Origin of the sequence: Nostoc foliaceum FACHB-393 (assembly GCF_014698505.1) — a bacterium.
GTDB lineage: Bacteria > Cyanobacteriota > Cyanobacteriia > Cyanobacteriales > Nostocaceae > Nostoc > Nostoc foliaceum_A.
The window spans coordinates 1-57671 of record NZ_JACJTD010000018.1 but is presented as its reverse complement, the minus strand read 5'-3'; the positions used below and the strand labels follow the sequence as shown (position 1 = coordinate 57671).

At 42.0% G+C, this 57671-nt stretch carries 52 protein-coding genes, 2 tRNA genes, 2 pseudogenes, 1 CRISPR repeat array and 1 other annotated feature (1 of these 58 running past the window's edge); of the genes and pseudogenes, 39 read left to right on the top strand and 17 right to left on the bottom strand.

The window, feature by feature from the left end:
* The 4 genes from H6G92_RS16555 to argH all read left to right on the top strand — a co-directional run.
* Positions 1–420: the final stretch of an ABC transporter substrate-binding protein gene (locus tag H6G92_RS16555; protein WP_190894739.1), read on the top strand. The gene continues 1365 nt to the left of window position 1, outside the view; only the last 420 of its 1785 coding nucleotides appear in the window; its start codon lies off the left edge, out of view; its stop codon occupies positions 418–420.
* Positions 421–471: 51 nt separating this feature from the next.
* A complete protein-coding gene (gene larB, locus H6G92_RS16550; RefSeq protein ID WP_190894738.1) occupies positions 472–1260 on the top strand; it encodes a nickel pincer cofactor biosynthesis protein LarB in 789 nt (262 codons plus the stop codon).
* 106 nt (positions 1261–1366) lie between these two features.
* Positions 1367–1573, top strand: coding sequence for a hypothetical protein (locus tag H6G92_RS16545; RefSeq protein WP_190894737.1), 207 nt, complete (start codon positions 1367–1369; stop codon positions 1571–1573).
* Positions 1574–1677: 104 nt separating this feature from the next.
* On the top strand, positions 1678–3066 hold the full coding sequence (gene argH, locus H6G92_RS16540) for an argininosuccinate lyase (protein ID WP_190894736.1): 1389 nt from the start codon (positions 1678–1680) through the stop codon (positions 3064–3066).
* A gap of 70 nt (positions 3067–3136) precedes the next feature.
* Here the strand turns inward: argH and H6G92_RS16535 are convergent, their stop codons facing one another.
* Positions 3137–3301 carry a hypothetical protein gene (locus H6G92_RS16535; protein ID WP_167407613.1) on the bottom strand — a complete coding sequence of 55 codons (165 nt, stop codon included), beginning with the start codon at positions 3299–3301 and terminating at the stop codon, positions 3137–3139.
* 642 nt (positions 3302–3943) lie between these two features.
* Here H6G92_RS16535 and H6G92_RS16530 point away from each other — a divergent pair.
* The 4 genes from H6G92_RS16530 (at position 3944) to H6G92_RS16515 (ending at position 7555) form a co-directional block, all read left to right on the top strand.
* The gene (locus H6G92_RS16530) at positions 3944–4438 is read left to right on the top strand and encodes an NUDIX hydrolase (protein WP_190894735.1); all 495 of its coding nucleotides are present in this window, start codon (positions 3944–3946) and stop codon (positions 4436–4438) included.
* Between the two features lie 202 nt (positions 4439–4640).
* Entirely contained in the window at positions 4641–5453 is an 813-nt protein-coding gene (locus H6G92_RS16525) for an alpha/beta fold hydrolase (protein ID WP_190894734.1), read from the top strand.
* 74 nt (positions 5454–5527) lie between these two features.
* Entirely contained in the window at positions 5528–5671 is a 144-nt protein-coding gene (locus H6G92_RS41140) for a PEP-CTERM sorting domain-containing protein (RefSeq protein ID WP_190894806.1), read from the top strand.
* Positions 5672–6100: 429 nt separating this feature from the next.
* Entirely contained in the window at positions 6101–7555 is a 1455-nt protein-coding gene (locus H6G92_RS16515) for an amidohydrolase (protein ID WP_313889974.1), read from the top strand.
* A 27-nt stretch (positions 7556–7582) separates the two neighbouring features.
* On the opposite strand, the gene H6G92_RS16510 is transcribed toward H6G92_RS16515, so the two are convergent.
* Positions 7583–8434 carry a pantothenate kinase gene (locus H6G92_RS16510; RefSeq protein WP_190894733.1) on the bottom strand — a complete coding sequence of 284 codons (852 nt, stop codon included), beginning with the start codon at positions 8432–8434 and terminating at the stop codon, positions 7583–7585.
* Between the two features lie 110 nt (positions 8435–8544).
* On the opposite strand from H6G92_RS16510, the gene H6G92_RS16505 reads away from it, so the two are divergent.
* Together H6G92_RS16505 and H6G92_RS16500 are read left to right on the top strand one after the other, a co-directional pair.
* Entirely contained in the window at positions 8545–10269 is a 1725-nt protein-coding gene (locus H6G92_RS16505; RefSeq protein ID WP_190894732.1) for a diflavin flavoprotein, read from the top strand.
* A 147-nt stretch (positions 10270–10416) separates the two neighbouring features.
* Complete coding sequence (locus H6G92_RS16500) at positions 10417–12129, top strand: diflavin flavoprotein (protein ID WP_190894731.1); 1713 nt, start codon at positions 10417–10419, stop codon at positions 12127–12129.
* A gap of 268 nt (positions 12130–12397) precedes the next feature.
* On the opposite strand, the gene H6G92_RS16495 is transcribed toward H6G92_RS16500, so the two are convergent.
* From H6G92_RS16495 to H6G92_RS16480, 4 genes are all read right to left on the bottom strand, one after another.
* Positions 12398–12637 (bottom strand): type II toxin-antitoxin system HicA family toxin, encoded by a 240-nt coding sequence (locus H6G92_RS16495; protein ID WP_190894730.1) that lies wholly within the window; start codon positions 12635–12637, stop codon positions 12398–12400.
* Positions 12637–12987, bottom strand: coding sequence for a type II toxin-antitoxin system HicB family antitoxin (locus tag H6G92_RS39505; protein ID WP_242059164.1), 351 nt, complete (start codon positions 12985–12987; stop codon positions 12637–12639). The genes H6G92_RS16495 and H6G92_RS39505 overlap by 1 nt, the downstream gene beginning before the upstream one ends.
* 136 nt (positions 12988–13123) lie before the next feature.
* Positions 13124–13450, bottom strand: a complete 327-nt coding sequence (locus H6G92_RS16485) for an RNA recognition motif domain-containing protein (protein WP_190894729.1) — start codon at positions 13448–13450, stop codon at positions 13124–13126.
* Positions 13451–13745: 295 nt separating this feature from the next.
* The gene (locus tag H6G92_RS16480) at positions 13746–14288 is read right to left on the bottom strand and encodes a phycobiliprotein lyase (RefSeq protein WP_190894728.1); all 543 of its coding nucleotides are present in this window, start codon (positions 14286–14288) and stop codon (positions 13746–13748) included.
* A 620-nt stretch (positions 14289–14908) separates the two neighbouring features.
* Between H6G92_RS16480 and H6G92_RS16475 the strand changes: the two genes are divergently transcribed.
* From H6G92_RS16475 to H6G92_RS16465, 3 genes are all read left to right on the top strand, one after another.
* Positions 14909–16426 (top strand): efflux RND transporter periplasmic adaptor subunit, encoded by a 1518-nt coding sequence (locus H6G92_RS16475; protein WP_190894727.1) that lies wholly within the window; start codon positions 14909–14911, stop codon positions 16424–16426.
* Between the two features lie 68 nt (positions 16427–16494).
* On the top strand, positions 16495–19791 hold the full coding sequence (locus H6G92_RS16470; protein WP_190894726.1) for an efflux RND transporter permease subunit: 3297 nt from the start codon (positions 16495–16497) through the stop codon (positions 19789–19791).
* Between the two features lie 516 nt (positions 19792–20307).
* Positions 20308–20970: a hypothetical protein gene (locus H6G92_RS16465; RefSeq protein ID WP_190894725.1), complete on the top strand. Its 663-nt coding sequence runs from the start codon at positions 20308–20310 to the stop codon at positions 20968–20970.
* Here the strand turns inward: H6G92_RS16465 and H6G92_RS16460 are convergent.
* Both H6G92_RS16460 and H6G92_RS16455 read right to left on the bottom strand, forming a co-directional pair.
* Positions 20967–22034, bottom strand: a complete 1068-nt coding sequence (locus H6G92_RS16460; RefSeq protein ID WP_190894724.1) for a glycosyltransferase family 4 protein — start codon at positions 22032–22034, stop codon at positions 20967–20969. The two genes, H6G92_RS16465 and H6G92_RS16460, sit on opposite strands and share 4 nt — an antisense overlap.
* A 527-nt stretch (positions 22035–22561) precedes the next feature.
* Complete coding sequence (locus tag H6G92_RS16455; RefSeq protein ID WP_190894723.1) at positions 22562–23506, bottom strand: glycosyltransferase family 2 protein; 945 nt, start codon at positions 23504–23506, stop codon at positions 22562–22564.
* A gap of 154 nt (positions 23507–23660) precedes the next feature.
* Between H6G92_RS16455 and rplS the strand changes: the two genes are divergently transcribed.
* The 12 genes from rplS to H6G92_RS16395 all read left to right on the top strand — a co-directional run bounded on the left by rplS (position 23661) and on the right by H6G92_RS16395 (position 31792).
* Positions 23661–24023, top strand: a complete 363-nt coding sequence (gene rplS / locus H6G92_RS16450) for a 50S ribosomal protein L19 (RefSeq protein ID WP_190734030.1) — start codon at positions 23661–23663, stop codon at positions 24021–24023.
* 145 nt (positions 24024–24168) lie between these two features.
* A tRNA-Trp gene (locus tag H6G92_RS16445) sits at positions 24169–24241 on the top strand.
* A gap of 180 nt (positions 24242–24421) precedes the next feature.
* Positions 24422–24643, top strand: coding sequence for a preprotein translocase subunit SecE (gene secE / locus H6G92_RS16440; protein ID WP_190894722.1), 222 nt, complete (start codon positions 24422–24424; stop codon positions 24641–24643).
* Complete coding sequence (nusG, locus tag H6G92_RS16435; protein ID WP_190894721.1) at positions 24643–25284, top strand: transcription termination/antitermination protein NusG; 642 nt, start codon at positions 24643–24645, stop codon at positions 25282–25284. Before secE ends, nusG begins: the two co-directional genes overlap by 1 nt.
* A gap of 6 nt (positions 25285–25290) precedes the next feature.
* Entirely contained in the window at positions 25291–25716 is a 426-nt protein-coding gene (gene rplK / locus H6G92_RS16430) for a 50S ribosomal protein L11 (protein WP_100898684.1), read from the top strand.
* Between the two features lie 116 nt (positions 25717–25832).
* Positions 25833–26546, top strand: coding sequence for a 50S ribosomal protein L1 (rplA, locus tag H6G92_RS16425; RefSeq protein ID WP_190894720.1), 714 nt, complete (start codon positions 25833–25835; stop codon positions 26544–26546).
* Positions 26547–26616: 70 nt separating this feature from the next.
* Positions 26617–26785: a sequence feature (ribosomal protein L10 leader region), on the top strand.
* A gap of 63 nt (positions 26786–26848) precedes the next feature.
* Positions 26849–27463, top strand: coding sequence for a 50S ribosomal protein L10 (rplJ, locus tag H6G92_RS16420; RefSeq protein WP_190894719.1), 615 nt, complete (start codon positions 26849–26851; stop codon positions 27461–27463).
* Between the two features lie 80 nt (positions 27464–27543).
* Positions 27544–27936: a 50S ribosomal protein L7/L12 gene (gene rplL, locus H6G92_RS16415; protein WP_190894718.1), complete on the top strand. Its 393-nt coding sequence runs from the start codon at positions 27544–27546 to the stop codon at positions 27934–27936.
* Between the two features lie 233 nt (positions 27937–28169).
* On the top strand, positions 28170–28562 hold the full coding sequence (locus H6G92_RS16410) for a hypothetical protein (protein ID WP_190894717.1): 393 nt from the start codon (positions 28170–28172) through the stop codon (positions 28560–28562).
* A 125-nt stretch (positions 28563–28687) separates the two neighbouring features.
* Positions 28688–28927: a hypothetical protein gene (locus H6G92_RS16405; protein WP_190894716.1), complete on the top strand. Its 240-nt coding sequence runs from the start codon at positions 28688–28690 to the stop codon at positions 28925–28927.
* Positions 28928–29169: 242 nt separating this feature from the next.
* Positions 29170–29730, top strand: coding sequence for a chemotaxis protein CheB (locus H6G92_RS16400; protein ID WP_190894715.1), 561 nt, complete (start codon positions 29170–29172; stop codon positions 29728–29730).
* A 16-nt stretch (positions 29731–29746) separates the two neighbouring features.
* Positions 29747–31792 carry a hybrid sensor histidine kinase/response regulator gene (locus H6G92_RS16395; RefSeq protein WP_190894714.1) on the top strand — a complete coding sequence of 682 codons (2046 nt, stop codon included), beginning with the start codon at positions 29747–29749 and terminating at the stop codon, positions 31790–31792.
* Positions 31793–31854: 62 nt separating this feature from the next.
* Here H6G92_RS16395 and H6G92_RS16390 read toward each other — a convergent pair whose 3' ends face one another.
* Complete coding sequence (locus H6G92_RS16390) at positions 31855–32226, bottom strand: DUF2237 family protein (RefSeq protein ID WP_190894713.1); 372 nt, start codon at positions 32224–32226, stop codon at positions 31855–31857.
* Positions 32227–32684: 458 nt separating this feature from the next.
* Positions 32685–32837: pseudogene (locus H6G92_RS16385) on the bottom strand (DUF4114 domain-containing protein); the annotation flags it as partial.
* 159 nt (positions 32838–32996) lie between these two features.
* Here H6G92_RS16385 and H6G92_RS16380 point away from each other — a divergent pair.
* The 5 genes from H6G92_RS16380 (at position 32997) to H6G92_RS16360 (ending at position 39461) form a co-directional block, all read left to right on the top strand.
* Positions 32997–34409, top strand: a complete 1413-nt coding sequence (locus tag H6G92_RS16380; protein ID WP_313889973.1) for an AAA-like domain-containing protein — start codon at positions 32997–32999, stop codon at positions 34407–34409.
* 98 nt (positions 34410–34507) lie between these two features.
* A complete protein-coding gene (locus tag H6G92_RS16375; RefSeq protein WP_190894711.1) occupies positions 34508–36070 on the top strand; it encodes an AAA-like domain-containing protein in 1563 nt (520 codons plus the stop codon).
* Between the two features lie 164 nt (positions 36071–36234).
* Positions 36235–38394, top strand: coding sequence for a DNA helicase RecQ (gene recQ / locus H6G92_RS16370; protein ID WP_190894710.1), 2160 nt, complete (start codon positions 36235–36237; stop codon positions 38392–38394).
* Between the two features lie 101 nt (positions 38395–38495).
* The gene (locus H6G92_RS16365) at positions 38496–39068 is read left to right on the top strand and encodes a Uma2 family endonuclease (RefSeq protein WP_190894709.1); all 573 of its coding nucleotides are present in this window, start codon (positions 38496–38498) and stop codon (positions 39066–39068) included.
* A 135-nt stretch (positions 39069–39203) separates the two neighbouring features.
* On the top strand, positions 39204–39461 hold the full coding sequence (locus H6G92_RS16360; protein WP_190894708.1) for a hypothetical protein: 258 nt from the start codon (positions 39204–39206) through the stop codon (positions 39459–39461).
* A gap of 935 nt (positions 39462–40396) precedes the next feature.
* On the opposite strand, the gene H6G92_RS16355 is transcribed toward H6G92_RS16360, so the two are convergent.
* Positions 40397–40642 carry a hypothetical protein gene (locus H6G92_RS16355; RefSeq protein WP_190894707.1) on the bottom strand — a complete coding sequence of 82 codons (246 nt, stop codon included), beginning with the start codon at positions 40640–40642 and terminating at the stop codon, positions 40397–40399.
* A 279-nt stretch (positions 40643–40921) separates the two neighbouring features.
* On the opposite strand from H6G92_RS16355, the gene H6G92_RS16350 reads away from it, so the two are divergent.
* Together H6G92_RS16350 and H6G92_RS16345 are read left to right on the top strand one after the other, a co-directional pair.
* Entirely contained in the window at positions 40922–42898 is a 1977-nt protein-coding gene (locus H6G92_RS16350) for an AMP-dependent synthetase/ligase (protein ID WP_190894706.1), read from the top strand.
* 42 nt (positions 42899–42940) lie between these two features.
* Positions 42941–43390, top strand: coding sequence for a YlqD family protein (locus H6G92_RS16345; protein WP_069072569.1), 450 nt, complete (start codon positions 42941–42943; stop codon positions 43388–43390).
* Positions 43391–43453: 63 nt separating this feature from the next.
* Here the strand turns inward: H6G92_RS16345 and H6G92_RS16340 are convergent, their stop codons facing one another.
* Positions 43454–43930 (bottom strand): hypothetical protein, encoded by a 477-nt coding sequence (locus tag H6G92_RS16340; protein ID WP_190894705.1) that lies wholly within the window; start codon positions 43928–43930, stop codon positions 43454–43456.
* Between the two features lie 426 nt (positions 43931–44356).
* Between H6G92_RS16340 and H6G92_RS16335 the strand changes: the two genes are divergently transcribed.
* Positions 44357–45658: a dihydrolipoamide acetyltransferase family protein gene (locus H6G92_RS16335; protein ID WP_190894704.1), complete on the top strand. Its 1302-nt coding sequence runs from the start codon at positions 44357–44359 to the stop codon at positions 45656–45658.
* A gap of 162 nt (positions 45659–45820) precedes the next feature.
* A complete protein-coding gene (locus H6G92_RS16330; protein ID WP_190894703.1) occupies positions 45821–46711 on the top strand; it encodes an Rpn family recombination-promoting nuclease/putative transposase in 891 nt (296 codons plus the stop codon).
* Between the two features lie 8 nt (positions 46712–46719).
* Here the strand turns inward: H6G92_RS16330 and H6G92_RS16325 are convergent, their stop codons facing one another.
* From H6G92_RS16325 to H6G92_RS16310, 4 genes are all read right to left on the bottom strand, one after another.
* Positions 46720–47532 carry a class I SAM-dependent methyltransferase gene (locus H6G92_RS16325; protein WP_190894702.1) on the bottom strand — a complete coding sequence of 271 codons (813 nt, stop codon included), beginning with the start codon at positions 47530–47532 and terminating at the stop codon, positions 46720–46722.
* 105 nt (positions 47533–47637) lie between these two features.
* Entirely contained in the window at positions 47638–48432 is a 795-nt protein-coding gene (locus H6G92_RS40865) for an AraC family transcriptional regulator (RefSeq protein ID WP_190894701.1), read from the bottom strand.
* Between the two features lie 126 nt (positions 48433–48558).
* A complete protein-coding gene (locus tag H6G92_RS16315) occupies positions 48559–50505 on the bottom strand; it encodes a calcium-binding protein (RefSeq protein WP_190894700.1) in 1947 nt (648 codons plus the stop codon).
* A gap of 913 nt (positions 50506–51418) precedes the next feature.
* Positions 51419–52600 carry an RtcB family protein gene (locus H6G92_RS16310; protein ID WP_190894699.1) on the bottom strand — a complete coding sequence of 394 codons (1182 nt, stop codon included), beginning with the start codon at positions 52598–52600 and terminating at the stop codon, positions 51419–51421.
* Between the two features lie 318 nt (positions 52601–52918).
* On the opposite strand from H6G92_RS16310, the gene H6G92_RS16305 reads away from it, so the two are divergent.
* The 3 genes from H6G92_RS16305 (at position 52919) to H6G92_RS16295 (ending at position 54669) form a co-directional block, all read left to right on the top strand.
* Positions 52919–53806, top strand: a complete 888-nt coding sequence (locus H6G92_RS16305; RefSeq protein WP_190894698.1) for a class I SAM-dependent methyltransferase — start codon at positions 52919–52921, stop codon at positions 53804–53806.
* A complete protein-coding gene (locus H6G92_RS16300; RefSeq protein ID WP_190894697.1) occupies positions 53803–54531 on the top strand; it encodes an HAD family hydrolase in 729 nt (242 codons plus the stop codon). Before H6G92_RS16305 ends, H6G92_RS16300 begins: the two co-directional genes overlap by 4 nt.
* Before the next feature lie 65 nt (positions 54532–54596).
* Positions 54597–54669 (top strand) — tRNA-Ala (locus H6G92_RS16295).
* Positions 54670–54905: 236 nt separating this feature from the next.
* Positions 54906–55303: direct repeats of the CRISPR family, unit length 38 nt; unit sequence CTTTCAACCCACCCCTAGCCGGGATGGTTGTTGAAACT.
* A 490-nt stretch (positions 55304–55793) separates the two neighbouring features.
* Here the strand turns inward: H6G92_RS16295 and cas12k are convergent.
* Positions 55794–56648 (bottom strand): annotated as a pseudogene (gene cas12k / locus H6G92_RS16290) (type V CRISPR-associated protein Cas12k); the annotation flags it as partial.
* 185 nt (positions 56649–56833) lie between these two features.
* Here cas12k and H6G92_RS16285 point away from each other — a divergent pair.
* Positions 56834–56995, top strand: a complete 162-nt coding sequence (locus H6G92_RS16285) for a hypothetical protein (RefSeq protein ID WP_190894696.1) — start codon at positions 56834–56836, stop codon at positions 56993–56995.
* 440 nt (positions 56996–57435) lie between these two features.
* Positions 57436–57573 (top strand): hypothetical protein, encoded by a 138-nt coding sequence (locus H6G92_RS16280; RefSeq protein ID WP_190894695.1) that lies wholly within the window; start codon positions 57436–57438, stop codon positions 57571–57573.
* Positions 57574–57671: the final 98 nt, after the last annotated feature.

The following is a 57671-nucleotide window of genomic DNA, read 5'->3' as shown; positions in this document are numbered from 1 at the left end:
CTGGCATGGAATACTTACACAGATAAGCTTTCAAATTCATTAGATTGGGAAGTTTCTATGCTGGGTCTGACTGGTGGTTTAGAACCAAATGATGGAGCTAATGTCTGGTCTCCCGAAGGTGGATTACATATGTTTAATCAAAAACCCCAAGCAGGACAAAAGCCAATTGAAGGTTGGGAAGTGGCTCCTTGGGAAGCAGAAATTGCTAAGTTATATATTCAAGGGGCAAGGGAATTAGACCCAGCAAAGCGGAAAGAAATTTATGCTGAAACCCAAAGGATTACCCAAGAAAATTTGCCATTTATTTATCTAGTTAATCCTTTATCAATGTCAGCAGTACGTAATCGCTTTGAAGGTATCCAATACTCTGCATTGGGTGGCGCATTCTGGAACATTCATGAAATCAAAATAACGGATTAGTCATTAGTTATTAGTCAGTAGTTAGTGATAAGAATAAAGGATAAAGGACTAATGACAGATGAAAAAACATTGCGATCGCTCCTCGAAGCGGTTGCTAATGGTAAAGTTACGCCAGATACGGCATTAGACTCACTCAAAAACTTAACTTATGAATCTGTGGGTGAATTTGCCAAAATTGACCACCATCGCCAGCTAAGAACTGGTTTCCCAGAAGTGATTTGGGGCCCTGGTAAGACACCCGATCAAATTGCTCAAATTATGGAGGTGATGCGCCTCCGCAACCCGGTGGTGATGGCGACTCGCATTGAACCAGCAGTTTATGAGGCACTGCAATCAAAAGTTAGCGATTTACGATATTACCAATCGGCGCGAATTTGTGCGATCGCTCCCCCTATCATCGAACCACAATTCCAGGGTGAAATTGGCATTCTTTCTGCTGGTACGGCCGATTTAGCCGTTGCTGAAGAAGCTGCTGTGACTGCTGAACTTTCTGGTTTTCAGGTAAAGCGCCTCTGGGATGTTGGCGTTGCTGGGATTCACCGCTTATTAAGTAACCGCCACCTGATTGAGTCCGCATCGGTGTTAATTGTCGTGGCGGGGATGGAAGGCGCTTTACCCAGCGTTGTCGCGGGTTTAGCGAGTTGTCCTGTAATTGCCGTACCCACCAGCATCGGTTATGGCGCAAGTTTTGGCGGTTTAGCACCTTTATTAACAATGCTTAACTCTTGTGCTGCGGGAGTAGGCGTAGTAAATATCGATAATGGTTTTGGCGCAGCAGTTTTGGCGGGGCAAATTTTGCGAACTGCCGAGAAATTGCGGTTGGCATCGGCTGTATCTTGAGTTAAGACATTAAGGTTATACCCAATATTTCAGTACATTATCAGTAATTTATGTAACAAATAATCTGATACTGAAATTTGCCACCCCAACCTTTTAATCACCAAATATGAGCCATTACAGCGATTTTATCTCTCGGTTATATTGGCATTTGCCTGTAAATTTGACAGCACTAGCACAAACAATTACTGATCCAGACTTGATGGGTCAGATGCAAAAATCTTGGAACCACTTTATACAAACAGGTCAAGTGTGGGCATTGTTGATTGGTTTAGTCATTGGCTATATGATTCGGAATCTAACTAGCTACGGTTAAATTTAAAAGTTAGGAGTTGAAAGTGAGGAGTGAGAAGTTAGGAGTCAGAAACTCATAACTTCTCACTCTTAACTCTTAACCCTCCCCCACTCTTTTCATAATTTATGACCGAAAAACAAACTTGGAGCCAGCGGTTTGAATCAGCATTGCATCCAGCGATCGCTCGTTTTAATGCCAGTATCGGTTTTGATATTGAATTAATAGAATATGACCTCACTGGTTCTCAAGCCCATGCCAAAATGCTCGCTCACACGGGCATTATCTCCCAAGAAGAAGGTGAGCAACTGGTTGCAGGTTTAGAAAAAATTCGCCAAGAATACCGTCAGGGTCAATTTCAGCCTGGTGTCGATGCTGAAGATGTACATTTTGCAGTTGAACGACGACTGACAGAAATTGTCGGCGATGTTGGTAAAAAGCTGCATACAGCGCGATCGCGTAATGATCAAGTTGGCACCGATACCAGACTCTACCTCCGCGACCAAATCCAACAAATTAAAAGCGAATTGCGAGAATTTCAAGGTGTTTTACTGGATATAGCCGAAAAGCATGTTGAAACCCTGATTCCTGGCTATACCCACCTACAACGCGCCCAACCCTTGAGTTTAGCTCACCATCTCTTGGCATACTTTCAAATGGCGCAACGCGACTGGGAACGCTTAGGAGATGTTTCTCGCCGCGTCAATATCTCACCTTTGGGGTGCGGTGCTTTAGCGGGAACTACTTTTCCTATTGATCGCCACTACACAGCCAAACTATTGAATTTTGACGATGTTTATGCTAATAGCCTTGATGGAGTGAGCGATCGCGATTTTGCGATCGAATTCTTGTGTGCTGCTAGCTTGATTATGGTTCACCTCAGCCGCCTTGCAGAAGAAGTCATTCTTTGGTCATCAGAAGAATTCCGTTTTGTCACCCTCAAAGATAGCTGTGCCACTGGTTCCAGTATCATGCCCCAAAAGAAAAACCCCGATGTACCAGAATTGGTGCGGGGAAAAACAGGACGTGTATTCGGGCATCTACAGGCGATGTTAGTAATTATGAAGGGATTACCCTTGGCATATAACAAAGACCTACAAGAAGATAAAGAAGGAATATTTGATAGTGTCAACACAGTCAAAGCCTCTCTAGAAGCAATGACGATTTTGCTCAGAGAAGGCTTGGAATTTCGTACCCACCGGTTAGCAGAAGCTGTGGCGGAAGATTTTTCTAACGCGACCGATGTAGCAGATTATCTAGCAGCACGTGGTGTCCCTTTCCGGGAAGCTTACAACCTTGTGGGTAAAGTGGTAAAAACTAGTATTGCCGCAGGTAAACTCCTGAAAGATTTGAAATTGGAAGAGTGGCAACAAATACATCCGGCATTTGCAGCAGATATTTATGAGGCAATATCCCCCCGTCAAGTTGTGGCAGCTCGTAACAGTTACGGTGGTACTGGCTTTGTACAAGTCAGCAAAGCACTCATAGCCGCCCGCGCTCAAATCCCTATCAATTAAAAAATAAGGGCGTACAAATGTGCGCCCTCAAAAATAAATAATCTAAATAACAAGGATTTAAGCAGACAGCTTATTCAGTGTCAGCTGCTGCTGCGCCTTCTTCTTCTTCACTCTTTGGTGGTCTTTGTTGGAACCTTCTCTGCATTCTTCCTGTCGTAGTTCGTTTACGAAACTTTCTGGCATACGCCTGGTTCCGTAGCGCCTTTTCTTTTTTCGGGTTACGGCGCTTGGCCATGTTCACCTCATTAATAAACAACAAAAAAAGTAGCAACTAGGCATCACATAGGCAATATCAGCTACCAATGTCATTGATATACTTGTAGCCTAGTGCAGCAATAAATACGCTTTAAACAGTGTACTAGTCTACCGCATTCAACCTTTGTCTGTCAAGAAAAATTCTAAATTATCTTTGCCAGCTAGACATAAAATAACTTTTATTAGATTCAAATTCGTCAAATAGATGTAAATTAACTAACTAGTTGTTCTTGGAACAAACCAAACAATGTTATCAAGAATTAGGTGGCAGTCTCAAACCAAACCCCGCTTAATTATCTCTTCTGAATTCTAGATTTTAACTGCTTATTCAAATTAATTTTTTGAATAGATGTTGAAAAACTATTAGTGATAGCTGATTTTGGCAAAACGAATATTAGTGATAAACTGAAAAGTTTTCTGGCTTAACAAATAATATGTATATATGAATACAGTGCTTCTATTGAAACTTGATGTTAGAATTAATAATATTCTACGTAAATCGTAAGAATAAAATCTCAACCCACAAACATCTTAGTATAAAACAAAACTCAACAAGAATTTTATTAGTTGAGTCTATGTAAGTGGTAGAGAACTATAGAATACAATACAAAAATTTTGAAGATTGAACGTTATTGCTTTTTTTCCGGCAGCTGTCCAGTCCACACGTAGCTTATGGCGTATTGGACAAACAGTATTGGGTATAATATTTCGTCATCCCATTACTGGCACTAGTATCATCCCAATTTTACCCGATGGTCGGATAGTACTGATTCGACGGCGTGATGATGGTCTTTGGGCATTACCTGGAGGCATGGTGGATTGGGGAGAAGATATTCCCAATACAGTCCGCCGGGAATTGATCGAGGAAACCGGGCTAGAATTGGTGAAAATTAATCGTTTGGTAGGAGTTTACTCCGCACCAGACCGCGATCCCAGAATCCATTCAATTTGTATTGTGGTTGAAGCCGAGGTGCATGGGACAATGGAGATTCAAGATACTTTAGAAGTCATGGAAATCCAAGCTTTCTCTCCCAATTTGCTACCTTCAGGACAGATGTCTCACGATCATACTCGGCAGTTGCAAGACTACTTGAATGGCTTGACAACACTGGCATAACAATATTTAGTTGTTAGTCATGAGTCATGAGTCATGAGTCATTAGCTGCCAAAGTATATGATTTAAGGAAGCCTCTTTTGTCTATGAAACGCTACAGGAACGGCTCACACTTCTCTATTTGTAATTTGCCCAAAACTAATTACTAATGACCAATGACCAATAGCTATTTATTATGGTGCTAAAAGTTAACTACTAAATTAAAATGGATACACTATTCCGTAACTCGCGGATAAAGCTCTCTCAAGGGCTGATATTCTGGCGTGAAGTCGGTGAAAAAACTCCTATAATTTTTCTACATGGTGCTTGGAATGAGAGCAGTCAATGGTTATCTGTAATGAAGTCCCTTGCACAAGATTTCCATTGCTTTGCGCCTGATTTGTTAGGGTTTGGTGAATCAGAAAATCCGAATATCCACCATTCGATAGATTTACAAGTAGAGTGTCTAGCTGAATTCCTACAAGCTGTCAAATTAGAAAAAGTATATTTAGTAGGGCATTCTCTTGGGGGTTGGATTGCTGCTAGCTATGCTTTAAAGTATCCAGAGAAAGTTGATGGTTTGATACTGTTCGCACCAGAGGGTGTAGAGATTGAAGGACAAGAACAGTATTGCCAGAAGATGCGGCGATTACTGAGCTATCCACCACTATTAGTTAAATTGTTGCGATCGCTAACTCCCTTCACTAAAATCTTAGGTTGGCATGAAAAAATTGCACAGGACTTGCAGCTGCGTCAGTCGCTATTGCCGTATCCCATCGGTTGCCAGTTACTTTTCAAACGGCGACAAGCAGAAATTGAAGCGGAATTAGTACAAAAGCGGCTTTACATGATAGATGTGCCAGTTTTTATTTTACAAGGTGGCCAAGATACACCAGATGCTTTAGCCAAAAGCCGGGTTTATGCTCAACTGATGCCGAAAGTCGAGTTGAAAATGATTGCTCATGCCGGAAATGACTTACCAGAATCTTGTGCTGGAGTTGTAGCAGTTGAGATTCGGGAGTTTATTAAAGGGAATTGAGCATTTGGACTTATCGTTTTGCTGGAAGCAACCGCAAAGTATGCAACTTTACACAGAATTGATATGAGGGAACAATAGATCAGAACAATGGATTAATTAATATTACCCCTATTACCCCAGTCCCTGAACCATTAACAACGGGTGGCACAGTTCTCACTGGTAGCATTGCCTGGTTGATAAAGCGTAGACAAGTTGCTGCTCAGAAAGCCAAAGCTTAACCCTCTTGAGACACTCTAATAAAACTTTAATTTTTCGTTGATTTAAATATCAAAAATTCCTTAACTTTTCCAAGATTGATGAAAGCTGGTCACAGATATCTAAAGCTTCTGTGACCAGCTTTAATTATTCTGGGATAAGAAAATTCAAAAGCAACTTTTAAAATTCAAACAATAACGGGGTTTGAAGGTTTATTTCCTAATATTATGTCTATAATCAATTCTCATTTTTAATGAGAGTCTTATTTAGTAACGATTATTTTTCTCCCAAGAAAGTGATTAAGAACCGATTAAAGGTTGCTATTCAAGACTAACAATTTGTGAAGAATGCTTACAGATATATGAGTGTAAATCACAATTTTTAATGGTGAAATTAGTAGCAATTAGACGGATGATAAAGTCACGACAAAAATTCAACAAGGATATTTTAGTGTGAAATATCATCTGACAAAATACTATAAGCTATTAGTTCTTTTTGTCTGTACGACGTTGTTCGTCTTTTTCGGTCAGATAGTTATTGCTCAGAGTAACTATAATCTAGTTGCTCAAGGGAAGCAAAGAGTACAACTGATTGTGGGTGGCGATTTCATCGTAACGATGAACGAGGCACAACCCGTCATCCAGAATGGTGCGATCGCCATTAAGGACGGCAAAATTGTTGCAGTAGATACACAATACAAAATCACTTCATCTTACAGAGCCGACAGGACGCTGCCAGGCGACGGTATGGTGCTGATGCCGGGTCTGGTCAACGGTCATTCTCACTCAGCAATGGTTCTGTTTCGTGGTCTTGCGGACGACTTAGCGTTGCAGGATTGGCTCCAGAATTACATCTTCCCAGCAGAAGGGAAGTTCGTTGATGAAAATTTTGTCCGCGTTGGCGAACAGCTTGCCTGCTGGGAGATGATACGCGGTGGTACAACAACCTTTGTTGATATGTACTTTCAGCCAGATGTCGCTGCCAAAGTCGTTAGTGAATGCGGCTTACGCGCCATTATTGCGCCCTCGTCAATAGATTTTCCCAGCCCTGGTTTCCAAGGATGGGATGATGCCTTTGCCTCGTCGATAAATTTTCTGAAACGTTGGAAAGGTAAGAACGAACGTATAATACCAGCTATTGCTCCACACGCTCCCTACACCGTCTCGCCAGAGCATCTCGTCCAAGCTATTCAGGCTGCGCGTCATTACGATGTGCCGTTGACAATTCACCTGGCAGAGACACAAGCTGAAGTTAAAGATGTCCAGCAACGCTATAACGCAACCCCAGTCAAACATTTAGACAATCTTGGCTTCCTGGAACCGCGTGTATTTGCCGCACACGTTGTCTGGCCTAACGCAAGTGAAATCGCCCTGCTGGCTAAACGCGGTGTTGGTGTTATCCACAATCCTGACTCGAATTTGAAACTGGCTTCTGGTTTTGCGCCGATTCCGGCGATGCTGAAAGCGGGAATTAAAGTTGGTTTAGGCACGGATGGAGCCGCATCGAATAACGTTCTTGATATGTGGAAGGCAATTCGCCTCACCGCCCTCATTCATAAAGGGACTACCCTTGACCCCACTGCTGTACCGGCGAAGACAGTTTTGCGTATGGCAACACTTGGCGGTGCAGAAGCACTCGGCTTATCAGATAAAATTGGTGCGATTAAGGTGGGACTTCAAGCAGACCTAATTCAAGTCCAGCTTAAAGAACCACACTTGCTCCCGCTTTACGATGTCATCTCGCATCTTGTTTATGCAGCAGATGCTCAAGATGTTGATACTGTGATTGTAAATGGGCAAGTTTTAATGGAAAAACGTAGGATGCTCACGGTTGACCCTGAGAGGATTCGCCGTGAAGCTACTTCCATTGCTCAGAGAATAAAAGCTCAATTCCGACCTTCTAATTGATTAATCTTAAGCTGCTCTGGGTCTGACTTAGAGCAGTTTTGTTATTTCTCGCATTCCCCAAAAAATCAAATTTTGTTCCACAATTAAACTATCTGCAATTTCAGGATATAAGGCTTGTAGATAGTTTATTAATAAAGTGCCATCGCCCCCTTTAATCGCAATCTTCCCATTAGGAAATAATTGCCACCACGCTTCAATAAAATCTTTAATCCCAGCTAATATTGTATAAATGACCCCGCTTTGAATAGCTGCTGTAGTATTGAGAGCAAAACGTATTGGTAGAGATAGAAAGTTTTGCATTTCTACTAATGGTAATTGTCCTGTCTGTTGACCGAGAGTTGCAAATTGCAAACCTAATCCCGGCAGAATTGCACCTCCAACTAGACACTCATTAGCATCCGCTGCCGTAAAAGTTAGCGCTGTTCCCGCATCAATGACTAATATTGGAAAACCCCATATTTTCCCCGCACCCCATAAAGCTAAAGCGCGGTCAATTCCTAGTGTGGGATAAACACCTTTTAGCGGTATTTGGTCTAATGTAATAACACTAATGTTGGGATAACTTTGCCAAATAGCGGTTTGGCTGGGAACTACAGAGGCGACAAGGAGAGGAGGGAGAGACGCAAAGAGAGGAAGGGAATTGTCTCCGTATCCTTCTTGTTCATTAGTTCTCTGATGGGATGGAAAAATTTTTTCTAGTAAATCATTTAGGGTTTGACATGCAGCCAACTGTTGTATAACAGACTCAGGTAGATGGTCGGTATCCCAAACTGAGTAAAGCGTTTCGCTAACAAACAACGCCCAATGCAGGCGGGAATTCCCAATTTCCAAAGCTAGCCAAATATTATCTGTGTGTTCTGGGTGCTTATGCGGTTTCACACTTTTAACTTTTTTAAGTCAGTCATAGGTTTTTTAATAAAAATTAACATTCATCCCGTGTCACAATAAACCTAGAGGAAGAAATACTCATTGTGTTAAGGAGGGGAGTTATGGTAGCGCTCACCGAAAAAACTGAAAAACGGCTCACCATACAGACTGTGGAAATCGCTCAAGAGACGACGGCTATTCGCTCTTTGGATTGGGATCGCGATCGCTTCGATATTGAGTTTGGTCTGCAAAACGGTACTACTTATAACTCGTTTCTCATCCGTGGGGAGCAAACTGCTTTAGTTGATACCTCCCACGAAAAGTTTCGTCAACTATATTTTGATACACTGACCGGACTAATCAAGCCAACTGATATTGATTATTTGATTATCAGCCACACCGAGCCAGACCATAGCGGTTTAGTTAAAGATTTGCTGCAAATGGTTCCAGAAATTACCGTTGTCGGTTCTAAAGTGGCCATTCAGTTTCTTGAAGATTTCGTACATCAGCCATTTAAACGGCGGATTGTGAAAAATGGCGATCGCTTAGATTTGGGCAATGGGCATGAATTTGAATTCGTGATTGCTCCAAATTTACACTGGCCGGATACTATTTTCAGTTTCGACCACAAAACAAAAATTCTCTATACCTGCGATGCTTTTGGGCTGCACTATTGCTCAGATAGCACCTTTGATGAAGACTTGGCGGCTATCGAAGAAGACTTTCATTACTACTACGATTGCTTAATGGGGCCGAATGCCCGGTCAGTTTTATCTGCCCTGAAGCGGATGGGAGAACTGAAAACCATCGGTATGATTGCCACAGGACACGGGCCATTATTATCCCATAATGTTGAAGAACTGGTTGGACGTTACCGCACTTGGAGCCAAACGCAAACCAAGGCAGAAACAACGATTGGGATATTTTACGTTTCCGAATATGGGTATAGCGATCGCCTCGCGCAAGCAATTGCCAACGGTATCGGTAAAACTGGTGTCGCCGTGGAAATTGTTGATTTGGGATCTGAAGTAGATTTACAAGAACTGCGGGAACTAGTTAGCCGTTGTGCTGGACTCATTGTTGGTCTACCTCCGGCTTCTGGCGCTGCGAGCATTCAAGCTGCACTCAGCACAGTTTTAGGATCTGCTAAAGAAAAGCAAGCTATCGGCGTGTTTGAAACTGGCGGTGGCGATGATGAGCCAATAGATCCTTTGCTGAGTAAATTCCGCAATTTGGGTTTGACAACAGTTTTTCCAGCGATTCGGATTAAAGAAACACCCACAGAAAACATCTACAAGCTGTGTGAAGAAGCGGGTACTGACTTAGGTCAATGGGTAACACGCGATCGCAGTATCAAAGCCATGAAATCCCTTGGTGCTGACTTAGATAAAGCATTAGGTAGACTCAGCGGTGGGTTATATATCATCACCGCCAAAAAAGGCGATGTTTCCAGTGCGATGTTAGCCTCTTGGGTTGCTCAAGCTAGCTTCAAACCCTTGGGATTTTCCATTGCAGTCGCCAAAGATCGGGCAATTGAATCACTCATGCAAGTAGGCGATCGCTTTGTTCTCAACGTCTTAGAAGAAGGCAATTTCCAACCATTAATGAAGCACTTTTTGAAGCGGTTCGTCCCTGGTGCCGATCGCTTTGAAGGAGTGAGAACCCAGCCAGCCGAAAATGGTGCCCCCATCCTCAACGATGCCCTCGCCTACATGGAGTGCGAAGTCGTCAGTAGAATGGATTGCGGCGACCATTGGGCAGTATACAGCACCGTCTATGCCGGACGAGTTTCTAAGCCAGATGCTTTAACTGCTGTGCATCACCGCAAAGTTGGTAATCACTATTAAAAAATGAGGAGTTAGGAGTTGTAAGGACGAGTTTAACGAAATACATCGTCTACATGGAAGTACAGAGCTTTGAATTAACCACTTTCTTCAACTCCTAACTCATAATTCATAACTCCTAATTCATAACTCCTAACTCCCTAAACAGCCATGTCAACAAATAAACCCCGTGATGTTCAAGTTTATCCAATAGCTACAGATACAAGAATACTGCGATCGCGCAGTTGGTCTAGGCTCAGGTTTGAAATTGAATACGCTCTTGCTAAGGGTACAACTGCTAATTCTTATTTAATCGAAAGCGAGAAAACAGCTATAATCGATCCTCCAGGGGAAACGTTTACAGAGATTTATTTAAAAGCGTTACAGCAGCGTTTTCATCTCGAAGACTTAGATTATGTAATTTTGGGACACATCAACCCCAACCGCGCTGCAACTTTAAAAGCTTTATTGGAAATTGCCCCGCAAATCACTTTTGTTTGTTCTAATCCAGGGGCGATTAATTTACGTAGTGCGCTAGAAAATCCAGATTTACAAATTCTTGTGATGCGGGGCGAAGAAACCCTCGATTTAGGCAACGGGCATAATTTACAATTTATCCCCACCCCCAATCCCCGCTATGCAGATCAACTTTGCACATACGATCCCCAAACAGAAATTCTTTACTCAGACAAGTTATTTGGGGCGCATGTTTGTGGAGATCAGGTATTTGATGAAGGCTGGGAAGTATATAACGAGGATCGGCGCTATTATTTTGATTGCCTCATGGCTCCCCACGCCCGTCAAGTTGAAACAGCGCTGGATAAACTAGCTGATTTTCCAGTAAGAATGTATGCCACTGGACACGGGCCTTTGGTACGCTATGGCTTAATCGACCTGACCAAAGCTTATCGCCAATGGAGTCAGCAGCAAACATCTGCTGACTTGACAGTAGCGCTGATTTATGCATCAGCTTATGGGAATACGGCAACATTAGCCCAAGCGATCGCTCGTGGCATCACAAAAGCTGGCGTTGCCGTAGAATCAATTAACTGCGAATTTACTGAACCAGAAGAAATCCGGGCGGCTGTAGAGAAAGCCGGTGGTTTCATCATCGGTTCTCCGACCCTCGGCGGTCATGCACCCACACCCGTGCAAACAGCTTTAGGAATTGTACTATCCACCGCTACTAACAATAAACTCGCTGGTGTTTTTGGTTCCTTTGGCTGGAGTGGTGAAGCAGTTGATTTAATTGAGGGTAAATTGAAAGATGCTGGCTATCGGTTTGGTTTTGACACCATCCGCGTCAAATTCAAGCCCGACGATACCACCTTACAATTATGTGAAGAAGCCGGAACCGACTTTGCCCAAGCCCTGAAGAAAGCTAGAAAAGTGCGATCGCCAAGTCAACCTGCAACAACTATAGAACAAGCAGTTGGTCGGATTGTCGGTTCTCTTTGCGTTCTCACAGCAAAAGAAGGCGATCGCTCCAGTGCCATGTTAGCCTCTTGGGTAGCTCAAGCTAGCTTTAATCCCCCTGGTTTAACCATCGCCGTCGCTAAAGAACGCGCAGTAGAAACACTGACGCATACAGGAAACAAATTTGTCCTCAACATCCTTAAAGAAGGCAATCATTTGGGATTGATGAAGCACTTCCTCAAACCATTCGGTCCAGGACAAGACCGATTTGCTGATGTCGCCGCCGAAGAAGCGGAAAACGGTTCTCCCATACTTACGGATGCCCTAGCATATCTTGAATGTTCCGTAAAAAATCGGATGGAATCTGGCGATCACTGGCTAGTTTATGCGACTGTCGAGAATGGTAAAGTCCTAAATCAAGATGGCGCTACAGCAGTGCATCATCGCAAGTCGGGAACACATTATTAATTGGGAATGGGGCAGTGAGATGCTAAAGGGTAGTCTAAAACTATTCTCTAAACCCCAGTCCTCTCTATAAAACTGAAGTGTCGAGTTTTAAACTCGAAGTTTGGAGTTATGAGGTAAAAGTAGAAGTTTGCAGAGTGATCGCATATCATCTTGTTTTCAAGAATCGCCTATTGGTAAGCTTGTCTGGAGAGATGCGATCGCCTAGTTCAAGAATTTATTTGTGACTGTATCTTTTAGAGTGTTTTGAGTGAAAACGGAATGCAACCTTTCAGATTTGCTCATAAGCAGACAAAAAACCCTCTCTTGAGATACCCGCTTGAGTACAGATGGATCTCAAGGTTGAACCTTTAATTTGAGAGTGGTTAGGCATAGTCAGTGGAGTTTTTGTTCCATCTTCGTTTTCTCGCTCCATAACAATATGCTCTCGCTCCCTAATAATACTAAATCCAAGAAATTCCAATGTTTTAATTACTTTAGCTTTAGGTGCGTCTACTGGAAATTTAACCATTAAATAGGAACCTCAGCTTCCGCCACAAAAGCTTCTAATACTGGTGATTCCTCTTCTAAAACCTCTTGACCAAATGTCTCTATATGGCAGCGGATAGCAGATTTAACATCAGCTAGTGCTTCTTCATAGCTGTCACCTTCGCCAACTACAACCCCCTTGATACCCAAGGGATAGGCTACGTAACCGTCATTATGTTTTTCAACAATAATTTTGATTGCTCTCATTGATTTTCTTTGTAGTCCTATTTCATTTAACTTGCATATTTTATGCTCTCTTGTGGTTTTATTAATCACTCTCAACAAAATCTCTTGCTGTTGATTTCTTTCACTGAGCTTTCCAATGTTATCCATATCATCAGCGCCCGTCTAGCTACTCGAAAGGAACGTAAAGATTATGAACAACAAGCCAAGTTTTGTATAGAAAAGGCTCAAGCATTGCTGCCTGAGCCTTTTCTAGATTCAACTAAATGACTTTCGCCTATTTAGGTTAGTAGCGACCACCACCGCCACGGTTGTAGCCGCCGCCACCACCGCCACGATTACCACCACCACCGAAGGAACCACCTCGGTCTTCTCTGGGCTTGGCCTTATTCACTTTAAGGTCACGACCCAGCCATTCAGCACCATCAAGCGCTTCAATGGCTTTTGTTTCTTCATCTTCTGAACTCATTTCCACGAAAGCAAAGCCGCGTAAACGGCCTGTTTCACGGTCAGTAGGTAGCTGAACACGCTTTACAGCACCATATTCTGCAAATACAGCACTTAGCGCATCTTGTGTAACTTCATAGGAGAGGTTACCAACGTAAATTGACATTAAATGTCTCCAAAATCATAAGTTTGTAGAGATTTAGATTTCGGAGAGAAGTCTGTAATACCAAAAGGGAAAAGCCTGTCAATACTAAAAACAAACACTGTCGCCGAATTAATTCTCATTTCATTTCCCATGATTACATAGCAGGGAACTTCCTGGGGGAAAGTTTGAAAAACTGTTATAAAAAGTTATATTACCAGTTGATAGCTAGATGCTGGGTAGTTCCAAAACGGCTGAGGCTATAGCCCCCAGCCACACCCACCCGTTAACAATTCAAAATTCAAAATTCAAAAATAAACTAACTCTCTATTCTCTTTTCTAAATATTGGCCAATCATCAACTGCTCACCAGCACGAGAGATGATGGTCTGTCTGGTGCGGTATTTACTGCCAATTAGCTTTAACTCTTCCTCAAAAACTGAACCGCTGTATTCAGTTCGCAAACACAGTGTTTTCGGGTTGGAGAAATAATACTGGGCGGTGACTGGTTTGGATATGGCAAAACCGCGATCGCGATACAAAATGTTTCCCATCACCCCAAATATTGTTGAACCTTGCGACTCCTTCTTTGCCTTCAGCACATCCGTACTTTCCCATACAACTGCTGCACCACAGATTAAACTACCTGCATCAGACAAATCGTGCATCTGAGCTAGCTTTTGCAATTCATCACAGCCCTGTTCTAAAAAATTGATCGTAACTATACTTTCTATCTCCTTGGTTTCTCCCTCAGGTAGGGTGTAGTAGCGTCGTTGCGATCGCCACTTACCTGCTGATTCCTGGAAAAATTCGGAAATCTGGGATTCATTAGTGGTTTGTACGATTTTGAGCAATGATGTCACGCCTTACCTTCCTCACCTAATGCAAATATATTTCTGGTAAAAAACTTCATTCTTGCTGTTGTTGCTATGGTATTTATCGCCCTGTTTCTTGCCATATTACGCAAGGGGGGTAAGAAAAAATAGTGTTTTCCACTACATTATAGACTTAAAAAGCAACAAATCTTTAATATTCTTAATAAAGTAAATAAAATCCTATACGTAGTATTATTTATGGCAGGAAAAAATAAGCATGTAAAAATAAAGGTAATTGTTGTAATCCTGCCCATATTATGATATGGAACCAAAATTTCCATATCTTTAGAAAAATCGAGGTTTCTCCTATGGGTAGATTCCAGAAAAATGACAAATATTTATACTAAGTTTATAATTTATTATCTGCAAGAAGATTTATCTACCTCTGCGTCAGAAGTAGAGCGGTGAGAAATTTTGGACTTTTGTGGGAAAACAGTAATTTCTGATACAGAAACTTACTGTTAGACAGCTTATGCATTCTCGCCGTTTTTGGTTAATTATATCTCTCAAAATTACTTGGTAAAACACGGCTGTTTAACCCCAAAAGCTCCCCAATAGGAGAAAAATGAATGATTTTGGACACGAATAAGCCGCACAAACAGGTGAAAATGAAAGATCACGGAGTCGCTAACCAACTAATTAATATCCAGTTAGATTCATTTGTGAATACTGAAGTGGCGAGCGCAGATTTAAAGAGTAGACTTCTTGCAAACAGTACTAATTCAACAGGTGGAAAAGCGAAAGGGGAAAATTACTTCTTTTTCTCCACTTCTGTAAGAAGTTTATTAATTCCTTGTTTGGTAGGTATAGGACTGCTGACGGCAAGTTGCGGCTCACTGCCCAAAGAATCAGCCGGAGCACAATCTCAGCAACCTGGTGCTGGAGAACGCGGTAGTGCAACACCTGTAGATGTGGCGCTCGCTCGAACCGACTCGCTGCAAACACAACCAGAATACACAGGTAATACAACACCGTTTCGAATTGTATCACTGCGATCGCAAGTGGAAGCCCGGTTGTTGGCTTTGAACTTAGATGTGGGCGATACGGTAAAGCTTGGGCAGAACGTTGGGCAGTTAGATGATGCCATACTTCTGACCGAATTAAAGCAAGCAGAAGCAGAACTAGCTGCCCTCAAATCAGAAGTAGCTAGGGCAACAAATCAGGTAAGCAATGCCCGTGCAGACGTTGAACGGGCGCGGCTAGAAGTGGTGCAAGCTCAGGCAGACTCAGAACGGCAACAGAATCTATTCAAAGCCGGAGCGATCGCTGAACAAACTGCCCAGCAAGCACGTACCCAGGCGCAAACAGCTGCACAGGCACTACGGGCAGCTCAAGAGCAAGTCCGTACAGAACAGCAAGCTGTCGCCGCTGCCCAAGGTAGAGTAATTGCCCAACAGGCGTTGGTTGCTCAAACCAAAGAGCGTAGGTCTTACGCTCGGCTCACATCCCCGATAACTGGCGTAGTCACAGAAAAGGTGACAGAACCTGGCAACCTTCTGCAAGCAGGTAGCGAAGTCTTGAAAATTGGCGACTTTAACCGCGTCAAAGTCGTTGTGCAAGTTTCCGAATTAGAACTGGCACAAATTCAGGTTGGGCAGTCTGTACAAGTGCGCTTAGATGCTTTCCCCAACGAAACATTAATGGGCAGAGTTACGCGCATTTCCCCAGCTGCGGATGCCACAGCTCGCTTGATACCTGTAGAAGTAGTGATTCCCAACACTCAAGGGAAGATTGGTAGTGGACTGCTGGCGCGAGTCAATTTTGAAAACCAGACTCAACAGCGTGTAGTTGTACCGCAAACAGCTATTCAGAAACAAGTAGGCAATAAGAACTCCAAGAGTACAGGGGAGAAGCAAACAAATGTACGGCAGGACTCTTCCCCACTCAACACATCTGGTATAGCAGAAGCAAAGTCGCAAGACCGAAGTGGGACAATATTTGTCGTCAAAGACACAGAAGGCAAAACCAACGTAACAGCACGAGCCGTAATGTTGGGAAAAAGGGCTGATGGGAGAGTGGAAATTTTATCCGGTTTGCAAGCGGGAGAGCGCTATGTTGTTCGTAGTGGTAAGCCGTTAAAAGAAGGTGACACTGTAAGTCTTTCAATTCTTTCAGAAAAGCAATAGTAGGGTGAGCAATAACCACCATACCAAGGAAAAAAGTACTTAGTAGTCAGCACTTATCACTTAGTATCATGCAACAGGCGAACAATAATAATGGCAATGGCGGATTTAGCCTTAGTGCGATCGCTATTCGCCAACACATTGGCACACTCATGCTCACCGTAGCAGTAATTGTCATTGGGGTATTTTTTCTCACAACGATCCAAGTCGATCTCCTACCGTCAATTACCTATCCCCGAATAGGGGTTCGGCTAGAAGCCCCTGGTATTTCACCAGAAGTAGCAGTAGATGAAATCACCAGACCCTTAGAAGAAGCTTTAGCAGCAACCGAGAATGTAGTACAGGTTTTTTCTCGCACCCGTGAGGGACAGGTAAGCCTCGATTTATACTTCCAACCAGGGGGCGATATTGACCAAGCCCTAAACGATGCTACTGCTGCTTTTAACCGAGGTCGAGGACAACTGCCAGATACAATAGAGGAGCCGCGATTATTTAAAGTCGATCCCTCCCAATTGCCGGTTTATGAATTGGCATTGACATCTGCTTCTTTGCTAGGTAAAGATTTACGCATATTTGCTGATGAAGAGTTAAACCGTGAACTCAGTGTAGTGCCAGGAGTCGCCTCAGTTGACGTATCTGGTGGTGCAGAGGAAGAAGTACGGGTACTTGTTGACTTAAACCGATTGCAAGCTTTGGGTGTTGGGTTAAATGATGTATTAGATGAATTAACAGCCCGTAACCAAGATACTTCTGGTGGTCGGATTCTGGGGCAAAATTCCGAGCCATTAACTCGGACTGTCGGACGCTTCCAAAATGCCAAGGAAATTGAAAATCTTTCTTTGGAAGTTTCCTCTTCTTCTCCTGCTAGTGCTAATACCACTAATAGCAGTAATACTACTACCACTCTCACTACTACGCCTACACCTTCCCGCCGCGTCTACTTGCGAGACTTTGCAGAGGTAATTGACGATACAGAAGACCAGCGAGTATTTGTTTATCTCAACCGTCAGCCTGCTGTGAAATTTTCAATCCAAAAGCAGCCTGAAGCCAACACAATCACAGTTGTAGATGCCGTTAAGCGGCGAATTGAACAATTACGGCAATCGGGTTTAATTCCAGCAGACATGACTCTGAGTCCCACCACAGATGAATCTGTCTTTATCCGCAATTCTTTAAATGATGTTATCTTTTCGGGGATTTCTGGGGCATTGTTAGCAGCCGCAGCAGTGTTGTTATTTTTGGGATCGTTCAGACAAACATTGATTATCAGTTTGACGATTCCGCTGTGTACTCTGGCGGCGATCGCTCTGATGAAAATCTTTGGCTTGACTTTGAATGTGTTTAGTTTGGCAGGTCTGACATTAGGAGTCGGTCAAGCAATTGATACATCGGTTGTGATTTTGGAGAACATTTCCGAAAAAACAGGCATGACTCCCAATCAGAAAGAGATGGAGGCAGAGGGGCAGAGGAGAAATTCAAGATTCTTTATTGATAGTGCGATCGCAGCTTCCCAAGAAGTAGAATCTGCTTTAGTTGCTGCTACAGGCGCCAACTTAGTTTCTGTAGTGCCATTCCTCTTAATTGGCGGCTTTATTGCACTGCTATTTAATGAACTGATTCTGACAATTAGCTTCGCAGTTGCAGCATCCCTTGTCGTCGCCATCACAGTAGTACCGATGCTGTCTTCTCGACTCTTGGGAATTCGCTGGTCTAGTCGGATCAGTGAATTTTGGCTGCTTAGACAGTTTAATCACCGATTTGAAGATGCGACGCGGGGATACAGTAACTTCTTAACCAAGGTTTTACGTTATCGGCTTTTTGTAGTAACTGCTGCTTTGTTAATTTTAGGCGGCGGCACTTTCTTTATGTTTGGTCAAATTCCCCAAGAAATTTTACCCCGCATCAGTACTGGTCAAGCTACCTTGAGAGCGCAGTTTCCTCCTGGTACACCTTTAGCAACTTCTGAGAAAGTTATGCAAATTGTCGATGACATTTTGCTCAAACAACCAGAAACTGAGTCAGCTTTCACAACTGTGGGTGGTTCATTGTTTGGTAGCAATACTACAGAAAATCCTTTACGTGCCAGTAGCACCATCAATCTTAAACCAGGCACAGATGTCGAAGCTTTCGTCAAAAAAGTAACTCAGGAATTTAACAAACTCAACTTAGCAGGAATTCTCCTGCGCCTTAATCCTGGTCAAGTGCGGGGTTTAATCTTGAGTAATTCTCCAGTGCAAGGGTCAGAAGTTGACGTGATTCTGCAAGGTGAGAATGAAGAAAACTTAACGCAAGCAGGCGCACAAGTGCTGCAAGCATTACAAGAAAGGGCAAAATTAGCAACATTCCGGCCAGATGCCGACCCCCGGCAACCGGAAATCCAAATTCGCCCCGACTGGGAACGGGTTTCAGCTTTAGGGTTAAGCGCTCAACAAATTGGTGCAACAGTTCAAACAGCAATTGAAGGTTCAGTTCCCACGCAAATTCAACGCGGTAATCGTTTAGTTGATGTGCGGGTGCAGCTAAATAAAGAAGCGATTCAGCGTCCTTCCCAACTAGAGCAATTACCGCTATTTACAGAAAACAATCAGCTAATCCGCCTTTCAGACGTTGCGAACATTCAAGAAGGTCAAGCGCCTGGTGAGGTGCAACGGATTAATCAGCGCCAAGCTTTTATTGTGGCAGGAAATCTCAGCGAGGGAGCAAGTCTTGGTGAAGCGATCGCAGAAGTTAACCAGGTACTTCAAGATGTAAACTTACCTGATGGCGTTTCAATTGTGCCTAGTTCTGCCCAAGAAACTAATCAGCAACTTCAGGATGCTTTAAAAACTTTAGGGGCGTTGGCAACATTCTTAATCTTTGTAGTCATGGCGGTGCAATACAATTCGCTGATTGACCCATTGGTAATTATGTTCACCGTCCCACTAGCGTTAGCTGGGGGAATTTTTGGACTTTACATTACCAATACTGCAATTGGTGCAACTGTAATTGTTGGCGTCGTGCTGCTGGTGGGAATTGTGGTGAACGCAGGGATTCTAATGGTAGAACTGGCGAACCAAATTCGGGACGAACTTGGTTGTAGTCGCCAAATTGCGATCATGAAAGCTGCTCCTCAACGCTTGCGCCCAATTATCATGACCACAGTCACCACTATTTTGGGACTGTTTCCTTTGGCATTGGGCATTGGCGAAGGTTCTGAGTTTTTGCAGCCTTTAGGGATTGTAGTTTTCTTTGGGATGGCGATCGCAACAATGCTGACATTATTTATCATCCCCTGTTTTTATATTCTGTTGCACGATTTGTTGGGTGGAAATTGGGCGAAGCCAGTGTTAATCCGGTTGCGTGGATTTACCAAAAAATTTATCAGCTAATCAGCATTTAAGTTGCATCAAATCAGGTCTGAAGTGCTTAATTTGCCTCGTTTCCAGTCTCTGGCTGGGAATGCCCACTGGGGGGCTGCCGCCTCGTTTATTAGCGGCAGCCCCCCAATAATCTGCATTTCTTTCTTAGACCTGGAAACGAGGGTTTTCTCTCGTGTTTTGGCTTAAATTGCTACCAATGAGAGATATGCGCCCCTGGCAACAGACTCTCCAATTAAGAAACTCGATAAATCAGCTTTTTAAAACTCACATATTGTCTAATCTGTCAACAAATAAGTTCTAAATTAGATTTTTTATAAAGATTGCGTAAAATTACTAGCTATGATGATAAAGCATTACAAGAATTGCTTTATAAATCAACCTATGAATAGATATAAACTCACTGAGTAGACACGTATTAACCTCTATTTATCTAGCAGGTAGATAGCAATTGAAAAGTGAGTTTTTACTGTTTGATTTGACCCCAAGGTATAGCATTCTGTTAACCAATATGAAAAGGACACAAGCATGAATAGAATCGCAACCAAAATAGCCTTATCTGTTCTAGGAGCAGCAGGAATTAGTTTTTTGTCTTGGACACCAGCGAGAGCCGTCATCTTTGTAGAACCCATCGTGACGACTGTGAATGAAGACATATTCCAAACGAGGGAGCCAAGAACTCTTGGGCCAGATATTCTACCAGGACAAATAATAGAATATGGTGTTCCAGATCGAGCTAACAACTTGATAAATGGCACTGGGAATGATATAGGAAGCTTCGTTTTTGACTTACAAACGCTGTTCTATACTAATCCCGATGCTGATCCATCATTTGCTAATGAGCCAGTTCAGTGGGGAGATGTTGATGGAGATGGAAGGATTGGTTTCTCTAGTACTCCTGGTCTAGAGGATATCTTTACAAACGTTACCATCGAAGGCAACATTCTTACTTATAGTGGTGGCGTAATCCGAGATGGAGACATATTTTACAATCTATTTTCTACCCAGCCCAATTTAACCCCAGGTGGTGGAATCATTCCAGCAATACCAGCAGAGCAAGAGAATAAGGATGGGCCGATCCGCGTGGGTGCTTCTTACACCGCCATTCCTGAATCAACTAATGTTTTGGGTGTACTGATCTTTGGCGCTTTGGGCGTAGCTTTCAAACTAAAGCGATCGCTACACTGTTAACCCTCTGACTCTGTAATTAATTCACGATACACCGTTAATGTTTCTTGATGGACGCGGGCAACACTCAGCCACTCTAGGTTTTGATTTGCCCGATTTTTCCATTCGTGTAGCATATGGGCATTACTCAGTAATTGCACTAAAACCGCAGCCAAAGCCTTACTATCTTTTGCTGGCACCAAAAGACCTGCTTGCCCATTGTCCAAAGCTTCAGGAATTCCGTCTACCTGAGTGCCAACGATCGCAGTTCCAGCTTCCCTAGCTTCCGAAAGTACCAAGGGGCAAGGATCACGATGGGAAGCCAACACAAATATGTCACAAGATATGAGATAACGTTGAGGTGACGACTGGAAGCCTTCAAAATGAATGCGTTCTTTTACAGAAGTTGCTTGTGCTTGTGCCTCAAATAGCTGTTTATCAGGGCCATTTCCTACCAAATAAAGATGCGCTTGGGGAAAATCTGAGGCAATTTGCTCAAAGGCAGCAATTAACTCAGCAATTCCCTTCCGTTGATACATCCCGGCCACGGTAGCGATCGCTGGTCGTTGTAATGCTAAAGGTTGATAATCTTGTATTTGTCGAGTGCGGGGACTACCCAAAGTTCCATTACATACTACCCGCAACTTGTTTTCTGAAATACCGCGCCTTGCCATAGAATCTCGCACAGCCTTGCTAACAGCAATTACCCTGTCAGCTAAACCCATCAGCAGACTGGAACGCTGAAATTCATTATGGACTGTAGAAACTAAAGCATACTTATGCCCTTTAAAAATGCGGGCGAGGATGACTCCCGTCATCATGTGTGCATGAACAATATCCGGTTGAAATTCTGCTGCGATCGCCAGGTAACGCACAGCTGCTTTAATAATACTTATCGGTTTCCTCGTCTGGTCTAATTGGTAGTGTTTGACACCACAAATATTTAGTAATTTTTCATATTCACCACCAGCAGAAATAACCGCTACCTCATAACCAGATTTAGCCTGTAAACAAGCCAGATCAACAGCCACATTCACAATACCGTTACCTATTTCTTGAACGTGGTTCAAAATATGGATGATTCGCATAATCTTTGAGATATGTATAAAAAATAAAGATAAGTAACTGAATGTAAATCAACATTATTGTTGAGGTCTTCAACGATAGCCAGTAGCTAGTGCGTAAATTGGCACTAGCTACTGGCTAAGAGCATTTATAATCAGTCACTTAGCTTTAAAGACTTATTCAGTAACGGCTCAATAAATCGGGATAAAAGGAGGTAGGATTCCTGACTTTTCAAGTTATGTGGAAAAGTCCACCAAAAACCTAACTTCCTAACCCATTCTCGAAGTGGGAAGGGGGAAATTCAAAGTCTCTCTCCTTTTAGGCTACGGTGTACACACAAGTCAGAAATAGTAGTCTATCAAGGAATAATTGACGAGTTCATTCTTTGTAGAGACGGCGATTTACCCTTGTCTCTCTAACGTGTCAGTGTTTTAGATGCGATAAATCGTGTCTCTACATGAGTGGTTTCTGGCTTATCCCAAAGACATAGCAAAAAACTTGGACATTCCTTTTTGTGGAATTCTCTAATGGTTTTAATCCTCGTAGGTTCTTAGGATTCAATTAACACAAGTTTGCGAACTTGAGAATTGTTTCCTTGAGAGCGGCGTGATGAGGCAGCATTTAGCAAAAACTTCCAAGGCTGAGGAGAAATTATAGACGGATCTATCATTGAAAGAAAACTCTTGATATTTTTTTGCTTCAGTGCTACTAAAATCCAATGGAGTTTCAGGTAATTTTTTATATCTTGAAAAACGGGAATCTTTGAGCGATGTTCCTCATTTACCAAGGCGTAAATTTTCTCCTTCATCAAAATATTTGTAGCCAACCGCCTAGACAAAGAAAACTTTTGATTATAAGCACCGGGCCAGATAGTGCGGTAAGCAAGACACTGATTGAAGAAAATAGCATCGCCAAACTGGGCAATCCGAATCCACGAATCGATGTCATCACAGTTAGCATCGAGTGTGGAATCCCAACCACCAGTTTGCAGGAAAGCATCACGTCGGCAAGCTACTTGTACAGGCGTACCAAAGGGTACAAGCTCTAAGAGCATACCGTAATGAATATCGGCTTGTGGAATATAAAAAGCTAATCCAGGGCCAACTTGCGGGGTGCGACTGAGTTCAACTTCATTACCATCCACCTGAGCCGCCACACAAGAGCAGATTACAGCATCGGGGCGAAGTGCGATCGCCTTCGCCATCTCTTCTATGCAGTTCGGTGCTAAATAGTCATCATCATCTAAAAACTTAATCCAGTCGCCGCTAGCTTTGGCAACTCCAGCATTTACCGTTGCTGCATGGCCAAGGTTCACTTCGTTACGATGATAAACAACCTTGTCCCCTAAGCTTTTGATATAGGTTTGGGTATCGTCAGAAGAACAGTCATCGGCAACAACTACCTCGCACTCAATCGTTTGGTTACGAGCCGAGTCAATTGCTCTTTGCAGCAAGTTCAAGCGATTATAGGTACTGATAACGACGCTAAATTTCATAAATTTCACCCCTGTGTTACAGCATTCTGCAATATAGCTTTGAACTTTAGGCTGTTGTATCAGTAAAATTATCAATCTCAACAAGTAGACTGAAATAGGATTATCGATTTATCATTGATGATCGTGAGATTTTTTTTAAGCAGACAGAAAGACTATGAGCGCTCAAGAGATTATCCGCTCCATCGAAGCGGAACAGCTAAAATCGAATCTGCCCGACATTTATGTGGGCGACACAGTAAAAGTAGGAGTGAAAATCAAGGAAGGCGAAAAGTACCGTGTACAACCCTACGAAGGAGTAGTGATTGCCAAGCGTAATGGTGGCATCAACGAAACGATTACAGTTCGTAAGGTTTTTCAAGGTGTAGGCGTTGAGCGGGTATTTCTGTTGCATTCTCCGCGGATTGATAGCATCAAAGTAATCCGTCGTGGTAAAGTCCGCCGTGCTAAACTGTATTATCTCCGCGATCGCGTAGGGAAGGCAACCCGGATCAAGCAACGGTTTGACCGCCCTTTGTGATTCGTCCTTCAATAGTATGGGAGAAATCTTAAGCGGCATCTGCCGCTGACTTGTTTTCCCGACGAAACTGAGGTATGATAAAAATCGCATATTGCGTTAAACTGAAATTTAGTTCAGCGCAATGACTGAATAAAAAACAGCTTGTGCGCTCTTAGTTCAGTTGGTAGAACGCAGGTCTCCAAAACCTGATGTCGGGGGTTCAAGTCCTCCAGGGCGCGCTCAAGAGCAAAAAACAAAGCCCGAAATAATTACGCAACTGCTATATTAGCAGTTAGCGATAATAATTTCGGGTAAACTTATTGTATTTGTAGTTGTTTTGCTTTCAGTTAAGTGAAATAGAGTCGAAACTGCAAACCTAGATGACCAAAATTGAGTGACAAACGGGGAGATTAAGGGTCGTGGCCAAAAAAAGTGAAGCAGAATTGCCAGAAACCACAAATGGGTTTAGCTTTAACAACTTCATACAGGGAACCAAAGAAGAACTTGAAAAAGTAGTTTGGCCCAGTCGGAAACAGATAGTGAGCGAATCAGCCGCTGTGTTGTTAATGGTGGCACTCTCCGCATCTTTGATATACTTGGTCGATGGATTGTTTAGTTGGGCAGCACAACAGGTGTTCTGATGACTTTTGCAACAGACGAACCTCGCAACTCAACGTTGCAATCAGAGGAAACAGCAGAAACAGCAGAAACAGCGTCAAAAGAAGCACGCTGGTATGCAGTGCAAGTAGCCTCAGGCTGTGAAAAGCGTGTAAAGACTAACTTAGAGCAACGCATTCAAACTTTTGATGTAGCTGACAAAATTGTCCAAGTAGAAATTCCGCAAACGCCAGCGGTGAAAATCCGCAAAGATGGCAGTCGCCAGCATACAGAAGAAAAAGTTTTCCCTGGCTATGTGCTGGTGCGGATGATGATGGATGATGATACCTGGCAGGTAGTACGAAACACCTCCCATGTAATTAACTTTGTCGGTGCAGAACAAAAGCGTGGTAGCAGTAAGGGTCGCGGTCATGTGAACCCCATACCACTGAGTTCATCAGAAGTAGAACGCATATTCAAACAAACCAGCGAACAAGAGCCAGTTCTCAAAATTGACATGGCTACTGGTGATAAGATAATGGTGCTTTCTGGGCCATTTAAAGATTTTGAAGGCGAGGTAATTGAAGTCTCTCCAGAACGGAGTAAACTTAAAGCCTTGCTCTCAATTTTCGGCAGGGATACACCAGTAGAATTGGAATTTAATCAGGTAGAGAAACAGAGTTAAATACAAATGGCGAAGAAAGTAGTGGCGGTCATTAAACTGGCCCTGAATGCTGGAAAAGCCAACCCAGCACCGCCAGTGGGACCCGCCTTGGGTCAACATGGCGTTAACATCATGATGTTCTGCAAAGAGTACAACGCCAAAACAGCAGACCAAGCTGGAATGGTGATACCTGTAGAAATCTCGGTTTTTGAAGACCGGAGTTTTACATTTGTACTCAAAACGCCACCAGCATCAGTGCTGATTCGGAAGGCGGCGAAAGTTGAAAAAGGCTCGAATGAACCCAACAAAAAGAAGGTTGGGTCAATTAGTAAAGCCCAATTGCAAGAAATTGCCCAAACGAAACTCCCCGATCTTAATGCCAACGACATAGACGCGGCAATGAAGATTGTGGCAGGAACGGCTAAAAATATGGGTGTAACAATCACGGATTAGTCATTGGTCATTGGTCATTAGTAAAAAACTAGCGACAAAGGACAAATGGCAAAAGACTGATAACTAAAAATTATCGGGGGAGAGGCGAGGCTTCGGAATTACCCCAGGAGAACAAAATGCCAAAAATATCGCGTCGTTTGCAAGGACTGCAAGCAAAAGTAGAAGATAAGGACTATCATCCTTTAGAGGCTTTAGCCCTTCTCAAAGACACAGCAACAGCTAAATTTGTTGAAGCTGCGGAAGCGCATATCCGGTTGGGAATTGACCCTAAGTATACAGACCAACAGTTGCGGACAACGGTAGCACTGCCCAAAGGTACAGGACAAATCGTCCGGGTGGCGGTGATTGCTAGAGGCGAAAAGGTAAACGAAGCAAGCAACGCTGGTGCTGATATAGTCGGTTCAGAAGAACTGATTGACGAAATCCAAAAAGGTAGAATGGATTTTGACAAGCTGATTGCCACACCCGATGTGATGCCACAGGTAGCAAAGCTGGGTAAGTTGCTTGGGCCACGTGGTTTAATGCCATCGCCCAAAGGTGGAACCGTAACATTTGATTTAGGAAGTGCGATCGCAGAATTCAAAGCTGGTAAATTAGAATTCCGAGCCGACCGAACTGGTATTGTCCATGTTATGTTTGGTAAGACAACCTTCTCGCCTGAAGATTTGTTAGTCAACCTGAAGGCATTGCAGGAAACTATTGACCGTAACCGTCCTTCAGGAGCTAAAGGTCGTTATTGGCGCACATTTTATGTGTCAGCCACAATGGGCCCATCGATTAAAGTTGATATCAGCGCCCTACGAGATTTAAAACTGAGCGAAGCAGGTTAATAAGAGTTATGAGTTATAAGTTATGAGTTAAGAATAAAACTTCTAACTCCTAACTACTCACTCCTAACTTTCAATTAAATAGGCAAAGCCGGAGACAGCAGGTGCTAATAGCTTAAATATCCTGCCGAGGTTAAAACTCTAATAGTCAGAATTACCACCCATAAAGGTGTGATAACTATGGCGTCAAGAGTCTTAATACTCGACCCCGGCTAGATTAGCTGGGGTTTGTTGTTTGGGTTCAGGTTTAGAAAAAACTTACAAGTAGGGCACTTCACCGATTATTTTAAGGAGGTGAGATTGGAATGGGTAGAACACTAGAAAATAAAAAAGAGATAGTAGCTGACCTCAAAGAAACTTTGAGTGAGTCAACTCTGGCACTGGTAATAGAGTATCAGGGACTAACTGTTGCTGAAATTAGCGACTTACGGCGGCGGCTGCGTCCCAGTGGTACTGTTTGTAAGGTGACGAAGAACACCCTAATGGGCATTGCCATTAAAGATGATGAAAAATGGCAGCCTATGTCGGAATTGCTCAACGGTTCTTCCGCATTTTTGCTGGTAAAAGAAGATTTTTCATCGGCAATTAAGGCATACCAAGAATTCCAAAAAGTCACCAAGAAGACAGAACTTCGTGGTGGTGTACTGGAAGGTCGCCTACTCAAAGAACCTGATGTCAAGGTACTAGGAGACTTGCCATCTAAGGAACAACTCATCGCACAAATTGCTGGAGCTATCAACGCCTTGGCTACCAAGATTGCTGTGGGTATCAACGAAGTTCCTGGTTCACTGGCGCGTGCTTTGCAGGCTGTCGCCGACCAAGACCAAAGTGGTGGTAGCACCGAAACTGCTGCTGTACAAGATAGCAGCACTGAAACAGCTACTGAAGGCGATAGCAGCACTGAAGCTGCTGCTGAATAGACTTCGTGGTTCATCAGTCAAAAGTCAAAAGCTAATGACTAATGACTAAATAAATAATCAAAATTACAGGAGTTATATCAATGTCTGCTGCAACCGATCAAATTTTAGAACAACTAAAAGGCCTGTCTTTGCTGGAAGCTTCTGAGTTAGTCAAGCAAATCGAAGAGGCTTTTGGCGTGAGTGCTGCTGCACCAGTTGGCGGTATGATGATGATGCCTGGCGCTGGTGGTGCTGCTCCGGCTGAAGAAGCTGTTGAGCAAACCGAGTTTGAAGTGATTCTCGAATCAGTCCCAGCTGATAAGAAGATTGCCGTACTGAAGATTGTCCGGGAATTGACCGGTTTGGGTCTGAAAGAAGCGAAAGACATGGTGGAAGCTGCGCCCAAGGCAGTTAAAGAAGGTATTGCTAAAGATGCTGCTGAAGATGCCAAGAAGCGCATCGAAGAAGCTGGCGGTAAGGTGACTATCAAGTAGTCACAATTCTATTACCAGTTTTTGATTAAGGAGCCTGACTCAGGCTCCTTTTTTTGGATTTTTCTTTAAGTAAAAATGGTGTCCATTAAAGAATTATTGTCCATTTTTCAATAGCTTTCTAATAAGCCAAAAGCCTTACTAAAAAAGTATTTGAGCCATATTTTACCTTTAATTATTCTCTCGCCACTTTTAAAGTAAATAATGTCATTTTTCTTGGAAGACGGGTCAAATGTATGTCTACGCGTTCTTTGAGTCAAGGCGCTAATCTCTCCGAACGTGAGGAAGTTCTTGCTACGGAGCAGGGTGGAGAGCAGGTAGAGGGAAAGTCTTATCTACTGTTTAATGATGATTCGCCAAAGTTTCAGCAAAAAGTCGATGTCATTGATGCCATTGTGCAAGCATCAAATAAAAATGCTTGCAGGGATGCGATCGCAGATGTAGCGAAAGCTCTGGGTAAAAGCACTCGAACTATTAAACGCATGGTGGGAAAAGTTGAACAGGTAGGGGTTGCGGCTCTAGGTGTTGGGCGTAAGGATAAGGGACAATTTGGTAATGCCGACTACTTAGCGTTGGAAGCCTTTAATGAGCTAATTAATGTTTTTAAATGCAAATCCCCGTTATCTTAGTTGGAACTTACTATCTAGGCGATAATATTCTTGAACGGAAGAGTCTTCCATACGTGCGCGTTCATGACTCATTTTTATAGTCATACGAGTTTCCTAATTTAACTAAAGAAGAAATAATTGAGGTTGTGGACGACTGGGAAGAAAAATTTTTGCTAGAAAGCCGTCGATTAAATTTTACTCAAATTGATAGTGCAATTTCTTATTTGGAACAGAGATCCAAAAGTTTGATTGAGCCTTTGTATGATTTACTTCGCAAGATTGCAATACTGAGAATTGATGAACCGAATTTTGAACTGAATCAACATGATTTGACCCAACGTTTTGGTAGACGTAAACAACCAATATGCTACATACTACTTTCATGATTTCATTTTTTAAAGCAATATAAGCATTAATATAATTCAAGTAGTATATAGCACTTTAAACTACGTGAGCTTGATTAGCGATCGCTCTTTGGGAAAAACTTTTTGGTTTACTGATAATCTTCAATAGTTGGTATAGAAGCAAATCAAGGTAAGTTAGTAGCTGTGGTGGAACTGGAGAATGCTGAAAGGATTTTATGAGCCATCAAGGTTGAAACCCACATACAGGTGTGAGGACTAAACAAGTGCCGTTTAAAATTGTGGTAATTGGTACTTCTCTGGGCGGATTATCAGCATTAAAAATTATCCTGGGGAACTTACCAGCAGACTTCTTAGTGCCGATCGCGATCGTGCAACACCGTCACAAGGAGTCTAACAACACACTCCAGGAGTTATTACAAGAATCCACTTTATTGCCGATTCGAGAAGTGGAAGATAAAGACGAAATATTATCAGGACATATCTACTTAGCTCCAGCAGATTATCACTTGCTAGTTGAACTAGGTTACTTTGCTCTTTCGACTGATGAACCTGTTTCCTATGCCAGACCATCTATCGATGTGCTGTTTGAGTCGGCAGCTGATGTCTACACTGAGCAAGTTATTGGTGTAATATTGACAGGAGCAAATCAAGATGGTATGCAAGGTCTTAAGAAAATAAAAGCGCGGGGAGGACTGACTATTGTGCAGGAACCTGCTACAGCCGAGAGCGATATTATGCCAGAGGCAGCAATTTCTGCTGTTGCAGTAGACTGGATTTTGACACTCTCAAACATTGCTTCCCAAATGGTCAAGCTTTGTCATTAATCACGGAAATAAACCCATGCAGATGGAACCCAAAGTAAACATCCTCCTAGTGGATGACAAACTAGAAAATTTGCTAGCACTAGAAGCAATCCTGGAAAAACTGGGAGAGAATCTGGTGAGAGCTACCTCTGGGGAAGAAGCTTTGAGGTGTCTGCTACATCAGGACTTTGCAGTAATTTTGCTGGATGTGCAAATGCCAGGGATGGATGGGTTTGAAACTGCAACCTTGATTCGCAATCGGGGGCGATCGCGTCACACTCCAATTATTTTTCTTACTGCCTTTAGCACCAGCGACCAAATGCTGTTTAAAGGCTATGCCTTAGGTGCTGTTGATTATTTACTCAAGCCATTAGACCCGAATATTTTGACTTCTAAAGTTACTGTATTCGTAGAACTATTTAAGAAAACAGAAGCCGTCAAGCAACAAGCAGCGCAGCTGGTAGCTGTCAATGCCGAACTCAGGCAAAGTGAAGAACGATTCCGATCGCTAAGTACCTGTTCACCCGTTGGTATTTTTGAAATTGATACTGAAGGTGGATGTAGATATACTAATCCGCGCTATCAGGCAATTTGTGGCTTGAAAGCGACAGAGAGTTTAGAAAAGGGATGGCTAGAATCTGTTCATCCAGAAGATAGAGAACGAGCAGTTTCCAGTTGGTCTAACTACATTCGTGAAGGTCGTGACTACTCTGAAGAGTTTCGCTTTCAAACTGCTCACGGTATCATCCGTTGGGTTCAGGTTCGCTCATCACCTATGCTTTCCGGTCAAGGAGAACTGCTGGGATATGTAGGCACCCTCGAAGATATTACTGAACGCAAGCAAGCAGAAGAAGTCCGCGCTCAAATCATTCGAGAGCAGACCGCAAGACAGGAAGCAGAAGCAGCAAATCGGATGAAAGATGAGTTTCTCGCCGTTCTCTCCCACGAACTCCGCACACCCTTAACCTCCATGCTGGGCTGGTCAAAAATCCTCCGCTCTAAGAAACTTGACGACAAAGCTACTTCCCGCGCCCTGGAAGCGATTGAACGCAACGCTACATCACAGATGCAACTAATTGAGGATATTTTAGACGTATCTCGGATTATCCGTGGTCAGTTGCGGTTAAATGTATCTGCGGTAAATCTGATCACGGTGATGGAGGCAGCCTTAGAGGCAGTGCGTCCCCTAGCAGAACCAAAAGATATTAAGTTAAATACTGTTCTGGATACTTCGGTAGGGTCAGTTTATGGCGATCCAGCCCGGTTACAGCAAGTTGTCTGGAACCTGCTAACTAATGCCATTAAATTTACCCCTAAGGGTGGCAGGGTAGAAGTGAATCTGTCAATAGTCTGTGGTGAAGAACAACAAACAACTTACAAATACGCCCAAATTCAAGTTATTGATACCGGGATTGGCATCAGTTCCGAGTTTTTGCCCAAAGTATTTGAGCGTTTCCGGCAAGCAGACAGCACCACAACGCGATCGCACAATGGACTAGGACTAGGACTAGCGATCGTCCGTCATCTAGTGGAACTGCACAAGGGGACAATCTTTGCCCAAAGTCCAGGCACAGGAGAAGGAGCAACCTTTACTGTGAGACTGCCACTGCTACAAGACAATAGGGCTAGCAGGGCGAGTAGAGAAGCCACAGGAGAAATTTCTTCTTCTGTGGCATCAACGCCCCTTGCTGGATTAAGAGTTTTAGTTGTAGATGATGAAGCAGATACCCGTAACTTTCTCAGTTTTATGTTTGAAGAGTATGGGGCATTTGCCACTGCGGTAGCATCAGTTGATGAAGCGTTGGCAGTACTTGAACAAGCCAAACCAGATATCCTGATTAGCGACATCGGCATGTCAGAGCAAGATGGTTATACGCTGATTCGGAAACTGCGCTCTTTAGAACCAGAAAAAGGCGGATGTATCCCAGCGATCGCTTTAACAGCGTACACGCGAGAAGAAGACCGCTTAGAAGCCCTTTCAGCAGGGTTTCAGCAACATTTATCTAAGCCAATTGACCCCACTAAATTAATTGCTATGGTTGTCAATGTATTAAAATTACCTCTGGAAGTTCCAGTGAGTTGATTTTGAACTGGGGAGCAGAGGAGCAGAGGAGAAAAAACCAATGCTCCATGCCCAATGCCCAATCAAGAACAAGTTAGGGCATGTTTTTTCAGATCGTCTAGCGAAACCACTTCCAAAGCTCTAGCATGGGTTGCAGAGAGAATAACCGGTGGAGCAACACCAGCATCGAGAGCTTCTTGCCAGCGAGAAGCACACAAACACCAGCGATCGCCAGGCTTCAGTCCAGGAAAATTAAAATCAGGAACAGGTCTGCTCAGGTCGTTCCCCCGCGATTTGGTGAACTCCAGGAATTCTAATGTCACTTCGGCACATACGACATGCGACCCGAAATCCTGACCACCTGTGCGACAAAAACCGTCGCGGTAAAATCCAGTCATGGGAGAAGTGCAGCAGACCTCTAGGTTTCCACCAATTACGTTTTTAGCTTCTGTCATCGTTAATTTCTTGCACTTGATTTTTTCACTCCGATATAAGCCTATATTGACACTTCCGTAGTTGAATAAAAATCGCTATCCCTTATTAAGCAGGGAATTCTAAAATCATTACTCATACAAAGCTGCCAACATTACGGTTATTAAGAATGGTGCAAAATCACAGTAGAAGTTCCAATAAAAACCCTTGGTAGTTAGCCAAGGGTAATCCAAGTCAGTACTTTTTCGCATGGAATGTATCCTACTCAAATACCATAGCAACCGTCTAATTTAGAGATATGCCATTTTGCCAAACAAAAAAAGCCCCCAGTGGTAAGCTGAGGGTTAATTTTTTTGAAATAGCGGTAATCTACAAAGCTATTATTCCCAGATTGAGAATAGATTCTTATGGCTTTGACTTTCTAAAATGCTCAGTAAAGTTTACAGGCTCTATTACTAAATCTATCCGTGGGAACTTCAGACTAGGCGATACTCAAATTAACTCGATCAATCAAATCGTTGTAATCTTTATCACCGCCATTTGCTAAATCCTCAAAGCCAAAAGCGTTATTGCCTAACAGGCGAATCTGATTTGCTTTGAGGGTGTTAGCACCCAAGAAGGAGAAGTAAACTGCGCCACACTAATAATTTTTTTTTGTTCAAAGATTAATTGGATGTCAAACAGTGTATCCGTAGGTATTTAATTTTCTTTTTTTAAATATTTATTCAGTTGTATATTATTACTATACCAAAGTAAATAAATACATCTAGTAACTGTTTAACTTTTAATATCCGTGGACGATATTTTGCAAGCAGTAGAAAGAATTCTGCAAGATAAGCCTCTTGCTTCCATTCAGTGGTTTGTGCTCTCTCAATCGTGGTTGGGCAAAACTTACGATGAAATGGCAGAGGTATCAGGCTATCGCAACAATTACATCAAGGAAGTTGGCTCTGAGTTGTGGCAAGACCTCTCCGTTGCACTTGGAAAAAAAATAACGAAAAAAAATCTGCATTTAGCCTTGAATAAATACCTGCAAGACAAGATGAGCGATCAGGAAAATCACAGCCATCAAAAGTTGGGTGAACAATCTAGCTTAGAAATGGTTTCTTCAGACTTGTTTTCAGCAAGCAAGATTGAATTTCCTAGCGGCCCTGTACCACTGGGTTCTCCTCTTTACATCAATCGCCCTCCTCTGGAAGAACTTGTTTGTAACGAGATTTTACACCCTGGTTGCTTAATCCGGATCAAAGCACCTAGAAAGACAGGAAAAAGTTCACTGCTCAACCGGATGATTGCTTATGCTAGAGAGCAAGGTTATCAAATTGTCTATTTGGATTTTCAAGAAGCTGACCAAGATGTTTTTGCTTCTCTTGATAAATTTTTACGTTGGTTTTGTATCAATGTCAGCAGGCAATTAAATCTCCTTCCTTGTCTCGATGATTTTTGGGATACGGAAATGGGCAGCAAGGTAAGCTGCAAAATATATTTTGAAGCATATGTGCTGCAATACATTGATCATAGTCCTTTAGTTTTGGCTTTAAATGAAGTCCATCGAGTTTTTGAACATCCCAATATTGCCCAAGACTTTTTGCCAATGCTGCGATTTTGGCATGAACAAGCAAAGCAGGATCAAATCTGGCAAAAACTGCGGATGGTAGTAGTTCATACTACAGAAATTTATATTCCACTCAAGCTAAACCAATCACCTTTCAATGTAGGGATAACAATTACGCTGCCACCGTTTACTCTTAATCAGGTACAGAATTTAGCATTATCTTACAGGCTGCATTGGGCAGCAGACTCCGAAGGGGCAAAACGCCTTGTACCCCTACAAGCAATGGTAGGAGGACATCCCTATTTGGTGAGTCTTGCACTTTATCATCTATATCAGGAAGAAATGACATTAGAGGTGTTACTAGAAACAGCATCTACACCAGTGGGTATTTACAGTCAGCATTTACGAGAACTGTTGAGCTTGCTCCAAAAAGAACCAGAATTAATGTCCGCGATGCAAAAGGTAATTTTAACAGATGAACAAGTGGAGTTAGATGCGATCGCTGCTTACAAGCTAGAAAGCATGGGTTTGGTTCAATTAAATGGCAATCAAGCTCACACAATGTGTGAGTTATATCGTCTTTATTTTAGCCAACAGCTTGGAAAGCAAAATACTAATAATGGTTCTGGTAAACTGTTGAAAGATAAATAATCAAAATACTTGCTCTCGTTCTTAATCTGAATTTTATCAATTGTCCCGATCCAAATTTATTTATTAAAAACGAGGACTAATTTAAAATTTTCAATCAAATGAATAATTATCGATACCAAGTTGGAGGTACGCTCACGAGTGATGCTCCTAGCTATGTTGAGCGCAGAGCGGATGTGGAACTTTATGAAGCATTGAAGGAGGGTGAATTTTGCTACATCCTGAGCAGTAGGCAAATGGGCAAATCCTCACTTATGGTAAAAACAAAGCATCGCTTTCAACGAGAAGGCTTTAGATGTGCAACCGTTGATATGACTAATATTGGTTGTAAAAATATAACTCCAGAGCAGTGGTATAAAGGAGTTGTAGGCGACTTATGGTTAAGTTTTAAACTGTTAGGAAAAGTCAATTTAAAAACTTGGTGGCAAGAACAAAATGATATTTCTTTAGTTCAGAAACTCAGTCGGTTTATTTCAGAAATCCTGTTAGTTCAGTTTCCTAACGAAAGACTATTTATTTTTATTGATGAAATTGATAGTATTCTCAGCCTCGATTTCTCTGTTGATGACTTTTTCAACTTGATTCGCTTCTGTTATAACCAACGAGCAATTGATCCAGAGTATCATCGGATTACATTTGCAATTTTTGGGGTTGCAACACCTTCAGATTTGATTTTATATCGGAATCATACCACCCCTTTTAATCTTGGTAAAACCATACAAGTAAATGGTTTTACATTTGAAGAATCTCAACCGCTATCTTTGGGATTGGATATTAAAGGCAATAATCCCCAGAAACTTTTAAAAGAAGTATTAACTTGGACAGAAGGGCAACCATTTCTGACTCAAAAGCTATGTAGGCTACTTGTTAGTTTATCTCAAGATGATGTGGGTAGAATGCTAAAAATTCCCCCTGGCGCAGAAGAATTTTGGATAGAAAATGTAGTGCGATCGCACATAATTGAAAAATGGGAGTCACAAGATGAACCGGAGCATTTGCGGACAATTCGCGATCGCATCCTTGGAAACGAACAATCTGCCGCCAGATTGCTAGGAATTTATCAGCAAATTCTCCAAGGAGTGGAAGTACCAGCCGACGATAGTCGAGAACAGGTAGAACTGTTGCTGTCTGGTTTGGTAATCAAAAAGCAAGGTTTTCTCCAAATCAAAAACCGAATTTATCAAGAAGTTTTCAATTTAGAATGGGTTGGAAAAAAATTAGCTTACTTGCGCCCCTACTACGAAACCTTCAATGCATGGATAGCCTCAAAGGAAAAAGATGAATCTCGCCTATTGCGCGGACAAGCGTTGATTGATGCTCAAACTTGGGCAAATGGCAAAAGCTTGACTAATTCAGATTATCGATTTTTAGCTGCTAGTGAAGAATTAGATCGGCGAGAAATGCAGCAAGCATTAGAGGCTGAACGTGCCAAAGAAGTTGAAGCACGCCTTGCAGAACAACAAAAAAGGCTGACTCAACAAAAGAAAGCTGCCACAATAGTGACACTTTTGCTCGTGGGTATGACAATCAAGCTGGTGATTTCTATAGTGTGGGGAGTGTCGCTTTTACGAAAGATTGATGCTTTAGAATCACAGTTAAAATGTAATCAGATAGGGCATCAAGGCAAAGTAATAACAGCAAATTCTCGGTTAGGTAGATGCTGAGGCGAATTTTAGATTTTAGATTTTGGTTTTAGATTAAAAGTCTGCTTGCTATTAAAAAGCATAGTAGAGAAAGGCAAGTCTTCCCAAAGCTGCCAAAGATGTGAGTTAAAATCCTGATATCTTCATAACTACCCACGCAGAACGCCTCCGAAAAAGCGATCGCTATGCTTCAGTATCCTCATCTCGAACAAGCGCTAAAATATCACTTCGGTTACGACCAATTCCGCCCCGGACAACGGCAAATTATCGAAGATGCGCTGCAAAATCGAGATTTAATGGTTGTAATGCCGACTGGTGGGGGAAAATCACTGTGTTTTCAGCTACCAGCATTGTTAAAAAATGGACTAACGGTGGTAGTGTCGCCGTTAATTGCTTTGATGCAAGACCAAGTAGAAGCACTGCGAAATAATAATATTAACGCGACATTTCTCAATAGTAGTTTGAATGCTTACAAGGTGCGATCGCGGGAAGAAGCCATCCTTAGCGGTAAAGTAAAATTACTATACGTCGCCCCTGAACGCCTCTTGAGTGAAAGGTTTCTACCATTTCTCGATTTAGTTAAAGAAAAAATCGGTATTTCTAGCTTTGCTATTGATGAAGCGCACTGCGTTTCTGAATGGGGACACGACTTTCGTCCAGAATATCGCCAGTTGAAATCTCTGCGAAAACGCTATCCTGATGTTCCTACCGTCGCCCTCACCGCCACAGCAACCGATCGCGTCCGTAGTGATATCATTCAACAACTAGGGCTGAAGCAACCTAGCATCCATCTTGCCAGTTTTAACCGTCAAAATCTTTATTACGAAGTTCGTCCTAAAACTAAGTATGCTTACGCTGAATTGTTAGAACTAATTCGAGAAAGTGAAGGTTCGACAATTATTTATTGCTTAACTCGTAAAAAAGTTGATGAACTAACTTTCAAACTACAAAATGATAAAGTTGTTGTTCTGCCTTATCACGCCGGATTAACTGATGAGGAACGTAGTAGTAATCAAACGCGATTTATTCGCGATGATGTCCGGGTTATGGTGGCAACAATCGCCTTTGGGATGGGAATTAATAAACCCGATGTGCGGTTGGTAGTTCATTTTGATCTGCCCAGAAATATAGAAAGTTATTATCAAGAATCGGGTAGAGCAGGTAGAGACGGAGAACCATCTCGGTGTACAATATTTTTCAGCTTTGGTGATGTTAAAACAATTGAATGGAGTATCGATCAAAAAACTGATCCTCAAGAACAGTTGATTGCCAAGCAACAATTGCGGCAGATGATCGATTACGCTGAAGGCACCGATTGTCGGCGAACGATTCAACTGGGTTATTTTGGAGAAAGGTTTCCTGGGAATTGCGGTAACTGTGACAATTGTCGTCATCCCAAACCCATGCAAGATTGGACAATTGAAGCCATGAAGTTTTTATCTTGTGTGGCCCGTTGCAAAGAAAGATTTGGGATGCTACACATAATTGATGTGTTGCGGGGGGCAAAAAAAGACAAAATTCTCCAATACGAACACGATAAACTTTCTACCTACGGTATTGGTAAAGATAGAACTTTAGATGAATGGCGAATGTTGGGGCGATCGCTACTACATCAAGGGTTAATAGAACAAACTAGCGATGGTTACTCAGTTTTAAAACTAAATGCCTTAAGTTGGCAAGTAATGCGAAAACAACGCACAGTTTCGTTAGCTATAACCACAGTCCAAAAGATTACCTGGGAACAGGGGAGTGAAAAAGCAGAAGAAGCAGAAATATTATTACAGAAGTTGCGATCGCTACGTAAACAATTAGCTGATGAGCAATCTGTACCACCTTACGTCATCTTTCACGATTCCACTTTAAAATTGATGGTACAGGTGCAACCCCAAAACTTAACTGAATTTGCCAAACTTTCTGGTGTAGGTAGTCATAAACTCGCTCAATATGGCGAAAAGTTTATTACAGAAATTCGCGCCTATCGCCAAGAAAAAGGTTTGCAAAATAAATCTGTTACTTCCGTATCTTCTGCCAACTCATCTTCTTCTTACACCGAATTACAGACATTACAATTACATCAACAAGGTTTAAATATTGCTCAAATTGCCCAAAAGCGCAACCTTAGTCCGGCAACAGTTAGCACTCATCTAGAAAAACTAATTGAGAAAAATCAGCCAGTTGATTTAAATCAATTAGTACCTTTAGAACATCAACAAAAAATTTGGCAAGTTTTAGAAGTACTCGGTGACATTTCCCTGACTCCCATCAAAGAACAACTAGGTGAAAGCTACACTTTTGATGAAATTCGCTTAGTACGGAGTAAGTGGCGGCGCGAAAATCGTAAGTGATGATTGAAGAAGAATACAGAATTCAGAATCAATTACTCTGATTCATAAATTCTATTTTATTAAAATACAAAAGCAAGATTAAAGGAATTAGGAGTTAGCCAATGAGTCAGATGCTTAATACAGGAGTACGCTGGACAATTCACGATGTGGAACTGTTAGCAGAAAATGAAGGGACACGCTATGAGATAGTTGATGGAGAATTATTTATGACCAGGGCACCTCACTTTAAACATCAGCAAACTTGTGGCAAAATTTTCCAACAGCTTAACATTTGGTCAGAGTCTACTGGTTTAGGAGAAGCTGTAATCAACCCCGGCGTTTTGTTTTCAGAATCAGATAATGTGATTCCTGATGTAGTTTGGGCTACTAAAGAAACCTTGGCGCTAACATTGGATGAAGCGGGACATTTAACTGGCGCACCAGATTTAGTAGTCGAAGTTTTGTCTGCTAGCAACGAAGACCAAAGACGAGATAAGGAAGCTAAACTTAAACTTTATTCTTCCAGAGGAGTAAAAGAATACTGGATTGCTGATTGGCGATCGCGTAAACTAGAGGTCTATCGGCGCGAACAAAGTCAACTTAACTTGGTAGCAACCTTATTTAGTAGTGATAATCTAATTTCTCCGCTATTGCCTGGTTTTAGCTGTACTTTAGACCAGTTTTTTCCTGTATAAATTTTAGGTTGAATGGAAAAACAAATCTCAAGTAGCGGATTAACTAAAGTCCAAGTACTGATTATGGCGATCGCAGGTGCATTGATGGCACCAGTTTTTGGTAAGATAGCTGATCAAGGTAACTCGTAACCTTCTTTGACTATTGCTGTATCGATGGTGATTGCAAGTTTAGTGATTGCCAAAATTGCTTCTAATTCTGCACTGGCGATCGCTGTTGCTGTATTGTTAGTAGATATAGGTGTACAGGCAGTCCAAGTCACCAATGTTGCAACGATATACACTCTTGATCCTCAATCAAATAGTCGCATCAACACAGTTTACATAACTATCTATTTTATCGGCGGTTCCGTAAGTACTAGCATTGGCCTATTCTGCTGGTATCTTGGTGGCTAAAATTTAGTAACTTGGCAAATGTTATTTTTTACTTTGCTCGCATTTTTTATTATCGTCATACCTAAAATAACTACAGCAATAAAAAATTAAATAATAATAAAAAATCGCGGTAAAAAAGTCAAATTAAGCTCCTAATAACCTTAATTTAGTAGCAATACTATAATTCTTCTCTATTGCCTGCTTTTCGCTGTACTTTAGTCCAGATTTTTTATCTATAAAATTTTATTTTGTGGAAATATACACACTCATTATTTTCCGAAAACAAAATGTGAATAATTTCCCTTAAGATATCGCTTTGCACCAATAACTAAATTTTCTCGTCATCAAAGCGATATCTAGAGAAAATCAGCTTAATATTACGAAAAATTGAGGATTTCAGGGTTAGAATCTTTTGATGTTGCATTGCTTTGGCTTTTTGCAGACAGAATTACTAGCAATTTAGGCAGTGCAAGGCAAGCAACAGTATTTAGCAGCGTCAGTAATATACCATCGATTAAACTCATGTGCGATCGTCTTTATTTCAAAATTGGTGTTTACTATATTTTTAGTTTGAAGCAAAATTAGTACAATTGCTTCAAAGCAGTATTTTAATTTCTTTTATAAGTTATAAGCTAACTAAATATATATATTCTGATAATTTAAAGCGTCAGCCCTCTAAGCGGATGTTTGAAAAGTCGCAAAGTATACTATGAATACCGCTTCCATTCCTCTCCCCAAAAGGTCGAGATTCTTTGAAACCCCCATTCCTTTGTAGGTAAGGGGGGTTAGGTTTCCGAGATTTAGATGTTACCAAAAATACTTTTCAAACATCCTCGAAAGCACAAACTACAAACAATAGAACAATATAATAAATTTGACGAAATTAGAAAGAGTTAATTTAATAGCTGGTCGTCGGAAGCACAGAGGAATTTTTATTGGCATATAGTAATAGTCCATCAATTCGGAGAACACTTAGCACAGAAATCAGGACTGAATTTACAAAATTGGCTACCTGTTACTGGGTAAGCTGTACAATAAGGAAAACTGGTAAGTTCAATTTTGGCTGCTTGTAATTTGGAATCATTCGCCAACGTTTCAGTAACTTTGGTTTTATCGGCCAGAAGGATAGCTAAAAGCTTAGGTAACGCCATGCAAGCAGCAATATTGAGCAGCGTTAGTAGTATAGTGTCTATCAAATTCATAGGTAATCATCCCCTGTGAAACGTAGGCGTAGGCGTAGCCCGTCGTAGACATCGCTGTTTTTATCTACAAGCATAATGTATATATAGCATTGATGTTCAGTCAATCTATTGCTTGCAGTCTATGTAAATTAACTTTAACATAAATTTTTGTAAATATAAACGTGAAATTCCTGGAATTATCATACACAGAGGGGTATGTGGATAATAAGGATTGGTATTGTAGCGTAATAACAAAATAAGCTGGAAAACGATCAGTTTACGATATTTAGGTAAGGTGTTATGTCAACAACCCAAACCGCGTCTTCTTTTTTATCTAACATTAGTGAGCGAGAACGCCAAGCCCTAAAGCGGTTGGTAGATTACACAAATGTGGAATCGCTGCCAGAAATTTGGCCTTTGGCAGCTCAAAAATTTGGTAATATTGTTGCCCTCTGCAACCCTCACGCTAAACCAGAAGTAGCGATTACTTATACCCAGTTGGCAGAGCAAATGCAACTATTTGCTGCTGGGTTACAGGCTTTGGGAATAAAAGTAGGCGATCGCATTTCTTTAATTTCTGACAACAGTCCTCGCTGGTTTATTGCCGATCAAGGCATAATGACTGCTGGAGGGGTTGATGCAGTGCGTAGCTCCCAAGCGGAAAAAGAAGAACTGCTGTTTATCATTGCTAATAGTGGCAGTACGGCAATAGTAGTTGAAGATTTAAAGACACTTAAAAAACTGCAAGACCGCCTTCAAGATTTACCAATTCAGGCGGTAATCTTACTTTCGGATGAAGCACCACCGACAGACGAAACCCTAAAGGTGCTGAATTTTGCCCAGTTGCTCGAAATTGGGAAAAATCATAATTTTGTGCCAGTCAAGCAAAATCGTGACGCTCTGGCAACCTTAATTTACACCTCTGGCACCACAGGTAAACCCAAGGGTGTGATGCTGTCTTATAGCAATTTGATGCACCAAGTGACAACCTTTGGCACAGTATTGCAACCAAATGCGGGCGATATTGTTCTCAGTATCCTGCCTTCGTGGCACAGTTATGAGCGGACTGTTGAATATTACTTACTATCTCAAGGTTGCACGCAAGTTTATACTAACTTACGCTCTGTGAAAGCAGATTTGAGACAATTTAAACCCAACTATATGGTGGGTGTACCCCGCCTGTGGGAATCGATTTATGAAGGAGTGCAAAAGCAGTTCCGTGAGCAACCAGCCAAAAAGCAACGCCTAATTAACTTTTTAATGGGCATTAGCGAAAAATATATCAAAGCCCGGCGAGTTGCTCAAGGATTGAGTCTAAATAATCTTCATGCTTCAGCCATCGAACGATTCGCAGCTAAGATACAAGCAGCTGCTTTATTACCCCTCCATGCCTTGGGAGAACGACTGGTTTATGCCAAAGTGCGAGAAGCCACAGGAGGACAAGTCAAGCAGATGATTAGCGGCGGCGGTGCGCTTCCCAGACACATAGATAACTTCTTTGAAATTATTGGTGTGCAGATTTTGCAAGGCTATGGCTTGACAGAAACTTCTCCTGTTACCCATGTACGTCGTCCTTGGCGAAATTTGATTGGTGCATCAGGACAACCACTTCCGGCTACAGAAGCTAAAATCGTCGATCCTGAGACAAAAGCGCCCCTACCAGTAGAAAAGCGGGGCTTGGTATTGTTGAGGGGGCCGCAAATTATGCAAGGCTATTACCAAAATCCGCAAGCGACAGCGAAAGCAATTGACGCTGAAGGTTGGTTTGATAGCGGCGATTTGGGTTGGCTGACACCACAAGACGACTTGGTGCTAACTGGCAGAGCAAAGGATACGATTGTATTGACTAACGGCGAAAACATCGAGCCGCAGCCGATCGAAGATGCGTGTCTGCGATCGCCATACATCGATCAAATCATGCTTGTCGGCCAAGATCAGCGCAGCTTGGGAGCTTTAATTGTCCCCAATGTCGAAGCTTTAGAAAAATGGGCAGCAAGTCAGAATTTGATACTGGATACGCAGAATGATCAGGTAACTTCCTCAGATAGTCAAAAAATTGACTTCGAGAGTAGAATGATCCAGGATTTATTTCGCCAAGAATTGAATCGGGAAGTGCAAAATCGTCCAGGCTATCGACCGGATGACCGCATCGGGACGTTCAAGCTCATTCTGGAACCGTTTTCCATCGAAAATGGCTTGATGACACAAACACTGAAAGTTCGACGACACGTCGTCACGGAACGCTATCGCGATATTATTGACGGCATGTTTGCCTGATGATTCCACCTCCCAACTAGTAAGAGTGAACGTGAAATATTTATGGATGTCTCCAAATCTAACTTGCTCCTGAAACGTGTTGTTAACGTCAAAGTCATTGTGACTCCCCTCTGGAAAGAGGAAGTACAACAGCAGCTGCAAACGCAGATCAATCAACTCGACCAGCAACTGCAACAGCTAGACGTTGAAGGACAAAGAGCGATCGCTGCAATTCAAAAGCAGAGTCTGCAACCGCCTGGCCCCCAGACCCTCCAACAAATTGACAATATCCAACTCCAAGTCAATCAAAAGAAAAGTGAATTTTTAGAGCAGAAAAATCAATTGCTGCAAAACCTCCAGCAAGTGCAATTTCTTCAGCAAGATCAGGAAGTTAACCAATTCCAAATGGAAGGCTTTTTCCGGGTAGAGACGGGTGATAACCTGATTAGCAAAATGCAGGTCGAAATCGTTCTGCGCGATGGTGTTGTAGAAGAAATTCGCGGCGACATTTAAAAAGTTATGAGTTATGAGTTATGAGTTATGAGTTTAAATTCCTAACTCCTCACTCTTAACTCCTCACTCCTGACTGCTCACTCCAGCCCAAACAATTTGCCACACTGGAGGTGAGCTAGTAAAAAGCGATCGCCCAAAGGTTGTCATCTCAACTCGATATTTAATACCAACTGAATCATCACCCCGTTTGGTTTGCGTAATCGTCACAAAGGCTTGATTCCGTTGCGGATAAGCTACCTCTACCTTTCGCGTTCCTCCCATCGATGCTATGCCGTCAAAGGCATTCAGGGCGAGGGTAGCAGGATCACTACCTTGGAGAGATGAGTTTATCCTTTCTAGAGGTATTGTTTCATAATCGAAACGTTCTGAGTATGCCACAACTTCTTGAGACTGATGTATTGCTCCCACCTGCTGGGTTTGTCCGTTACTAGTCTCAAAAATCGGTGCGGATGTCTGGCGCTGGGTAATATATACTCCAGCGCCAGCAGTGGCAAAGATACCGAGCATCACAATCAAAAAGAATTTTAGCTTTGCCGACATAAAAATAAACAGGAATTTCAAATAGGTTTATTACCAATTTTGAATTCTAGATTGAACTGCATCCGATATCCTCTACCTGTGAGAAGCTCCTGTATCTTAAGCAGTGGTTATGAGGTATATGAATAGCAATCCCATTTAATCTGTGAGAAACTCGTGGTGGTTTTTGCAAGTCAACGACTAAAACGAGATGGCGATATTGGCTAACCATTGAGGATAGCTCTGTATTATAGACCTCCAATTCATATTTAGGTTCCTAGAGTCAATCGATTGGTCATTAGTCATTAATCAAAAGCTAATGCTCCATGCCCAGTCCCCAATACTCAACCTAAAATATAAAATCTCCAGTCCAAAACTCTCCCGCCAAGATACAATTCGATCTGATAAAAGCTGTTAAAGTCCATAAACCATTGATTCCCAAACCACCCTATGAGCATTCACGAAGTATTTATGCCGGCTCTGAGTTCTACCATGACCGAAGGCAAAATCGTCTCCTGGGTGAAATCGCCAGGGGACAAAGTGGAAAAAGGCGAAACAGTGGTGGTTGTAGAGTCAGATAAGGCAGATATGGATGTAGAAACCTTTTATGAGGGATTTCTTGCCCATATCATAGTTGAAGCTGGTGAAACTGCCCCGGTAGGATCTGCGATCGCCTTCATAGCCGAAACGGAAGCTGAAATTGAACAGGCCAAATCTCTTGCCAATTCCGGCGGCGTAGCTGCTAGTGCTACCTCATCCCCTGAACCAATCCCTGCCACAGCCTCAGCGGCAACTCCTGCCTTAGCGTCTCAAAACGGGTCTAACCACAAAGAAGGGAGGCTTGTAGCTTCACCCCGTGCCCGCAAGTTAGCCAAAGAACTCAAAGTTGATTTGACTACACTCCAAGGCAGCGGCCCCCACGGTCGCATTGTCGCCGAAGATGTAGAAGCATTGTCCAATAAGGGCAAACAACCCGCTACTTCCCCAGTTGCCCCGCCAGCACCTGTACCAACCAGCGCCCCAGTTGCACCCCCAGCACCTCGGACACCAGCACCTGCACCAGTGGTTGCGGCTGTTCCCGGTCAAATCGTGCCTCTAACTACCTTCCAAAATGCCGTAGTGCGGAACATGGTGGCTACCATATCCGTGCCCGTCTTCCGTGTCGGTTATACAATTACCACTGATGGATTAGACAAACTTTATAAACAAATTAAATCCAAAGGCGTGACAATGACAGCGCTACTGGCGAAAGCTGTAGCGGTGACTTTACAAAAACACCCACTTTTAAATGCCAGCTACTCAGACCAGGGTATTGTTTATCATTCTGATATCAACATTTCTGTAGCGGTAGCGATGGATGATGGCGGATTGATTACACCTGTACTGCAAAATGCAGACGCAGTAGATATTTATTCTCTATCGCGGACTTGGAAGTCTTTGGTAGAACGTGCCAGGGCAAAACAACTACAGCCCCAAGAATATAACAGTGGTACTTTTACCCTGTCGAATTTGGGGATGTTTGGCGTAGATAAATTTGATGCGATTTTGCCACCTGGACAAGGTTCAATTTTAGCGATCGGGGCATCCCGTCCGCAAGTGGTAGCAACACCCGACGGTTTATTTGGTGTGCGGCAACAAATGCAAGTCAATATTACTTCTGACCATCGCATTATTTACGGTGCCCATGCTGCGGCGTTCTTGCAAGATTTAGCAAAATTGATTGAGACAAATCCTCAATCTTTGACAATGTAATTTTGAAAAGACACCAAATTTAAATGTTAGCGCTATGAGCGAGCAGTAGTTTGTCGTAGAGTAGCGCTAACAATAAATAATACTTAAACTTAAATTTTTGATGGACAAACTATGTAGCGATATCAGATATCTACATGGGTTTTTGTCCAAACTGATATCAAAGTGACATACGACAACACCTTAAAATATCTGGTTGAGCAGTATCCAGAAGATTTTATCCGTTACTTACTTGCATCTGAGGCAACGGATATCCAGATTCTGAAAACAGAATTAAATCAAGAACCAATCCGTGCCGATTCTGTAACCTTTTTGCAAACTGCCAATCAAATACTGCATTTAGAGTTTCAAACCTTACCAGCATCGACTCCACCTTTGCCATTACGGATGTTGGATTATTGGGTGCGGCTATATCGACAATACAATTGCGATATCGAGCAGATAGTGATTTTTCTTAAACCCACAACTTCACAAGCTGTCTTTGTAGATCAATTTACTGCCCGCAATACTACCCACCGTTACCGCATCATCCGAATTTGGGAACAAGATCCAGAACCATTACTGTTATCTCCTGGTTTATTACCTCTAGCAACTTTGGCGCGAACAGATTCTCCTCAAAGGTTACTTCAACAGGTAGCAGTTCAGGTGAGTATGATTGAAGAAGCAGCTACCAAGCAGAGTATCTCGGTATGTACCCAACTTCTTGCTGGGTTGGTATTTGAGCCAGAACTAATTCGTCAGTTTTTAAGGAGAGAAGATATGAGAGAGTCTGCTATTTATCAAGAAATTCTCCAAGAAGGACTTCAAGAAGGGAGACAACGAGGTATTGAACAAGGTATTGAACAAGGTATTGAACAAGGTATTGAACAAGGAAGGCAATCAGAACTGCGGCTAGTGATGCGTCTATTAACTCGGAGGCTCGGTTCAATTAATTCTCAGTTACAATCTCGGTTGCAAGAGTTGTCCCTAGTTCAGTTAGAAAACTTGGGCGAAGTCTTACTAGATTTCGCCAGTGAGGCTGATTTGATGAATTGGTTAAATACAATAGAAAGTTAGAGTTTGCTTTAAACTTTCTGACCAGTTACAAAAAAAGTAAGATTTTCATACCAAGCACCTTCCTCTGTTGCTTCTGCTTCAATTTTTTGACGGTACTCTGCTTTTAATTCTGCCATTTGCTCTAATGAAACTTGTAACAAGGGGTTTTCTCTAGGATGAAACCATCCTCCATCCCATTCTTTAGCTTGCTCTAGATTGTGGTAGAAACCGAGTTGTTGGGTCTTCACCTCAATATTTTTAAAACCAGCTTCTGTGAGCAGATGATGGCATTTTTCGGGAGAGCCTGTTGGCTCATTTATACTTGTCAGCGAAATGCCATGTTTCTCACAGATTTCGATGGTAAGTGGCGCTCCACAAGATTCCTTTGAGCAACAAGAAAAACCGAGAATTCCTCCTGGTTTTAAGAAACGATACCATTTACGTAGAGCAGCAGGAATATCTTTAAAATAGACTATTGCTGTAGAGCAAAGAATTACGTCGAAACTCTCATCATTGAAATCAATATACTCAGCATCGGCTTCAATAAGTTCGATATTTTGCAAGTCTAATTCTTCAATTTTATGTTGTGCTTGGGTTAGCATCCCTGAAGAAAAATCTACTCCAGTTACTTTTCCCTCAGAGCCGACAATTTGTGCAACAGCAATAGCAATGATACCTGTGCCTGTTGCCATATCCAATACTTTTTGCCCCTTTTGCAGTTGAACTAAATCTAGGAGAGGGAGAGCGCGCTCAATTGTATAATTGTTATCGTAGCTAGTTCTGCTATCGAAGAAATCAATTACTTTTTTCTTATACTCTTGTTCATATTGGCTATTTTCCATAATATTTTTTTTTGACTGGTCAATTATAAGAATAAGTTGTGAGTAAAACTTCTGTCTTGTGAAAACTTGCTTTAAAAATGTTAAAATCTTGCAAACTCACAAAATTTATATCATTTCTCTATATGCTTTGGGTGTAATTCCTACATACTTGCGAAAAATATTAGTAAAGTTGCTTTGGCTAGAACAGCCAACTTGAAGTGCAATTTCAATAATAGGTAACTGGCTATAAGTAAGTAAAAATTTAGCTCGTTCAACTCGACATTTAATGACGTATTGATGTGGAGAAATACCCATTAAACGTTTAAACCAACGACAGAATGAATAGAAACTCATATTTACTAAGCTAGCCAGTTCTACCAACGTTAATTCTAGTGCTAAATTGTCATAAATATAATCAATTATCTGCCGTAATTGGCGCTCAGAAAGATTAACCTCAAACTCTGAATTTAGTTGCCGTGTTCCAGAATAAGTTTTGAGGAGATGGGCTGCTAGAGCGATCGCAACTGATTCACCATATAATTTACCAGATGGACATCCGGCTTGAAGCTCTGTTTTGAGTGCCATTCCCAGATGAAGAATTTGGCGATCGCAGACTCCGCGCTGTGGGATAATTTCAATATTACGATAGCTTCCAACGATCGCATCATCTGCTACTCTCTTAAATAAACTGGAATCAAAACAGACTAGGAGAAATTTGATTTCCTGATTCCAACGCGCTTGAGTCGGAATCCCCTTTGGAGTGGCATTAATCAAACCTCTCCTCATCTGCGTACTGTGTAACTTTCCACCTGCTAGTCGCCAGTCTATTTGACAAGAATTACCAAGCCAAATATTAATGCTGTGCTGCTGTAAGCAAAGCTCTGGACATTCAAAAGCGGGTAAATGATGCTGTTCAAGCACAATCCCGTTCCAGTGATTAGTGCTGGATAAAATAGGAGATTTGCTACTACAAGAAAGATGGTAAGCTAATACATGACAAAATTAGATCCAGTACAGTTGCGTTGATGTCAGGAAAACCAAGATTGATTAAACAACTACAAAGTTGCTGACGCTTAGTGAAGATACACCATCAAATTGTGCGAATTTTTTCTGAGCAAATCCACTATTGCTGCCATCTTGGTCGAAGTAAAGCGCCCCTGAGCTACTGTCGAAAATCAATCGCTGATCTTTTGTTGTTGCAGTTGTGCCGAGGGTAAATTGACTAGGAAGGATTGAACTTGGTGATAAACCCCCACCGAAACCCGCAGCAGATACTTGAATGTGGTCAATGCTAGTGAAGTCGTAGATAATATCAAGCCCTTCATTATAACTATTGAAAACAAAGGTATCTTGATTTGCACCACCAGTCAGGAAATCATTACCACCACCACCAGTCAATACATCACTCCCATCACCGCCAATTAGAGTATCATTATCGTTGCCACCGTTGAAAGTACTACTACCGCCAGCACCAAAGGCTGATAGATAATCATTACCATCGCCACCATTTAGCAAGCTATTCTTATATGAATACTCAACAGTCAAGCGATCGCTACCTGTACCACCATCTAGTATATTAGTACTAAATGAACCGTTAGCATTTAAGGTGTCATTACCTATACCGCCCTTCAAAGTAAAAAACGTGTTATCGAAGTGAAAGACAGCGCCAGTAGCAGATAGATAATCATCTCCATCGCCACCATCTAATATATTCGTACCAGATGTAGAGTCTGCGTAAATGAAATCGTTACCTGTGCCACCATTCAGGAAGTTACCGCCATAGGTAGCATAAGCATTTAAGGTATCATTACCTGCACCACCATTCAGGGTATTACTGCTGCCAAAGAAGCCGGAGTAGCTATTAGCAATAGATAAATAATCATTGCCATCGCCACCATCTAGTCGGCTCGCTCCACCTGTAGCTTCTGCATATAAAAAGTCGTTACCTGTACCACCATAGATGGTATTCTTATTACGTGAATTGTCGTTAACACGTAAGAGATCGTTACCTGCACCGCCATTGAGGGTGTCATCGCCACCACTACCGCCGTTGAGTGTATCGTCGCCGTTGCTACCTACAATTTTGTCGTTATATGCTGTACCTTTGATTTCTAACCGTTCGATATTCTTGTAGCAGACTTGATTTGTGTCGGCAGTGATCGAACCTTGGTTAGTACTAGGGTCGTATGTTGAGGTGATGCCTGCGATCGCATTACTATAGTCAATGTACAAGTAATCGTTATCTGTGCCTCCATCAACTGTTTGAGTTACCAAAGAATAGACAATATTCTCTGGACTACTAATATAGAAATAGTCATCACCACTACCACCATTCAAAGTGTTAGAACCTTGAACTTCATAGGCATAAAAAGTATCTGCTCCGTTTCCACCTGAAACTGTATTCTTGCCTTTCCATTGATAATTAATGTCAAGGGTGTCATTTCCATCACCTCCGTCGAGAACATTATTACCAGCAGACAAATTAGCTCCAATATAATCATTTCCGGTTCCACCCTGGAGGGTATTGTTTCCTATGGCGTAGCGGGCAGAAAGACTATCATCCCCAGAACCACCATCTAAGATATTTTTTCCATAAGAGAAGGAAACATCTAAGGTATCGTTTCCAATTCCACCTTTGAGAGTGTTGCTTCCAGTTGAGCTATAAGCGTAAAGTTCATCATTTCCCATCCCACCATCTAAAAGGTTGTTCCCAGAAGAGTTGGCGGCATAGAAGGAATCATTACCTGCTTCACCGTATAGACTATTATTACCCTCTTCTCCGTTTAAATAGTCATTCCCTTCACCACCATAGAGGTAATCATTACCTAAGCCTCCATAAAGTTTGTCATTATCATTACCACCATAAAGATAGTCATCACCTAACCCCCCATAGAGGTTATCGTCTCCGGCAAGCCCCATGATAATATCATTTTCATTACCACCATAGAGAAAATCAAGGTAATTTTTGTCATCTTTACCATTGATAATTGCCATAATTTTGGCTCCCTTTAAATCAAAGTTTTATACAGTTTTGAATTGATATTTAGCGCTGTTGTAATACACTAATGATTGACCGAAAATTTGCACCATTAGCAGAATTCGTGTCGCCTTATAGAGACACAAATTCTGTATAAACTTTGACCATGCTAATGGATTTGCTGGTAATACTTTAATAGTTGTCTAACGTTTTTCAGAAATATCTCTAGCCTTGGGAACTGCACGCTAACAACGGATACGTTAGAGCAATAAATCATCTCCGGCTTTTATTAACGATCTTTAGAGCCAATAGTAATTTCGCCAAATATGTCAAACAATTAATGGCTGTTAAATCTGCCAGTGAAGTTATAAGACTTCAATTAATAAGTTATCACTCTGTCAGCAGATAGTATTTTCTTTGACACTAAACTTTACTTCCTTCTACCCAAATGATTGCCTTCTTAAAAACTCAAGACTTATATAGGACTAGTATTTGATTTTTGAAAAGATACGTAGGGTGCGTTACGCTGTCGCTAACGCACCATTCTTAAGGCTTTGGTGCGTTACGGCTTACTTAGATTTTTTCAGAAATCAAATATGATTTCTATATACATGATGAGTTAAGATCATCACGTGTAACTTAGGGCAATGGATTAATATTCAGGCACTAGACAAAAGTCTTAAATACGACTACGTACACATAGTAAATTTGAAGCTGATTATGGAGATTCACCCAACCGATGAAGCATTAGAGAAACTATGAAAAATAGCCGAGAAAAATCAAGTAACCAGAAGTGAAGTAATAAACATTTTCGCTCGCGGTAGCGAATTGTGTTAAGTATTATCTCTAGGCTTTTAATATCTTTGCACTTACCTCAGTATACCTCTATGTTTAAAAAATAAAAAAGGTGGGTAGTGCCCACCTTTTTATTTATCCTTTGACACAAAGAACTTGCTTTAGTGTGGCTACAACTTCAACCAAATCTGCTTGATTTGCCATCACTTGTTCTATAGGTTTATAAGCACCAGGAATTTCATCTAGCACACCCTCATCTTTGCGGCATTCTACGCCATTTGTTTGCTCAATTAAATCATCAAGTGTGTAGACATTCTTTGCCTTATTTCTAGACATCAAACGCCCTGCACCGTGGGAACAAGAACAGAAACTGTGGGCATTACCTTTACCCTTAACGATGAAAGATTTTGCCCCCATCGAACCAGGAATAATCCCATAATCATCAGTTTGGGCGCGGACTGCACCCTTACGAGTAACGTATACATCCTCATCAAAATGCACTTCTTTTTCGGCGTAATTGTGATGACAATTAACCTGTAATAAAGGTTTAGTTGCCTTCCCACCTGCCAGATGCTTCTCAACTATGTGCTTAAAACGCGCCATCATCACATCGCGGTTGACACGCGCATAGTCTTGTGACCATTGCAAATCGTGCCAATATGCTTGGAATTCTGGTGTACCAGCGACAAAGTGAGCTAAATCAGGGTCAGGCAATTTATTACCTGCCATTTTTGCTAATTCCCTGGCCGTGTGAATATGACACTGGGCCAGTTTATTGCCGATGTTACGTGAACCAGAATGCAGCATCAGCCAAACTTGATTCTCTGTATCAAGGCACACCTCAATAAAATGGTTTCCTCCACCGAGAGAACCCATCTGTTTCATTGCTTTACTTTGTAGGTCTTGCACGCCGCGATGCAAGTCTTTAAAATCATCCCAGTGTTGCCAGTTGATAACAGATTTTTCAACGTCTTTGTTTTCGTTGAATCCAGTAGGAATTGCAGCTTCAATATCCAGGCGGATTTTCTTCAGTTTACCTTCCAGTTGTTCGGCGGTAAATGCTGTTTTAATGGCGCTCATACCACAACCAATATCCACACCGACAGCAGCTGGTATAATTGCCTCTTTGGTTGCAATTACAGAACCCACTAAGGCACCTTTTCCTAAGTGAACATCTGGCATTAATGCCACGTGTTTAAACACAAATGGTAATGATGCCACATTCTTTGCCATCTTAGTTTCTTCTGGGTCTAAAGAGTGATTTGCCCAAGATAAGACGGGTGCTGGTGTGGTAATTTCTAATTTTTCGTAGGGCATAATCTCTTCTATTTTAGATTTTAAATTTTAGTTTTTGGATTGGGTATAGGGCACTGATAATTATCGCTCTGCTTTATAACCCATTACCTAGTTAGTTGTAGCAATTTAAATGTTGTATTGTCTTTCATTTGGCTCCCTCAATTTTCGTGAAGTTGAAGAACTACTTTTAGGAGTAATATTTTTATACTACAAATGTAACAAAATAAACTACAAGCGTCAACCTCTCACTCCAGAGGGAAAGCAGATATTTTCCAAATGTATTAAAATTTGTAAAGAAAATTACCCTGTTTAAATAGCCCCTTAGAGTTCTGACACAATATGGCAGTGCGTCAAGATACAATCTGGGAACGTTTTTTATCCCCTGTAGTGCGTCTTTTGATTGATGAAGATGGATTACAGCGTTACGCTGATAGTATTGACTGGGAGAAAGAGTGCGATCGCTATCGACGAGATGATGTGATAATTCCCCCGTACTACAGCAGTCAAAACTTTCACGGTATTACAGGCGGATATCTCAATTACGGTGCAGCAGTTAGTTACGATCCGATTACGCAATATGTTCTGCCACCGAATGAAACTATTATCCGTCAGGCTTTAATTGATGCCGTCAAGGTAAAACCACGACGCATACTTGACTTAGGCTGTGGTACAGGTTCCACTACCTTAATGTTAAAGCAAGCTTTCCCCCAAGCGGAAGTTATTGGTTTGGATTTATCACCCTATATGCTTGTAAGGGCAGAAGATAAAGCTATAAATGCTGGTTTCGATATAGTCTGGCGACATGGAAATGCTGAAAAAACTGGTTTGAGTGACGCAACATTTGACCTAGTAACAGCTTCTTTGCTATTCCACGAAACACCAGATGCGGTGTCCTTAGCAATTTTGCGGGAAAGCTTCCGGTTACTGGTAACTGGAGGGCAAGTATTAATTCTAGATGGGAATCAGAAGACTCTGCGTCAGTTAGAATGGCTCAATGATGTTTTTGAAGAGCCATATATTCGTGAATATGCTGCTGGTAGCGTAGACGCGAATATGGGTGCAGCCGGATTTGAAGCTGTGCGATCGCAGGATGTATGGTGGATACATCAGTTAACTAGCGGCGTTAAACCGAGCGCAACTGAAAATATCCGTCAATATACTGCCACATCAATAGATAATAATGATTTGGAGGGACTTGGATCTCCAGCATTTGGCATAATGGCATGAGTTTAAAGGCAGTTCTCTTTGATTTTAATGGTGTCATCATTAACGATGAGCCAATCCACCTGCAACTGATAGATGAGATTCTCATTCAAGAAAATCTCCAACCCCAACGCGTAAATGAGCGTCAAGCTTCTCTAGGACGCAGCGATCGCGCTTGTTTTCAGCAACTACTCGCTAATCGTGGTAGAGTCGCTAACGAAAGCTATTTAACTCAGTTGCTATACCGCAAAGCCCAAGCCTATGTGGTGGAACTAGAGAAAATCGAGAAACTGCCTTTATATCCAGGTGTAGAAGACTTAATATATCAGGTGCGATCGCGTAATCTGAAACTAGGTTTAGTCAGTGGCGCTATTCGCCAAGAAATAGAATTGGTACTCCATCGATCTAAACTGGCTGAACATTTTAAAATTATCGTCGCGGGTGATGACATTACCACCAGTAAACCAGAACCCGATGGTTATCTACTGGCAGTGAAACGTCTAAATAAAGAATATCCAGAATTGAATCTTCAACCACACGAGTGTCTGGCAATTGAAGATACTCCAGCAGGTATCGAAGCGGCGAAGCGATCGCAAATGCAAGTTGTTGGTGTAGCCAATACTTACCCATTCCATATGCTCCAGCGCTGCTGTAACTGGACTGTTGATTATTTGAGTGATTTGGAACTCGAACGGGTTCAGAAGGTTTATTCTCAAAAACAGCCTCAACCATCGGTAACTGAATGTTAGAATACTCTATGGTGATAGTGTATTAAGTTAATGAGTGATATTACTCTTGACTTAGCACAGATTTTGGGGAATTAGCTCAGTTGGTAGAGCGCTGCGATCGCACCGCAGAGGCCATCGGTTCAAATCCGTTATTCTCCATTTGTCCTGTAGAGCGACAAATTATTTGTCCGTGGCGACACAATATTTGTCAAAATTTCTATATCGACAAATTATTTGTCATTACAATTTTGCGCTGCTTAACTTACTGCTTCAACTGTTGTACGATCGCAGCGCTCCTTTCAACCCTCCTAATAACTTAGTTATACTCTTTAACCATTTTAAAATCTGGTTAATGCGAGTACATAGTTTTTATTGCTTATTTTTTCAACTTAAGCCTTTCAACCCACCCCTAGCCGGGATGGTTGTTGAAACTAAAATGACTACTATACAGCCAAGAATAGCCGTCTTTCAACCCACCCCTAGCCGGGATGGTTGTTGAAACTCCTGAATAATGCCCAATTTACTAGCGCAATGGCAACTTTCAACCCACCCCTAGCCGGGATGGTTGTTGAAACTACTATCGTCAAATCCCTAAATCTAAAGATGCATTCTTTCAACCCACCCCTAGCCGGGATGGTTGTTGAAACACCAGTTTCTAGATAATCCATTTGATGAGATAGAACCTTTCAACCCACCCCTAGCCGGGATGGTTGTTGAAACTTAGCGATTGCGACCACCAAGCGCAAATTAGCTGTCTTTCAACCCACCCCTAGCCGGGATGGTTGTTGAAACTCTACCCGTCTAGAACCCTTGCTATAAAAGCTTTCCATACACATAATTTGGCAGGTCTGCTTAAAAAGTCTCGAATTGCAAATTAAAAAACTAAATGCATTGACATACTAGTTTGTTAAGTCAAGACTGGATAAGGGTTTTAAAGTTTTGGCGGGACTCCAGGGATTTTGCCCCCGCTTTGACACGCCAAAAAAATATTTGGAGGGTTCCCCCGACGAAGGGGGTGATTCAGTAGCCACCACTGTGGTAATCCACACCATTATGAATAACGACTATGGCTAAAAGCCTTACTCCTTATTGCTGGGAGCGCACCTATCCTGTCTTGCGACAGCAGCATCAGAAGCGGGCAGCTACCAGGGTCAGAAAGCATGACGGTCTTCCAACCGCCAAACTAACCCAGATTTTTCACAGTACATTGGCTCAAAAAAGCATGAACTGCGGCGCTGTTATAAAAATATTATATTTTTTAGGTTCGGATTAGTGAATTAAATTTAAGCGGCTTGACGTTCTTGGTAAGCAAAGACGGCTAAATTTCCCGCCTTTTCTTGTGGACTACCTTTAATTGGCTGTGTACCAATTTCAGTAGAAATTCCGACTTTTGCAGCTTGGGATTTAATACTTTCAATTAATCGACCGTAACTCCAGCGATGAATGCTCATACGATATTCTTTGGCATATTTTTGTTGAGCTTCCTTGTAACCAGGACATTTCTTCTCTGCTCTGGATTGGATTTCGCTACTGATTTGCTCACGCATATCGCGGAGTTTTGGGATAACTATGCTGTCTGCTTGATAGGTTTTGGCGATCGCAATAATTGCATCAGTCAATAATCTATCTATATATTGCCCTAACTCTGATTCACCAAAGGAGTTTGGCGCATTCTGTTTCTGAGCTTTGTGCCGTTCGTGAGATAGGCGTTGCTGTTGTTGTCGCTGACGATTGAGAAGATTGTAGTTTTCACCAAGTAGTTGTTTGACGCTGCGATAAGCTAGAACTTCATTTTTAACAACATCTACCACCGCTACTGTGACTGGCTTTTTTAGACCAAAACTAACGCCAACTAGGATTGAAGGTTGACCTTGATAATTAGGCTTGCTGGGACGAGGGAAAGGGTTATTAATTCGATCTAGCGTTGATTGCTGACGAGTGATAAAAGCCTGCTGTTTATCTTTGAGGTCAGCTTTCTGTTTTACCTTCGTTAAAGTGTTGGTAATTCTGGTGACTTTCTCTTCAACCACTTGTTGAGTTCCTTCAGTAGTCCACATCCGAGTATCTAAAGAGCAGTAGAGATTTAGCTGATTTACTTTCCAGACTTCACCTTTTTTTTCACCTGGCAACCAAGCGACATTGAATTGTAATAACGCTCATGGTGTCCTCAACTTTGTGGATTGGGTAACACTGACAGGATTGTTAATTGTTTTTTTACTTTTAATATTATAGCGGAATTCCGCAATAGCGCAATTCCGCAAATGTTTTTTTTACTGAGAGGCTGTGCAAAAATGAAAGCCGCAAGCTTTGGCTTCAAATTAGGATGGCAGAAGAAACTAGAGAAGTTCGGGGTAGACTCCCTAAAGACTTAAAAATCGCTTTTGAAATTGCCTGTGCGCGTCTGGAATTGACCCAGACTGCGGCTTTGGAGGAGGCGATTAGAGATTGGTTAAAAAAGAAAGAGTCCGCTACTGATGAAAAGTAGCAGGATTGTGGAAAGCGATCGCCTTTTACTTGTGTAAGCTTTAGCTAAGAACTTGGCTGTAATTGTTGAACAGCGCAGGCGATGTCTACGACGGCTACGCCTACGCATTTTTTTTCTTAAAGCGATCGCTTTTTAAAATGCGGTGTGTTGTGTCAGCACAAGCGTAAATTGAATTTGCTCACAAGAAACCCAGCAATTAGAAAATTACCTTGGATACGACACCTCTTGCTTTACCGTAATGCTGCTGAGGTGGTTTGTCTCAAATTGCATTATTAAAGATATGTACTGAACTTTATATATTAATCGTAATTTTACGAGGTAATTTAGTTACCGATTAAACATTACAAATAATATTTATTGGCACTTTAGAGAGGGCAGGTAGTAAGAAATTAATCCTTACTGCCTATCCTTTGCTGCCTACTTTTAAATACAGAGAAACGATGACGGAAACGTTAAACCCCACACCAGGCTCTATAGTTAGTTGTCGCAATCGGCAGTGGGTTGTATTACCTGCCGAGAATCAAGATGTTATTCGCTTGCGTCCTCTCTCTATTGGTGACAACTTAAGAAAAAGGTAAGCTTGTCAACAGGTGCATCAAGGGAAAAAACGATGGGAAATCCAAGAGTCGGAAACCCAGATCACAAGCGGGATAGAAACATGCCAGCGCCAGAAAAC

What these genes read in the sequence shown, in the direction of transcription:
- larB (WP_190894738.1), top strand. Translation starts at nt 472, where the DNA reads ATGACAGATGAAAAAACATTGCGATCGCTCCTCGAAGCGGTTGCTAAT.
- H6G92_RS16545 (WP_190894737.1), top strand. Translation starts at nt 1,367, where the DNA reads ATGAGCCATTACAGCGATTTTATCTCTCGGTTATATTGGCATTTGCCT.
- argH (WP_190894736.1), top strand. Translation starts at nt 1,678, where the DNA reads ATGACCGAAAAACAAACTTGGAGCCAGCGGTTTGAATCAGCATTGCAT.
- H6G92_RS16535 (WP_167407613.1), bottom strand. Translation starts at nt 3,301, where the DNA reads ATGGCCAAGCGCCGTAACCCGAAAAAAGAAAAGGCGCTACGGAACCAG.
- H6G92_RS16525 (WP_190894734.1), top strand. Translation starts at nt 4,641, where the DNA reads ATGGATACACTATTCCGTAACTCGCGGATAAAGCTCTCTCAAGGGCTG.
- H6G92_RS16505 (WP_190894732.1), top strand. Translation starts at nt 8,545, where the DNA reads ATGGTAGCGCTCACCGAAAAAACTGAAAAACGGCTCACCATACAGACT.
- H6G92_RS16500 (WP_190894731.1), top strand. Translation starts at nt 10,417, where the DNA reads ATGTCAACAAATAAACCCCGTGATGTTCAAGTTTATCCAATAGCTACA.
- H6G92_RS16495 (WP_190894730.1), bottom strand. Translation starts at nt 12,637, where the DNA reads ATGGTTAAATTTCCAGTAGACGCACCTAAAGCTAAAGTAATTAAAACA.
- H6G92_RS39505 (WP_242059164.1), bottom strand. Translation starts at nt 12,987, where the DNA reads ATGGATAACATTGGAAAGCTCAGTGAAAGAAATCAACAGCAAGAGATT.
- H6G92_RS16485 (WP_190894729.1), bottom strand. Translation starts at nt 13,450, where the DNA reads ATGTCAATTTACGTTGGTAACCTCTCCTATGAAGTTACACAAGATGCG.
- H6G92_RS16475 (WP_190894727.1), top strand. Translation starts at nt 14,909, where the DNA reads ATGAAAGATCACGGAGTCGCTAACCAACTAATTAATATCCAGTTAGAT.
- H6G92_RS16470 (WP_190894726.1), top strand. Translation starts at nt 16,495, where the DNA reads ATGCAACAGGCGAACAATAATAATGGCAATGGCGGATTTAGCCTTAGT.
- H6G92_RS16465 (WP_190894725.1), top strand. Translation starts at nt 20,308, where the DNA reads ATGAATAGAATCGCAACCAAAATAGCCTTATCTGTTCTAGGAGCAGCA.
- H6G92_RS16460 (WP_190894724.1), bottom strand. Translation starts at nt 22,034, where the DNA reads ATGCGAATCATCCATATTTTGAACCACGTTCAAGAAATAGGTAACGGT.
- H6G92_RS16455 (WP_190894723.1), bottom strand. Translation starts at nt 23,506, where the DNA reads ATGAAATTTAGCGTCGTTATCAGTACCTATAATCGCTTGAACTTGCTG.
- rplS (WP_190734030.1), top strand. Translation starts at nt 23,661, where the DNA reads ATGAGCGCTCAAGAGATTATCCGCTCCATCGAAGCGGAACAGCTAAAA.
- nusG (WP_190894721.1), top strand. Translation starts at nt 24,643, where the DNA reads ATGACTTTTGCAACAGACGAACCTCGCAACTCAACGTTGCAATCAGAG.
- rplK (WP_100898684.1), top strand. Translation starts at nt 25,291, where the DNA reads ATGGCGAAGAAAGTAGTGGCGGTCATTAAACTGGCCCTGAATGCTGGA.
- rplA (WP_190894720.1), top strand. Translation starts at nt 25,833, where the DNA reads ATGCCAAAAATATCGCGTCGTTTGCAAGGACTGCAAGCAAAAGTAGAA.
- rplJ (WP_190894719.1), top strand. Translation starts at nt 26,849, where the DNA reads ATGGGTAGAACACTAGAAAATAAAAAAGAGATAGTAGCTGACCTCAAA.
- rplL (WP_190894718.1), top strand. Translation starts at nt 27,544, where the DNA reads ATGTCTGCTGCAACCGATCAAATTTTAGAACAACTAAAAGGCCTGTCT.
- H6G92_RS16410 (WP_190894717.1), top strand. Translation starts at nt 28,170, where the DNA reads ATGTCTACGCGTTCTTTGAGTCAAGGCGCTAATCTCTCCGAACGTGAG.
- H6G92_RS16395 (WP_190894714.1), top strand. Translation starts at nt 29,747, where the DNA reads ATGCAGATGGAACCCAAAGTAAACATCCTCCTAGTGGATGACAAACTA.
- H6G92_RS16390 (WP_190894713.1), bottom strand. Translation starts at nt 32,226, where the DNA reads ATGACAGAAGCTAAAAACGTAATTGGTGGAAACCTAGAGGTCTGCTGC.
- H6G92_RS16375 (WP_190894711.1), top strand. Translation starts at nt 34,508, where the DNA reads ATGAATAATTATCGATACCAAGTTGGAGGTACGCTCACGAGTGATGCT.
- recQ (WP_190894710.1), top strand. Translation starts at nt 36,235, where the DNA reads ATGCTTCAGTATCCTCATCTCGAACAAGCGCTAAAATATCACTTCGGT.
- H6G92_RS16365 (WP_190894709.1), top strand. Translation starts at nt 38,496, where the DNA reads ATGAGTCAGATGCTTAATACAGGAGTACGCTGGACAATTCACGATGTG.
- H6G92_RS16355 (WP_190894707.1), bottom strand. Translation starts at nt 40,642, where the DNA reads ATGAATTTGATAGACACTATACTACTAACGCTGCTCAATATTGCTGCT.
- H6G92_RS16350 (WP_190894706.1), top strand. Translation starts at nt 40,922, where the DNA reads ATGTCAACAACCCAAACCGCGTCTTCTTTTTTATCTAACATTAGTGAG.
- H6G92_RS16345 (WP_069072569.1), top strand. Translation starts at nt 42,941, where the DNA reads ATGGATGTCTCCAAATCTAACTTGCTCCTGAAACGTGTTGTTAACGTC.
- H6G92_RS16340 (WP_190894705.1), bottom strand. Translation starts at nt 43,930, where the DNA reads ATGTCGGCAAAGCTAAAATTCTTTTTGATTGTGATGCTCGGTATCTTT.
- H6G92_RS16335 (WP_190894704.1), top strand. Translation starts at nt 44,357, where the DNA reads ATGAGCATTCACGAAGTATTTATGCCGGCTCTGAGTTCTACCATGACC.
- H6G92_RS16325 (WP_190894702.1), bottom strand. Translation starts at nt 47,532, where the DNA reads ATGGAAAATAGCCAATATGAACAAGAGTATAAGAAAAAAGTAATTGAT.
- H6G92_RS16315 (WP_190894700.1), bottom strand. Translation starts at nt 50,505, where the DNA reads ATGGCAATTATCAATGGTAAAGATGACAAAAATTACCTTGATTTTCTC.
- H6G92_RS16310 (WP_190894699.1), bottom strand. Translation starts at nt 52,600, where the DNA reads ATGCCCTACGAAAAATTAGAAATTACCACACCAGCACCCGTCTTATCT.
- H6G92_RS16305 (WP_190894698.1), top strand. Translation starts at nt 52,919, where the DNA reads ATGGCAGTGCGTCAAGATACAATCTGGGAACGTTTTTTATCCCCTGTA.
- H6G92_RS16300 (WP_190894697.1), top strand. Translation starts at nt 53,803, where the DNA reads ATGAGTTTAAAGGCAGTTCTCTTTGATTTTAATGGTGTCATCATTAAC.
- H6G92_RS16285 (WP_190894696.1), top strand. Translation starts at nt 56,834, where the DNA reads ATGGCAGAAGAAACTAGAGAAGTTCGGGGTAGACTCCCTAAAGACTTA.
- H6G92_RS16280 (WP_190894695.1), top strand. Translation starts at nt 57,436, where the DNA reads ATGACGGAAACGTTAAACCCCACACCAGGCTCTATAGTTAGTTGTCGC.